Origin of the sequence: Bacillus sp. AR2-1, assembly GCF_008368755.1 — a bacterium.
Classification (GTDB): Bacteria; Bacillota; Bacilli; order Bacillales; family Bacillaceae_G; genus Bacillus_A; species Bacillus_A wiedmannii.
In genome coordinates this window covers 1-57,671 of sequence record NZ_QORY01000014.1, presented here as the reverse complement: position 1 = coordinate 57,671, position 57,671 = coordinate 1, and the positions used below count along the sequence as shown (strand labels likewise).

Annotated in this window: 47 protein-coding genes, 6 pseudogenes and 4 other annotated features (1 of these 57 running past the window's edge); of the genes and pseudogenes, 11 read left to right on the top strand and 42 right to left on the bottom strand. The window is 34.7% G+C overall.

All coding sequences use genetic code 11. The features are described from left to right. Positions 1-1,303 carry the 5' portion of an asparagine synthase (glutamine-hydrolyzing) gene (gene asnB, locus DT250_RS16295; protein WP_000333826.1) on the bottom strand. It extends 599 nt beyond the left edge of the window, so only the first 1,303 of its 1,902 coding nucleotides appear in the window; it begins with the start codon at positions 1,301-1,303; its stop codon lies beyond the left edge, outside the window. A gap of 217 nt (positions 1,304-1,520) precedes the next feature. Between asnB and DT250_RS16290 the strand changes: the two genes are divergently transcribed. Then, positions 1,521-1,985 (top strand): Hsp20/alpha crystallin family protein, encoded by a 465-nt coding sequence (locus DT250_RS16290; protein ID WP_001288088.1) that lies wholly within the window; start codon positions 1,521-1,523, stop codon positions 1,983-1,985. A gap of 34 nt (positions 1,986-2,019) precedes the next feature. On the opposite strand, the gene DT250_RS16285 is transcribed toward DT250_RS16290, so the two are convergent. Next, the gene (locus tag DT250_RS16285) at positions 2,020-2,607 is read right to left on the bottom strand and encodes an SCO family protein (RefSeq protein WP_046959312.1); all 588 of its coding nucleotides are present in this window, start codon (positions 2,605-2,607) and stop codon (positions 2,020-2,022) included. A gap of 335 nt (positions 2,608-2,942) precedes the next feature. Here DT250_RS16285 and DT250_RS16280 point away from each other — a divergent pair, with 335 nt between their 5' ends. Next, positions 2,943-3,917 carry an MBL fold metallo-hydrolase gene (locus DT250_RS16280; RefSeq protein WP_060488628.1) on the top strand — a complete coding sequence of 325 codons (975 nt, stop codon included), beginning with the start codon at positions 2,943-2,945 and terminating at the stop codon, positions 3,915-3,917. A 200-nt stretch (positions 3,918-4,117) separates the two neighbouring features. On the opposite strand, the gene DT250_RS16275 is transcribed toward DT250_RS16280, so the two are convergent. The 4 genes from DT250_RS16275 to DT250_RS16260 form a co-directional block, all read right to left on the bottom strand. Continuing rightward, entirely contained in the window at positions 4,118-4,960 is an 843-nt protein-coding gene (locus DT250_RS16275) for a DegV family protein (protein ID WP_033657798.1), read from the bottom strand. A 152-nt stretch (positions 4,961-5,112) separates the two neighbouring features. Next, on the bottom strand, positions 5,113-5,364 hold the full coding sequence (locus tag DT250_RS16270) for a DUF2535 family protein (RefSeq protein ID WP_000629012.1): 252 nt from the start codon (positions 5,362-5,364) through the stop codon (positions 5,113-5,115). A 328-nt stretch (positions 5,365-5,692) separates the two neighbouring features. After that, entirely contained in the window at positions 5,693-6,436 is a 744-nt protein-coding gene (gene tatC, locus DT250_RS16265; RefSeq protein WP_149213345.1) for a twin-arginine translocase subunit TatC, read from the bottom strand. 42 nt (positions 6,437-6,478) lie between these two features. Next, a complete protein-coding gene (locus DT250_RS16260; protein WP_000492443.1) occupies positions 6,479-6,664 on the bottom strand; it encodes a twin-arginine translocase TatA/TatE family subunit in 186 nt (61 codons plus the stop codon). A 213-nt stretch (positions 6,665-6,877) separates the two neighbouring features. Here DT250_RS16260 and trhA point away from each other — a divergent pair, with 213 nt between their 5' ends. Next, positions 6,878-7,534, top strand: coding sequence for a PAQR family membrane homeostasis protein TrhA (gene trhA / locus DT250_RS16255; RefSeq protein WP_000136880.1), 657 nt, complete (start codon positions 6,878-6,880; stop codon positions 7,532-7,534). 38 nt (positions 7,535-7,572) lie between these two features. Here the strand turns inward: trhA and DT250_RS16250 are convergent, their stop codons facing one another. The 6 genes from DT250_RS16250 to DT250_RS16225 form a co-directional block, all read right to left on the bottom strand. Then, a complete protein-coding gene (locus tag DT250_RS16250; protein WP_000616595.1) occupies positions 7,573-8,292 on the bottom strand; it encodes a lysophospholipid acyltransferase family protein in 720 nt (239 codons plus the stop codon). Positions 8,293-8,403: 111 nt separating this feature from the next. Further along, a complete protein-coding gene (locus tag DT250_RS16245) occupies positions 8,404-9,039 on the bottom strand; it encodes an FMN-dependent NADH-azoreductase (RefSeq protein WP_000170043.1) in 636 nt (211 codons plus the stop codon). 218 nt (positions 9,040-9,257) lie between these two features. Next, the gene (gene pbpC, locus DT250_RS16240) at positions 9,258-11,243 is read right to left on the bottom strand and encodes a penicillin-binding protein 3 (RefSeq protein ID WP_097857123.1); all 1,986 of its coding nucleotides are present in this window, start codon (positions 11,241-11,243) and stop codon (positions 9,258-9,260) included. A gap of 154 nt (positions 11,244-11,397) precedes the next feature. Then, positions 11,398-11,886 (bottom strand): dihydrofolate reductase, encoded by a 489-nt coding sequence (locus DT250_RS16235; protein WP_000637215.1) that lies wholly within the window; start codon positions 11,884-11,886, stop codon positions 11,398-11,400. 19 nt (positions 11,887-11,905) lie between these two features. Continuing rightward, positions 11,906-12,862: a thymidylate synthase gene (locus DT250_RS16230; protein WP_149213344.1), complete on the bottom strand. Its 957-nt coding sequence runs from the start codon at positions 12,860-12,862 to the stop codon at positions 11,906-11,908. Between the two features lie 106 nt (positions 12,863-12,968). Further along, the gene (locus tag DT250_RS16225) at positions 12,969-15,551 is read right to left on the bottom strand and encodes an alpha-L-rhamnosidase (protein WP_149213343.1); all 2,583 of its coding nucleotides are present in this window, start codon (positions 15,549-15,551) and stop codon (positions 12,969-12,971) included. Between the two features lie 184 nt (positions 15,552-15,735). Between DT250_RS16225 and DT250_RS16220 the strand changes: the two are divergent. Next, positions 15,736-17,193, top strand: a pseudogene (locus DT250_RS16220) (serine hydrolase). 124 nt (positions 17,194-17,317) lie between these two features. Further along, a pseudogene (locus DT250_RS16215) lies at positions 17,318-17,905 on the top strand (S41 family peptidase); the annotation flags it as partial. Here DT250_RS16215 and DT250_RS16210 read toward each other — a convergent pair. The 6 genes and pseudogenes from DT250_RS16210 to DT250_RS16185 form a co-directional block, all read right to left on the bottom strand. After that, positions 17,869-18,483: pseudogene (locus DT250_RS16210) on the bottom strand (aminoglycoside phosphotransferase family protein); the annotation flags it as partial. The pseudogenes DT250_RS16215 and DT250_RS16210 sit on opposite strands and share 37 nt — an antisense overlap. Positions 18,484-18,488: 5 nt before the next feature. Further along, positions 18,489-18,623: pseudogene (locus DT250_RS32690) on the bottom strand (VOC family protein); the annotation flags it as partial. A gap of 1 nt (position 18,624) precedes the next feature. Beyond that, the gene (locus DT250_RS16200) at positions 18,625-19,260 is read right to left on the bottom strand and encodes an HAD family hydrolase (RefSeq protein WP_046955676.1); all 636 of its coding nucleotides are present in this window, start codon (positions 19,258-19,260) and stop codon (positions 18,625-18,627) included. 106 nt (positions 19,261-19,366) lie between these two features. Then, a complete protein-coding gene (locus DT250_RS16195; RefSeq protein ID WP_001134418.1) occupies positions 19,367-19,954 on the bottom strand; it encodes a YpjP family protein in 588 nt (195 codons plus the stop codon). Between the two features lie 283 nt (positions 19,955-20,237). Further along, positions 20,238-21,437, bottom strand: a pseudogene (locus DT250_RS16190) (ABC transporter permease). After that, positions 21,430-22,140, bottom strand: coding sequence for an ABC transporter ATP-binding protein (locus tag DT250_RS16185; protein ID WP_149213341.1), 711 nt, complete (start codon positions 22,138-22,140; stop codon positions 21,430-21,432). Before DT250_RS16185 ends, DT250_RS16190 begins: the two are co-directional and overlap by 8 nt. 153 nt (positions 22,141-22,293) lie before the next feature. On the opposite strand from DT250_RS16185, the gene DT250_RS16180 reads away from it, so the two are divergent. Both DT250_RS16180 and DT250_RS16175 read left to right on the top strand, forming a co-directional pair. Continuing rightward, entirely contained in the window at positions 22,294-22,725 is a 432-nt protein-coding gene (locus DT250_RS16180) for a GNAT family N-acetyltransferase (protein ID WP_088080767.1), read from the top strand. A 29-nt stretch (positions 22,726-22,754) separates the two neighbouring features. Then, the gene (locus DT250_RS16175; protein ID WP_097857118.1) at positions 22,755-23,282 is read left to right on the top strand and encodes an HAD-IIIA family hydrolase; all 528 of its coding nucleotides are present in this window, start codon (positions 22,755-22,757) and stop codon (positions 23,280-23,282) included. Between the two features lie 54 nt (positions 23,283-23,336). Here DT250_RS16175 and DT250_RS16170 read toward each other — a convergent pair whose 3' ends face one another. The 6 genes from DT250_RS16170 to DT250_RS16145 form a co-directional block, all read right to left on the bottom strand. Further along, the gene (locus tag DT250_RS16170; RefSeq protein ID WP_097857117.1) at positions 23,337-23,777 is read right to left on the bottom strand and encodes a GNAT family N-acetyltransferase; all 441 of its coding nucleotides are present in this window, start codon (positions 23,775-23,777) and stop codon (positions 23,337-23,339) included. Next, positions 23,774-24,247, bottom strand: a complete 474-nt coding sequence (locus DT250_RS16165; RefSeq protein WP_097857116.1) for an SAM-dependent methyltransferase — start codon at positions 24,245-24,247, stop codon at positions 23,774-23,776. The genes DT250_RS16170 and DT250_RS16165 overlap by 4 nt, the downstream gene beginning before the upstream one ends. An 86-nt stretch (positions 24,248-24,333) precedes the next feature. After that, positions 24,334-25,032: an aspartate/glutamate racemase family protein gene (locus DT250_RS16160; RefSeq protein WP_097857115.1), complete on the bottom strand. Its 699-nt coding sequence runs from the start codon at positions 25,030-25,032 to the stop codon at positions 24,334-24,336. A 147-nt stretch (positions 25,033-25,179) separates the two neighbouring features. Next, positions 25,180-26,382: an alcohol dehydrogenase EutG gene (gene eutG / locus DT250_RS16155; protein ID WP_149213367.1), complete on the bottom strand. Its 1,203-nt coding sequence runs from the start codon at positions 26,380-26,382 to the stop codon at positions 25,180-25,182. 52 nt (positions 26,383-26,434) lie between these two features. Further along, positions 26,435-27,874, bottom strand: a complete 1,440-nt coding sequence (locus DT250_RS16150) for a GntP family permease (RefSeq protein ID WP_097857114.1) — start codon at positions 27,872-27,874, stop codon at positions 26,435-26,437. A gap of 357 nt (positions 27,875-28,231) precedes the next feature. Next, complete coding sequence (locus tag DT250_RS16145; protein ID WP_149213340.1) at positions 28,232-28,897, bottom strand: HAD family hydrolase; 666 nt, start codon at positions 28,895-28,897, stop codon at positions 28,232-28,234. 193 nt (positions 28,898-29,090) lie between these two features. Here DT250_RS16145 and DT250_RS16140 point away from each other — a divergent pair, with 193 nt between their 5' ends. Both DT250_RS16140 and DT250_RS16135 read left to right on the top strand, forming a co-directional pair. Further along, positions 29,091-29,888, top strand: coding sequence for a lipid II flippase Amj family protein (locus tag DT250_RS16140; protein ID WP_060488614.1), 798 nt, complete (start codon positions 29,091-29,093; stop codon positions 29,886-29,888). Between the two features lie 30 nt (positions 29,889-29,918). Then, positions 29,919-30,494 carry a nucleotidyltransferase family protein gene (locus DT250_RS16135; RefSeq protein ID WP_149213339.1) on the top strand — a complete coding sequence of 192 codons (576 nt, stop codon included), beginning with the start codon at positions 29,919-29,921 and terminating at the stop codon, positions 30,492-30,494. Between the two features lie 36 nt (positions 30,495-30,530). Here DT250_RS16135 and DT250_RS16130 read toward each other — a convergent pair whose 3' ends face one another. The 4 genes from DT250_RS16130 to DT250_RS16115 all read right to left on the bottom strand — a co-directional run bounded on the left by DT250_RS16130 (position 30,531) and on the right by DT250_RS16115 (position 36,370). Continuing rightward, complete coding sequence (locus DT250_RS16130; protein ID WP_149213338.1) at positions 30,531-31,445, bottom strand: alpha/beta fold hydrolase; 915 nt, start codon at positions 31,443-31,445, stop codon at positions 30,531-30,533. A gap of 36 nt (positions 31,446-31,481) precedes the next feature. Beyond that, positions 31,482-32,822: a sodium-dependent transporter gene (locus tag DT250_RS16125; RefSeq protein ID WP_088092678.1), complete on the bottom strand. Its 1,341-nt coding sequence runs from the start codon at positions 32,820-32,822 to the stop codon at positions 31,482-31,484. Positions 32,823-32,938: 116 nt separating this feature from the next. Beyond that, positions 32,939-33,187, bottom strand: a binding site (T-box leader). Between the two features lie 115 nt (positions 33,188-33,302). Further along, entirely contained in the window at positions 33,303-34,601 is a 1,299-nt protein-coding gene (gene aspS, locus DT250_RS16120; RefSeq protein ID WP_149213337.1) for an aspartate--tRNA(Asn) ligase, read from the bottom strand. 108 nt (positions 34,602-34,709) lie between these two features. Continuing rightward, positions 34,710-34,921 (bottom strand) — a binding site (T-box leader). A 66-nt stretch (positions 34,922-34,987) separates the two neighbouring features. Continuing rightward, on the bottom strand, positions 34,988-36,370 hold the full coding sequence (locus tag DT250_RS16115) for a UDP-N-acetylmuramoyl-tripeptide--D-alanyl-D-alanine ligase (protein ID WP_098815693.1): 1,383 nt from the start codon (positions 36,368-36,370) through the stop codon (positions 34,988-34,990). A gap of 218 nt (positions 36,371-36,588) precedes the next feature. On the opposite strand from DT250_RS16115, the gene DT250_RS16110 reads away from it, so the two are divergent. Beyond that, positions 36,589-37,071 (top strand): hypothetical protein, encoded by a 483-nt coding sequence (locus tag DT250_RS16110; RefSeq protein ID WP_060488609.1) that lies wholly within the window; start codon positions 36,589-36,591, stop codon positions 37,069-37,071. Positions 37,072-37,174: 103 nt separating this feature from the next. On the opposite strand, the gene DT250_RS16105 is transcribed toward DT250_RS16110, so the two are convergent. The 14 genes from DT250_RS16105 to DT250_RS16040 form a co-directional block, all read right to left on the bottom strand. Beyond that, on the bottom strand, positions 37,175-38,686 hold the full coding sequence (locus DT250_RS16105; protein WP_060488608.1) for a M36 family metallopeptidase: 1,512 nt from the start codon (positions 38,684-38,686) through the stop codon (positions 37,175-37,177). A 320-nt stretch (positions 38,687-39,006) separates the two neighbouring features. Beyond that, positions 39,007-42,108: an isoleucine--tRNA ligase gene (gene ileS, locus DT250_RS16100; protein WP_149213336.1), complete on the bottom strand. Its 3,102-nt coding sequence runs from the start codon at positions 42,106-42,108 to the stop codon at positions 39,007-39,009. A gap of 53 nt (positions 42,109-42,161) precedes the next feature. Continuing rightward, positions 42,162-42,401 (bottom strand) — a binding site (T-box leader). 99 nt (positions 42,402-42,500) lie between these two features. After that, a complete protein-coding gene (locus tag DT250_RS16095; protein ID WP_149213335.1) occupies positions 42,501-46,703 on the bottom strand; it encodes a bacteriocin-processing peptidase family protein in 4,203 nt (1,400 codons plus the stop codon). Between the two features lie 358 nt (positions 46,704-47,061). Continuing rightward, positions 47,062-47,982, bottom strand: a complete 921-nt coding sequence (locus DT250_RS16090) for a class I SAM-dependent methyltransferase (protein WP_080377727.1) — start codon at positions 47,980-47,982, stop codon at positions 47,062-47,064. 133 nt (positions 47,983-48,115) lie between these two features. After that, complete coding sequence (gene argS, locus DT250_RS16085) at positions 48,116-49,804, bottom strand: arginine--tRNA ligase (RefSeq protein WP_060488604.1); 1,689 nt, start codon at positions 49,802-49,804, stop codon at positions 48,116-48,118. 45 nt (positions 49,805-49,849) lie between these two features. Further along, positions 49,850-50,065, bottom strand: a binding site (T-box leader). Between the two features lie 40 nt (positions 50,066-50,105). Continuing rightward, complete coding sequence (locus DT250_RS16080; RefSeq protein ID WP_060488603.1) at positions 50,106-50,882, bottom strand: class I SAM-dependent methyltransferase; 777 nt, start codon at positions 50,880-50,882, stop codon at positions 50,106-50,108. 49 nt (positions 50,883-50,931) lie between these two features. Further along, positions 50,932-51,366, bottom strand: a complete 435-nt coding sequence (locus DT250_RS16075; RefSeq protein ID WP_000063705.1) for a BrxA/BrxB family bacilliredoxin — start codon at positions 51,364-51,366, stop codon at positions 50,932-50,934. Positions 51,367-51,449: 83 nt separating this feature from the next. Continuing rightward, a complete protein-coding gene (locus tag DT250_RS16070; RefSeq protein WP_000634877.1) occupies positions 51,450-51,833 on the bottom strand; it encodes a thiol-disulfide oxidoreductase DCC family protein in 384 nt (127 codons plus the stop codon). Between the two features lie 3 nt (positions 51,834-51,836). Next, positions 51,837-52,964, bottom strand: a complete 1,128-nt coding sequence (locus DT250_RS16065; RefSeq protein ID WP_048540927.1) for a conserved virulence factor C family protein — start codon at positions 52,962-52,964, stop codon at positions 51,837-51,839. Positions 52,965-53,128: 164 nt separating this feature from the next. Then, complete coding sequence (locus DT250_RS16060; RefSeq protein ID WP_000982025.1) at positions 53,129-53,467, bottom strand: single-stranded DNA-binding protein; 339 nt, start codon at positions 53,465-53,467, stop codon at positions 53,129-53,131. A 158-nt stretch (positions 53,468-53,625) separates the two neighbouring features. Next, the gene (locus tag DT250_RS16055) at positions 53,626-53,880 is read right to left on the bottom strand and encodes a DUF4318 domain-containing protein (protein ID WP_046959282.1); all 255 of its coding nucleotides are present in this window, start codon (positions 53,878-53,880) and stop codon (positions 53,626-53,628) included. 106 nt (positions 53,881-53,986) lie between these two features. Continuing rightward, complete coding sequence (locus tag DT250_RS16050) at positions 53,987-54,718, bottom strand: Bax inhibitor-1/YccA family protein (protein ID WP_001260655.1); 732 nt, start codon at positions 54,716-54,718, stop codon at positions 53,987-53,989. 75 nt (positions 54,719-54,793) lie between these two features. Continuing rightward, on the bottom strand, positions 54,794-56,689 hold the full coding sequence (locus tag DT250_RS16045) for an ABC-F family ATP-binding cassette domain-containing protein (RefSeq protein ID WP_060488602.1): 1,896 nt from the start codon (positions 56,687-56,689) through the stop codon (positions 54,794-54,796). Then, entirely contained in the window at positions 56,686-57,333 is a 648-nt protein-coding gene (locus tag DT250_RS16040) for an HD domain-containing protein (protein ID WP_060488601.1), read from the bottom strand. The genes DT250_RS16045 and DT250_RS16040 overlap by 4 nt, the downstream gene beginning before the upstream one ends. Before the next feature lie 109 nt (positions 57,334-57,442). On the opposite strand from DT250_RS16040, the pseudogene DT250_RS16035 reads away from it, so the two are divergent. Then, positions 57,443-57,671: pseudogene (locus DT250_RS16035) on the top strand (hypothetical protein); the annotation flags it as partial.

Sequence of the window (57,671 nt, the reverse complement as noted above, 5' to 3'; positions counted from 1 at the left end):
TCTCTTCTTCACGGAAGATTTTCGCGTTTCCATAGTAACGCTCTTCAATTGGCGTACATCCACGCTCTAGGAAGCTCTTTCCTTTAAATCCTTCTTTAAGAGCACCACTTAATGCTTTTAGAACGCTCTTACCTGGGCTAGGAATGTAAGAGAACATTTTTAGTGAGTTTGGCTCACGATAAATGTTATAACCACCAAATAGCTCGTCTGCACCTTCACCTGAAAGAACAACTGTTACATGCTTACGTGCTTCTTTTGCAACGAAGTACAATGGTACAGCTGCTGGATCTGCTAAAGGATCATCCATATGCCAAATGATTTTTGGGAACTCATCCATAAACTCTTTCGCTGAAATGAATACGTTATGGTTTTTAACGCCTAATTTCTCAGCAGTTTCTTTTGCAACATCAACTTCACTGAAACCACGTTGTTCAAAACCAATTGAGAATGTTAAAAGATTTGGATTCATTTCTCTTGCGATAGAAGCGATAATAGATGAATCGATACCACCAGATAAGAATGAACCTACTGGTACATCACTGCGCATATGCACTTTTACTGAATCATACAACACATCACGAATTGCTTGGATATGCTCCTCTTTCGTTGCGCTTGAAGCATTGAAATAAGGTTTCCAGTAGCGATGGATTTCCATCTCTTTACCGATTTCTTTTACGAAATAATGACCAGGCTCGATTTTATTAACATCAATTGTTAATGTTTCTGGCTCTGGACCATATTGGTACGTAAAGTAATGTTGTAGTGACGTTGGATTAACGCCTTTATCTTCCATCACATGCATAATACTTTTCTTCTCAGATGCGAAGAATGTAGTATCACCTTGTTGTGCGACGTATAAAGGTTTAATACCGAAGTGGTCACGTGCACCGAAAAGTTTCTTCTCTTCACGATCCCAAATCATAAATGCAAACATACCACGAAGATAGTCTACACATTTTTCTTTCATATGTGCATACAATGCAATGATAACTTCTGTATCAGATTGTGTTGCAAACGTTGCACCTTTTTCAAGTAACATTTCACGTAATTCTACATAGTTGTAAATTTCACCATTAAAAATAATTACATATCGATCATTTTCATAAGTTAGCGGCTGATGTCCTGCCTCTAAGTCAATGATGCTTAAACGGCGGAAGCCAAATTGTACATGTTCATCACGAAAATATCCTTCGTCATCTGGACCACGGTGGAAAATCATCGTGTTCATATTTTCAAATTGATGTTTTTCTGTTTCTGAAAACTCTCTAGGGTTTTCACATAAACATCCTACAAAACCACACATACTTCTTACCCTCTTTCAGTTTTCATTCTGTCTATATACTACTATATCAACCCTATTTATACTAGCATAATCAATTGAATATGGCGACCAAAAACTATAAAAAAATCACTCCATTTCACATTTTTAACAATTTTTTATGAAAACATGAAAACTAGGCAATCACCTTTCTCCGCTTTTGTCATATGATATTGCAAATTGATTTCTAGGAGGGAATACCATGAGTGAAGAAAAAAAAGACTCTTCTCGCCCACCGGTTCGCAATTATTTAAAGCAAATTGATGATTTCTTCGAGCAAACACCACTTCGCAATGTAATCGCTGATTTAAATCATTTTTTCCAAAAAGGAAATCGTTTATTAACATTCCCCGTAGATTTATATGAAGTTGGTGAAGAACTCGTTGTTACAGCTGAACTACCAGGTATACAAAAAGAACAAATTCAAATTGAAATACAAAGTGAATACTTAAAAGTCTCTGTAAAAGAAGAGATACTTGAAGAGGTCGAGGAAGAAACATCTCATAACTATTATCGCCGAGAACGTTCCATTTCAGAAGCATCAAGATTGATTAAATTACCGTACTCAATTAATAAAAAAGCAGCGAAAGCTTCGTATCAAAACGGCGTGTTAGAAATTCGGGCACCAAAACTTCCACAACAACATGACATTTTATCCATAGACTAATGTAAAAAAAGAAGGGTGCTATGCACCCTTCTTTTTAATCCACTAATCTCTTCATATCACGTATAATGTCTTCGTACGGCGTATTACTAATACCACTATACTTTTTCATTACTTTTCCGTTTTGATCAATTAAATAAAATGATGTACCATGTATAACTTGACCATCCTCAGGTTTATCTACAAGTGATTGGAAATTATCTTTTGAAAACTTTGTAATATCTTCTAATGAATAACCCGTTAATAAATTCCAGTTACTAGTATCCTCTGTAAACTTTTGAATGAAAGCCTTCAAATTCTCCGGCTTATCAAGGTCTGGATCTACACTAAACGAAACAAACTGAACGTCTAATTTCTCTTCTTTGGCCATCTTTTGCAGTTTTGCCATATTGGCAGTCATTGGCGGACAAACTGTTTGGCAATTTGTGAACATAAAATCAGCAACCCAAACTTTCCCTTTTAAATCTTTTGTACCAAATGACTTTCCATCTTGATTTGTAAATTGGAAAGTTTCTAAATCCCAATTCAATGGTTTACGAAGCTTTGAACCCGATCCACTACATCCAGCAAGTACAAAGAGACAAAATACAACCATAAGACCAATTATTTTTTGATAACGCTTCATTTATAAACCTCTTTTCTCTATCCTAAATTTAAATAGGTTATGTTTATCATAACAAAAGTTAACACTACGAGAAAATTGTTTACTACATTTGTTCACGAAATCGTACGAATTTACGTATGTTACTTCTTTATTTCAAGCCAATTACTAGACAAAATTTATTTTTTTACTATTATTTCTCTAAATAGAAGTTGCAAAACTAATTTTATTGTTACTTTTGTAAACGCATCCCCCTATTTTTTAACAATTCCTTAAACATTCATCCATGTTATACACTGTATTCCTTAACAACATTTCGGTACAATACAATTACAACGATTTTAAATGAGGTGATGTTCATGACAAAACGTTATGAAAACATGGATAATGTGAGTACAAAAAAATCAATTCGTTCCTTTATACGTTGGCGAAAAGAACGAAAACAAAATAAAAAGGATTTTTCTTTTTTAGTAGAACAATCACCTGTTAAACAAAGTAAATTCCTACAAAACAACTTTGAAAAGACGTCTGTAACTTGGATTGGTCATTCCACATTCCTTATCCAAACGAATGGGCTGAATATATTAACAGATCCAGTATGGGCTACTAAATTAAAATTAGTTCCAAGACTTACTGAACCTGGTCTTTCTATACAAGAACTACCTAAAATTGATATTGTCCTCATTTCACACGGTCATTATGATCATTTAGATTTTTCATCGCTTCGCCAGCTAAATGATGATGTTTTATACCTTGTACCTATTGGACTGAAAAAACTATTTACTCGCAAAAAATTTACTCGTGTAGAAGAGTATAATTGGTGGGAAAACACGATCATTAATGATGTTTCCTTTCACTTCGTACCTGCTCAGCACTGGACGAGAAGATCCTTATTTGATATGAATACATCTCACTGGGGTGGATGGATTATTAATAATGAACTAACGAAAGAAACCGTTTATTTTTGTGGTGACAGTGGCTATTTCCAAGGTTTCAAAGAAATTGGCAGACGCTTTTCAATTGATATTGCCCTTATGCCAATTGGCGCTTATGAACCAGAGTGGTTTATGAAAGCATCTCATGTTTCACCTGAAGAGGCAGTGCAAGCTTATTTAGATTTAAACGCTACACACTTTATACCGATGCATTACGGAGCTTTTGCCCTCGCCGATGAAACACCCCGCGAGGCAGTAACAAGGCTTCGAAATAATTGGAATTTACGTATGTTACCGTGGGAACAACTGCATGTACTCTTTTTAGGCCAAACCTTTACTTATAATAACGCAACAAACGGTAAGCAAGTAAATGAAAAAATTGAAACATTACACGTATAACGTAACTACTTATTTTCTATATCCAACATACACTATAGAAAATCATAAAGTAAAACTTTAATCAGTGGGTGTTTTCTATGAATGAATATTTACAGACTCGCTATATCATTAGCGGGAGTGCCTGTATAACCCTTCTTATTTCTTACTTTCTATTCACATAAAAAAAGCTACTTGAAAATTCATTTCAAGTAGCTTTTTTATTACTCTGCTAAATACATAAATCCAATTGCACCCGGACCTGTATGAGTACTAATAATAGGCGTTGTAAAGAAAATTTCTGATTGAGCAAATCCACTCACTTTTTCAACAGCCGCTTTTACATTTTCAGCTAAAGGAATTGCTTTCGCATGCGGAATTGCAACAGCTTTTACAACTTTTCCAGCTGTATCTTCCTCAAATAACTTAGCTAACGTTTTTACAATTTGACCTTGGCTACGCACTTTCGTTACAGGGTTATAAACACCATCTTCAAGGCTAGCAATTGGCTTTATATTAAGTAGCGAACCGATAAACGCTTTTCCTTTACCGATACGCCCACCCTTCACTAAATTTTCTAATGTATCTACTACTACATATAAACGAGTATTCTTTCTCACTTCATCTACACGTTTTAAAATTTCTTCTAGTGAGCGTCCTTCATTTGCCATTTTTGCAGCTTCTATTACTTGATATGCTAAAGCATGTGTAATAAATTGAGAATCAACAACTGTTACTTTTGTGTCGGTCATTGATGCAGCACTATTGGCAGTTGCCACAGTACCACTCATTCCACTTGTCATATGAATGGAAAGTACTTCACTTCCATCTTCACCTAACTTGTCATACATTTCTACAAATGTACCCATTGCCGGTTGTGATGTTTTTGGTAATTCCTCTGATTTGATCATTTCTTCAATAAATTCATCAGGTTGTAAATCAACGCGATCTAAATATGTTTGTCCATTTACAGAGATTGATAATGGTAGCACATGAATGCCATACTTTTCGATTACATCCTGCGTTAAATCTGCAGTTGAATCTGTTACAATTTTAATTTTTTGCATATTATATTCTTCCCTTTCCAATACGCTCTCCTTGTTATTATACTAGCATTCCCTGTGCTTTCAACAATTTCGAACAAATTTCACCAAATTAATTATATTTTTATACCTAAAATGAAAAAGACAGAGTTTACTAACCCTGTCCGTACTCTGTATCATGCATTTTTTTCAAGGGTATTTGTTTTATATACATTTAAATAATCATTCCACTTCAAACAATTTTGCAAATATTCACGGAAAGAATACGAAAATCTTGGGTGCTTTTGTTTTTGAATTTTTGCAATAAATAATTGAAGACGAGACTGAATTAGAAACGATAATGGATGCTGTGCCTGTAGGACAGGGATTTCGAATATTTTAATACAATCCCCTGTTGAATGAGTGAAATAAAAACTTTTCGTAATCACAATATCAATCCTCTTTTTCATTGGATTTTTGAACTTCCTCTACTTTACGCTAAAACACGTTGTTTAAAGTGGAGACTTCTATGAATACAAAAGTATCCTTAGTCAATCCCTGTAGTCCTTTTGGTTAGAAGATTTATACTCTATTCATCCTCCGTCCTAAATATCCGATCAGACAGGAATCCCGTTATCCGTATATTGCTTAATAATTTTAGTATAAACTTAGCAAAGTGCAAAGTTTGTCTAAATTTTGGAGATTCTATAATTTTTTTCTTCTATATATTGTATACGTTTATGTCTAAAGTATAACAAATAAATAAAAAAAGTGCCTTTATAACGAGGCACTTTTCGACTGTATTTCTCCTTCTCTTTTCTTTTTCCGCTTACTGACAATCTTTGATAAAGCGATACTAATTTCATAAATACAAATAAGTGGTACCGCTACTAAACTATGTGATAAAAAATCCGGCGGTGATATACACGATGCAATGATAATCAATGCTACGTAAGCATACCTTCTTATTTTTATTAGCAATTCCGCCGTTAACAGTCCAATACTCGTTAAAAACATGACAACTACAGGTAATTCAAAAATTACAGCAAATGGAACTGTTAAATTAAGAACAAAATGAAAATACTTTTCTGTCGTAAACATCGTATTAAACATTTCATTACCTATCGTAGTTAAAAAATGAAATAAAAACGGCATTACAACGAAATATCCAAAACATAAACCTGCAATAAATAATATAGACAATACCGGTATATACATTACTGTCATTTTTTGTTCATTTGGATGTAAACCCGGTTTTACAAATAACCAAATTTGTATAGCAGCAAAAGGAATTGTACAAACGATAGCAAATACTGTAGCAATCGAGAAAAAAATCCATAATACATCACTTGGACCGAGAACAGTTAATTTCATTGGTAAATCTTTTACTAGCCAAAAATAAATATCCTTCGTAAAAGTAAATCCGATAATTAAAAATAGAACAAAGGATAGTACTGTATATATTACTCGTTTGCGAAGCTCAACAATATGTTCTACTACGCTCATTTCCCGATCTTCCATCTCGTTCACCACACTTTATTTATCCATTTCGAGGAAAATTCATTACATTTTTTCTTTCTTTTCCTTCTCTTGAAATGCATCATCAGTCAATTCTTTCGTTGATTTTTTGAATTCTTTTAACGTTTCCCCTAAAGCCTTTCCGATTTCTGGCAATTTTTTCGGCCCAAACAAAATGAGTACAGCTACTAAAATTAAAATTAATCCTGGAAAGCCAATATTTGAAAACATTTCTCCATCCCCTTTATTAGTAGATTCCTTGTCCTACTATTGCATAATTTTATTTTGTCAAAAAAGTTTGAAAACGTCAACAAATCCATTGCCTTTTGTCAAAAAAATTCAAAAATATAATCAATTATACAAATTTCATTTTCTATTGCCCTTGTGTATGATATGGTAAGGGAAATGGCATATTATTTTATGATAGTAGAAAGGATTTGTATTATGACTGAAAAAATGACACGAATGACGCATTTTGTGAAAGAAGAAATTGCAAATGCAATTACACATGGTATCGGTGCCATTTTAAGCATCCCTGCCTTAATTATATTAATTATTCATGCCTCTAAGCATGGTACCGCATCTGCTGTAGTTGCATTTACGGTTTATGGTGTAAGCATGTTTTTACTGTACTTGTTTTCGACCTTGTTACATAGCATTCATCATCCAAAAGTAGAAAAATTATTTACTATACTTGATCACTCAGCCATTTATTTATTAATCGCTGGCACATATACTCCTTTTTTACTTATTACGCTTCGCGGACCATTAGGCTGGACGTTACTCGCTATTATATGGACACTAGCACTCGGAGGTATCATCTTCAAAATTTTCTTTGTACGTCGCTTTATTAAGGCATCAACATTATGCTATATCATAATGGGATGGCTCATAATCGTTGCTATTAAACCACTTTATGAAAATCTAACTGGACATGGTTTTTCACTACTTTTAGCAGGTGGAATTTTATATTCTGTAGGGGCTATATTCTTCCTTTGGGAAAAGTTACCTTTCAATCATGCCATTTGGCATCTTTTCGTTTTAGGTGGTAGTGCGATGATGTTCTTCTGCGTACTCTTTTATGTCTTACCTACAGCATAAAAAAGGTTTCAGCTTATATTAAGCTGAAACCTTTTTTATTACTTATGTAATTGTGATGCGATAACATCCTGTGTATGCTTCGTTAATTCTTTAATATCCATATTCGCATACTCTTCAGGTGTAATCGGCTTAGAAATTGTTACTGTTGCATGAGCTGGTTTCATACGGTTTCCATTCGCTTCAAACATTTTATATGTACCATCTAACGTTACAGGTAAGATTGCTACACCTGACTTTACTGCAAGGTGAAAACTCCCAGCCTTAAACTCTCCAATTTCGCCACCCTTACTTCTCGTCCCTTCTGGGAAGATTACGATAGAATGCCCGTTCTTTAACAGCTCAATTCCATCTTTAATCGCTTGAAGAGATTGACGACGATCATTACGAACCATAAATACACAATTCATAAGTTCCATCCAAGTTGGTACAACTGGAAACTTCTTAATCTCTGCTTTTGAAACAAATCCAATTGGTTTATTTAAGTAACCTAGTAAAACAGGAATATCCATATTACTCTGATGATTACTTACAACTAGTACCGGCTTATCTTTTGGAACATTTTCCAGACCATTTACTTCAATTGCCCCACCAGCTACACGTACCATTTTCTTACCAAACCAATTTGTCGTTTTATACACAACATTATCTTTTTCTTGTGGCGACATCGTATTTACTTGTCTTTTCAGACGCCACATTCTCGGTGTAATCGCAATTACGATTAAAATTAAATAAAAGATTTTAAAAAACGTTTGAATCATACAGAACCCCCACCTATTATCATTCCGACCTTCATTATACTAGACAAACGAAGGAAAAAGAAGAAAAAATGTCCAAACAGCAAGTGCTTGGACATTTTTAAGTATTCTATATTAGAAACGTTTTGCTAATTCACGAGCATTAGCAATTGCTGCTTCTTTAATTTCTGGTGCTTTTTCAGGGTTTGCATTCATACCTTCAACTGCAATGTATTCAGTTTCATTTACACCGATGAATCCTAATACTGTTTTTAAGTGATTGCGGCCGAAGTCTACAGCTGCGTATGCTCCTTCAGAATAAACGCCACCTGTTGCTTGAATGTGAAGTGCTTTTTTGCCTTCTAATAAGCCAACTGGACCATTTTCAGTATACTTGAATGTTTTACCTGCGATTGCTAAGTTATCTAAGTATGCTTTTACTACTGGTGGATAGCTAAAGTTCCACATTGGAGTTACGAATACATAACGATCTGCATGCATAAATGTTTCTAAGTTTGTGTTCATTGCTGCAACTTTTTGTTGTTGAACTTCAGTTAAAGTTTCAAAACCTTCACCTGCTGCAAATTTACCCCAAGCAGCGAATACATCTGCATCGATTGCTGGGACTGTAGTGTTGAATAAATCAATTGTTACAACTTCGTCTTGTGGATGTTCGTTTTTATAAGCCTCGATGAAAGCTTCCCCTACTGCCACTCCGAAAGAACCTTCTGCTGAATTTGGATTTGCTGTAATAAATAGTACTTTTGTCATTGTATTCTCTCCCTTTTACACATTTTATCTTTAATTTGAGATTTATATTTCGAAAGTAAATAACTTACCTTATGTAAGTATAATACAAAAAGTTATGTTCAATGTCAATAAAAAATAGCTACTTTTTTTTCGTAAGTTAATAAACACTATCTTTTCAATACGTTTTGGTGAAACAAAAAACTACCTCCACATTCCATGGAGATAGTCTTCATCATTTTCTATTTTTGAAACACATGTTTCACTTTTTCAGCTGGAATATTACTTCCGCCTCTACCTTTTACATCTTCAATCATCATTGTAATGACCATATCTGGTGAATTCAAATCAAATGCAGCGAACCAGCCTAGTTCTTTTCCTTCGGCCTCTTTCGATACTTTTAATTCCGCTGTCCCTGTTTTTCCAGCAAGAGTCATTCCATCAATTTTAGCAATTTTCCCTGTACCGTCTGGATCATTAATTACTTTCGTCATAGCAGTTTTTAATATATCCTGATTTCCTTTAGAAATTACATTTTCTTTCCAAGCTTTTGGTTGTTTATCTGTTTTAATAATATACGGTGATGGAATCGTTCCATCATTTACAATTGGCGCATACGTTAAAGCTAAATGAAGAGGAGTCATTAATACTTGTCCTTGTCCATATCCTGTATCTGCCATTTGAATATCATTTTTAATACCATCATTTGCGATTTTAGAAGCTGGGAATCCATATTCAATTGTTAATTTCTCATCGAATCCGAATTTTTTCGCTTCACTCATAAACTTGTCTTTTCCGATTTTCAAAGCTTCTTGTGCGAAATAAATATTATCCGAGTATTTCATCGCCTTATCCAAATCAATCGGATTTGCATCTTTCACACGTGTTACATAATAATTACCCCAAGAAGAATCTTTTGTCCATTTTAATCCTTCAATTTTCAACTCTTCTTTTGGATCAATCGTTTTCGTTTCAAGACCAATTGCAGCTGTAATAGGCTTAAATACAGATCCTGGAACTGATAATTGTGTAAATCGATTCGTCATCGGTTTTTTCGGATCATTATTCCATGCTTCGCGTTGTGCCTTCGATGTCCCTCGTGCAATTATATTAGGATCATATGCTGGACTACTTACTAGTGCAATTGTTTCTCCACTTTTCGGATTAATTGCTGCACTTGAACCAGCTTCGCCCTTCATTTCATTATACGTTTTTTCTTGAACAGCACTATCAATAGTTAAAGTTACATTTTCTCCATCAACAGCATCTGTTTTTGCTAAATTTTTAATTTCTTTTCCTTGCGCATCTTCTACAAAGACACGGCCACCTTTTTTACCGCGTAGCTTTTCCTCTAATACTTGCTCTAAACCGGCTTTACCAACTGGATCATCAGCTTGATAGCCTTTCTTTTGTAGCGTTTTTAAATCTTCAGCATTTACCTTTCCAATATAACCAGTCAGATGAGCTGCCGCTTCCCCTAACGGATATGTACGAACATTTACAGGTTTTGTTGAAACACCTGGTAAATCAATGTACGTATTTTGCGTTGCCCCCTCAGGCAAAATTCCAATTGGTACGAGATACCCTGGTTTTACCCATTTAGCAGCTAGTTTTTGATCAATTTCTTCTACAGACATATTTAATAACTTCGCTACTGTCTCTTTCGTTTGCGGAGCAGTATCGTCTAATTTTTCTGGAACTATTCCAATTTCAGAAGCTTTCCCATTCGTTGCAAGACCTTTTCCATTACGATCGTATATTTCACCACGTTTTGGCTCTGTCGTTTGCATACGCACTTTACTATCTTTTGTCATACCTGGGAATATAAAATCAGGAGTCCAATCTATTTTCCAAGATTCTTTATCTCCATCTTTTTCTTTCACCATTTTTGCTTCATGGGCAAAATTGATTTTACCACCGACTGTATCCATACTTACTTTAAAAGGAACAGGACCTTCATCTTTTTTATCTTCTTTTACTTCTCCTGCTTCTACTTTTAAGTTTTTCACTTCAATGCCAGAATAAATTTTTTCATATTTCTCAGTGAACTCTTTCTTCGAAATATCTTTTTTTGCCTTTTCTGATAACTGATCATACATTTCTGCAAATTTTTGTTTATTCCATGCTTTTGTATATGTATCAAACGCTTCTTGTGGTTTTTCTTCTTTACCGCATCCAACTAACATGAACGTTAAGCAAAGAAAAAGAATCCCCCATATCTTTCTCAATCAATTCTCCTCCTCTTTCTATATGAATACTTTTGAAAATTTTAGCATTTTTACATGCTAGATTTCATTATAGCACTATTGAATATCATCTATAAACTTATATTATTGAATACAAATAAAAAGATTGATGTGAATTTCACATCAATCCTTATTATTATTGTTGTTTCTCATATACATGATAATAGTACGTATACGGATTCTTTTCATCCGTTAAACCTTTTTCAACAAAAACTTCTTTCCAATTTGTCATATCCATTTCTGGAAAGAATGTATCACCTTCAAATGCGTAGTGGATTTTTGTTATATATAACTTGTCTACGTAAGGTAAAAAGAGATCATAAATTTGCGCTCCACCAAAAATAAAAATCTCCTCTTCATTTTTGCATAGTTCAAACACTTCCTCTACAGAATGTGCTACTTCACAACCTTCAACATGATACCCTTCATTACGAGTTACAATAATATTACGTCTTCCAGGCAGTGGTCTACCAATCGCTTCGTAGTTCTTTCTGCCCATAATAAGTGAATGGCCCATCGTTGTTTTCTTTACATACTGCAATTCACTTGGTAAACGCCAAGGTAAATTATTATCTTTGCCAATTACTCTATTCTCGTCCATTGCGACCATAAATGAAACAATCATTTTTTCATCTCCTCTACAATTATACTGCAACCGGTGCTTTAATTGCTGGGTGTGGATCATATCCTTCAATCGTTAAATCTTCCATTTCAAAATCGAATACAGATTTCACATCTGGATTTAATGTAAGTTTCGGGAATGGACGTGGTTCACGTGCCAATTGCTTTTCTACTTGTTCAAAATGATTCGTATAAATGTGTGCATCTCCAATTGTATGAACAAATTCTCCCACTTCAAGACCACATTCATGTGCAATTAAATGTGTTAGCAGTGAATAACTTGCAATGTTAAATGGAATTCCAAGGAATATGTCACCACTTCTTTGATATAGCTGACAAGAAAGTTTGCCCTCTGCTACATAAAATTGGAATAGCGTATGACAAGGCGGTAATGCCATACTTGGTACATCTTCAGGATTCCAAGCAGAAACAATAAGGCGACGGGAGTCTGGCGTTTTTTTAATCATTTCAATTACATCTTTTAATTGATCAAGTGTCTCACCAGCTGTCGTTTTCCAAGCACGCCACTGCTTTCCGTATACGTCACCTAAATAACCATATTTATTTGAGAAATCATCATCTTCTAAAACGTTCTTTTTAAACAATTCCATTTGCTCATCGTACTGTACTTTAAATTCCTCATCTTGTTGTGAGCGAAGACCGAAATCAGTCATATCAGGACCAGTATACTCATCGCTTTCTACCCAGCTCTTAAATGCCCATTCATTCCAAATATTATTATTATGCTGCAATAAATAACGAATATTTGTATCACCTTTCATAAACCAAAGCAGTTCACTTGCTACAAGGCGAAACGGCACTCTCTTTGTCGTTAATAAAGGAAAACCTTTACTTAGATCAAAACGCATTTGATATCCAAATACAGATACAGTGCCTGTCCCTGTACGATCTTCTTTCTTCGTACCATGCTCCATTACATGGCGGCATAAATTTAAGTATTCATATTCAGCTTGTTTCATATGTAGTAAAACCTTCTTTCAATCTTATATGAAATTTATCATAACATGAAAAACAGTGAATTAAATAATCCTAATGAATAAAAAATATTTCTATATAAACAGAATTCTACTTCAATATATTTTTACAAAATGTAAATTTATAATCGCCTGATCCTAAATCCCTTCCAACGTCATGTTCTGTTTTCCAATTTGTTTCGTCTATCCGTAATGTAGCGCTTGTATTAGTTGGTACAGAAATATGTAAAAAGGCTTGTTCCTTTTCTACCCGCCACTCAATCTTAATTTCTCCATAAGCTGTCTCACGTTTTACTTTAACCCATTCTATATTCGAATCAAAATGTGGTTGTACATAAAAATGTTTATATGCAGGTTTTATTTCATCCACTTCTAATCCAACAATATATCGGTATATCCATTCAACGATAGAACCATATGCATAATGATTGTAAGAATTCATACTATCATTCCAAAGTGTTCCATCCTCTTTCACGCCATCCCAATGTTCCCAAATCGTTGTGGCCCCTTTTTTCACTTGGTATAACCATGATGGATAATCTTCATGAAATAGCAGCTTACAAGCAAGATCATGACGTTTAAACTTGCTTAATATTAAATTCAAATACGGTGTTCCTATAAAACCTGTTGTTAAATGATTTTTATTTTCTTTTAACAGCTCAATTAAGCGATTAAATACTTTCTCCTTCACATCATCTTTCACTAGTTCAAAAAGAAGTACTAATATGTGGGCTGTTTGTGTATTTGAAATTAACCTACCATTTGGTGTAACGAATTCATTTTGAAATGCTTGAACAATATTCCCATGTAACTCTGCATATAACTTAGCATCTGTATTTTTACCTAAAATCTCAGCGATTCTTCGTAAAAGCGATGTAGAATACGCATAATAAGCTGTCGCAATAAAATGCTTGTCTGTTCCGCCTTCATATACATCTGGTTTCGTATCTAATGCGAGCCAATCCCCTAAATGATAGCCTGTATCCCATAAATACTCGTTCTCACCTTGTGAACGTATGTAATCTATATACTTCTTCATACTGTCATATCGTTCTTTTAAAATCGATACATCTCCGTAATGTAAATAATGAACCCATGGGCATATAATTGCTGCATCGCCCCAACCACCAGAAGTATGTAAATCAAAATCCGCTCTTTTCCCAAAAGCATCTGGAATAACTAAAGGCACAGCTCCATTAACATTTTGATCTAATGATAAATCTTGGAGCCACTTCTTAAAGAACAATTGTACATTCATAAATTGCGTAGCTGTCCCAATGAACATTTGTGCATCTCCGGTCCATCCAAGTCGATCATCTCGCTGCGGACAATCTGTTGGCACATCAAAAAAGTTCCCTCTTTGAGACCATTCCACATTATGATGAAGTTGATTGATTAATGGATTAGACGTTTTAAATTCAGTCGCTTTTTCCATATCCGTATGTAATACAACCCCTTCAAAATCTGCTATTTGAGGCGGCTGGGTTAATCCACTTATTTTCACATACCTAAAGCCTTGATATGTAAAATGAGGTTCAAACCTTTCCTCTTCTTCTCCTTTTGCTATATACACTATTTTTTGTTTTGCCTTTCGGAGATTTCCGGTGTAAAAACTACCGTCTTTATTCAATATTTCAGCATGATGCAATTCTATCTTTTGGCCAATATAAACATGACGGACTGTAAATTGAACCCAACCTACCATATTTTGCCCCATATCAATGAGCCATTCGTGATTCGGTAGTTTTGAAATAGAAATCGGTTTAATAATTTTCATTTTACGAATTGCTTCGTTTTCTTGCGCAACAATTATTTGTTTGGAATGCTCAATTACTTCAACATCTTCTAGCTCTTGATCACTTTCTTCTAGTCTAGCGTCATAAACCTCTCCTTCATAAATTTCCGAATACAAAATTGGGCTTGGCGTTACCTTCCATGTTTCATCCGTTACAATTTTTTCTTTCGTTCCATCTTCATACGTTATATGTAATTGAGCAATTATTGCTCGTCTTTTCCCGTAATAATTACGCACATGATGCATGGTAAGTGGTCCCTTATACCATCCATTACCTAGCAGAACCGAAATAGTATTGTGCTCACCCTTTAATAAATGCGTTATATCATACGTTTGATACAGTACTCTCTTATCATAACTTGTCCATCCGGGGGTAAAATAACAATCTCCAATACGCTCACCATTTATAGAAGCCTCGTATAATCCTAAACTTGTGATATATAAACGTGCTTTTTTAACTAGTTTTTTAATAGAAAAACTTTTATGAAAAGACATAACTTGCGTGCGCTCTTTTTTCGCAGCAATCCAGTTCCCGCTCCAGTTATCTTGCCCTAGTAATCCAGTCTCCCAAAATGCTACTTCTGACCAAGATGATTCTTCTCCGTAATTATCCCATACCTTTACTCGGTAAAAATAACGCGTTTCTGCTCTGTATGAAAATGAATTGATTGGTATATGTAAGCTTTGACCTGTTTCTACTTTTCGGGAATCAAACATTATAATTTCAAAATCTCTATCTTTCGCAACCTGCAATTGATAAGCAAGTTGTTTTACATTTCGGTTACTCGACTCAAGTTGCCAACTCAATGTAACAACTTTTGAATCTATACCAATTGGATTTTTTTTATTATCGCAAAGCATTCTCTTTATTGTTAGCACACTTCTTCACCATCTTTTCTAAAACTTAATTTAAATTAATTATAATAAAAATAAAATTCTAAATAAATAATAATTTCATTCATTCTTACAAAATTATTAACTTTCCATATTTATAAAGGTTTTCATTTTCTATTACCGAAAGTATAGTGCGGTAGAACAAAATTTATATTTGGAGGTTTGAAGTATGTCTAAAATTGAAACGCCTGTTATGACTTCTTTACAAACAACGGTTGAAAAAATGATGAAGGATTTAAACGTGCCTGGAGCTGCTATAGCTGTTATAAAAGATGGTGAAGTCATTATTTCAGAAGGATTTGGCTATCGTAATATAGAGACAAAAGAGGCTGTTACACCGAATACTCGGTTCGCAATCGGTTCCTCAACGAAAGCTTTTGGTACACTTTCATTAAGCTTGTTAGCACAACAAAATAAGTTTAATTGGGATACTCCTGTCCAGACTTATATACCCAACTTCTCTTTATCTGAACTACTTGCTAGCTCACAAGTTACCGGACGAGATTTAGCTTCTCATTGAACTGGTGTAAGCCGTCATGAGGCTCTTTGGTATAGCTCTTCCTTATCTCGAAAAGATCTCGTTGAAAAAATAAAATATTTACCACTTGATGCTCCGTTTCGTACAGCATTTCTTTATAACAACTTAATGTATGCGACAATTAGTTATATTGTAGAAAACATTACGAATCAAACATGGGAACAATATGTTGCAGAACATATTTTAGAGCCTTTAAATATGGATCAAACAAACTTCTCTGTTACAGACTCACAAAATACAGATGATTATGCATTACCTTACGTTGAAAATGACGGTAAACTAAAAGAAGTTCCATTCCATAACATCGATACAGTCGGCGCTGCTGGGTGTATTAATTCTACAATTGAAGATATGGCAAATTGGGTCCTTCTTCACTTAAACGAAGGGAAATTTGGAGATCATGAATTAATCTCCTCTGAATTATTACAACAAATGTATACACCACATAATTCCATTCCAGATCAACCAGTTTTATCACTTCCGGAATCTCCATTAAATAGTTACGGTCTTGGTTGGTTTATTAGCGCTTACCGTGGTAATAAGGTAATTCATCATGGCGGTAATATTGATGGGTTTTCAGCACTTGTTTCATTCATACCAACAGAAAACATAGGCCTTGTTATTTTAACGAATGCTGGAGGCACATTACTACCTACTTATCTCGCTAATCAAATTTATGACGAACTACTTGAATTAGAATCCATTGATTGGCATAAACGTGCTGTAGAAGATACTGAAAAAATGAAGGAAATGATGAAAGAAGCAACTGAATCCATTCCTGAACAAATTAAAGGGACTACACCTTCTCACAAGTTAGAGGATTATACCGGTACTTTCGAGCATCCTGCATATGGAACATTACAAGTATACAAACGAGATGATTCGTTATATGTACAATTTATGGAGATGGATATTCAATTAGCTCATCATCATTACGACATCTTCTCTGCAAAAGTTGATTTATTCCAAATGAAAATGAGTTTATTATTCGCTTATGAAATGAATGTAAGTGGTGAATTCCCATCCCTTCAGTTACATGTACCAGCTATGTTAAGTACGCAGCCGCTTGTATTTAAGAAAATCAAATAAATATTTTAATAGAGGGAAGATAACACTTCCCTCTATTCCCCTTTTCTCTATGCAAAAAAAGGATAATACGTAAAGGATACAGAATTCTATTATTCAACTAATTAAATTATCAGGAGGAAAAGCTGTGTACACAGAAATTTTCAAAGAAATTGTTTCGATTACTCATCACGATTATTCAGGTTGTATAGATAAGAAAGGATGGGACGATCCTACTACATATTTACAGACAGTCGAGAAACTAGAGAAACAAGGAGAACTAACACCAGTACAATTTACTGAAATTGTACGTGATTACTTACTAGATTTTAAAGATAATCATATGTTTTTTAAAGTGCACTCTAACAATCAACCTCTTAACAGTATTGGCTTCCAGGTGAAAAGATACGAAGACCGCCTATATATTACATCCACTTCACATGAAGTAAGAGTGAAAAAAGGACAGTCAATCTTAGCATTAGATAATATGAAAATTCCTGAGCTATTAATAAAATATAAGAAATATTTAAATGAGAATACATATGAACGCGAAAAATGGGATTATGTTTTATTACAATCATCAACTTGTACACTTATAAATGAAGATGGCGTAATCGAAACCATTACTTTACAAAAGTATAAACAAAATGAATACACGCCTATTTATTCATTTAAACAGCATAATAAAGACACACTCTTAATTACTTTGACTGATTTCACATCACGTACAATTATATTTTCTAAATGAAAATCATCGTGTTGAAACCGATTTGGGCGGTTCTTTAAATATATTTCATTTTCATCTATAAACTTTATGATTTTATCATCATTTTTTATTTTTATTCCACATGTTTTATATGCCTCTACATATTTTCGATGTTTTTCCATTGCTCTTTCATACCATGGAAGGATATCCTTAGGAGCTTCATATGTATGCATTTTTGCTAAATCTTTTCCTGCTTCTATACCAATATCATATTGTTCTTTTGGTGTATATGTAGGCAATAGCTTCTTCGCATCTTCCCCTTCTAAATATGAAAAAATGCCATAGCATAAACCTTCTTCTGCCAACAAACCCATTTCAATTGGTTTTTGTGCTTGCACACTACGGTTTTGCATTTCATTTAAAATTTGAAACTCTATTTTCTTTCTTTCATACTCTTTTATATCGCCTGTCCGTAATAAATATTTTTCGTTATTCGCACTCGTAATTATATATTTCTTATCCGGTGAGAAACCTTTGGAGATTTCTTCAATATTAACTGCATCGTTTACTATTTGTATATTGTTTTGCCACGCTGTAATTGTTTTCATTTTTATTCCCCTTGCATTTCTACATTTGATGTATACGCTACTTCTACAATAAACCCATTCGGATCGTAAAAAGAAATGGATTCCTCCAAATTTGCTACCCAAAATTCAATATGATGAATACCTGCTCCAAGTATATTCATATTAAGAATACGCCCCTTGTACTACTTGTACAATTTCCATCGGTGTATTGACCATATAATCTGGTGCATCTTTTTTCACTGTTTCAATAACATCATACCCCCAAGATACCCAAATTACGTTCACCCCAGCCTTTTTACATGCTGCTACATCTCGCTGTTCGTCACCGACGTATAACATATCTTTCTCTGTTATTTTTTTCGATTTTAAAAATCTTTTTATCATTTTATCTTTACCGAACAAATTTTTAGAACAATATACCTCTTGTATATTTTCTATATCATTATTGTGTAAAAATGCCCGAATATGCTCTTCTGAGTTAGAAGATATAACGGCAATTCCGTATCCTTTTTTATGCAGTTCATCTAATACATCCTTCATCCCATGAAACAAAATAAGATCTTTTATAGCGGGTTGATACAATTTATAAAACTCCAGCGCTAATATCGGTAGTTTATACAATGGTACATCAAGTTGTTTACATCTCTCTGGCATCGTTAATTTACGCAAATACTCAATTTCTTCTTCCCTTACCGTTTTATATCCGTGCTTTTCAGCAATTTGATTATAAATTGGTACAAATATATTTTGTGAATCTACTAATGTGCCATCAAAGTCAAAAACAATATATTTTTGCATTCCCATACTCCCTTACTTCTTTTTTCCTAAACCTATTTTATTCAACAATATAGTTGCCTTACCCTTCTATAAGCATAAAAAAGAACAAGATTTTCTCTTGTTCTTTTTAAGAAAGCCACTTTGGCGGTATATTCGTATTCCAATAAATATTCCCTAATTCATGGTGTCCTGAGTACCCATCATCAAAACGGTGATAGTGGAAATTAAAATAATAACCATCTTGCGGTGGATGATCTCTTCTTACATGAAATCGCAATAAGTCATTTCCTGATTTCGTGTCATACACATGAAAAATCTTTTCATTATTTCCGCCAGCTGGTCTTTGAGAAATCGCTAATGATTGCAATGACTCCTCTGGCACATCACTTGCAAGCTCAGCAATTGCCTCTTCAATTTTCGGTAATATTACATCTTTAAACTCATCTTCAATTACTGGACCAATTTTAGTGCCAAACTTTTGCATCGACTGCTTCTCTGCCTCTTGCATTGCGTACGTAATAAAAGTATCAGTGGTTAACCTGTCATTCGTTTCTTCATATGTATAGGACGTACTCTCCAAATTTTGTTGCCCAGCTGTGCTCGTAGGCTTGTCCGCAGCTTTGGCATTATCAAGCAATATGGAAGGAGGCGTCACTAAACCAAATGTAAATACGGTAATTAATGCGACTAAGGTTTTTCTAAACCAATTTGGCATGTATGTTCCCTCCCCTTTCACTCATTATGTTTTATATAACGGTTGTTCCTTCTATTATACAAAATGATTGTAATTTTTGCACTTTACAATTTTGTTAACGTTCACATATTTTTCACTTGAATATGAAATTGTAAGATTTCATACAATATAAATACAACAACAATGAGGAGGCAATCAGATGACTTTAGATGTCATGTATTCCGCCGCAAGCATACTCGTTTTAGTATATTTTCTTTATCAATGTGTAACAGATTAAAAAAAGAGCCGTTTTTCGGCTCTTTTTCTATGGTAAAAATACAATCCAACCAATCCATATTATAAAAATAACCCCGGCAATTACAGCTGGTAATAAATAAAAATGAGAAAGGATAACTATTCCATACAAAAGGAGTACTGGAAGTAATAAATAGCGATCTGCCTTCCATCTTAACAATAGTAATTTTCCTTCATCACAATATAAATGAAGAAACATTTTTTTCGTAAATTCATTCCAATAATCGCGCGCAAAACGAGAAATTGCAACTAAAGTAAATGCAAGAATAATAGCTGCAATCCACCTCGGACTCATGATAATACTTACAGTACTTAAACATCCAATTTGAATATAAAATATTCGTGCACTACTTGTACGGAAAAATTCTTTTAAAAAGGATTCAACAATACGAGAATCCTTTTTCTTCCCTAAAAACTTTTTAGAACGTGGAAACATCCACGGCTTTTTATTCGAACTACTCGGTTTAGCCGCATGACCACCAACTTACATAATCCCACTTGTCCAGCGCATACTTTCTTCTTTCTCTTTCTCAACTTCTTTAAAAAAGCAATTTTTATAATTTAGTTTTTCTTTTATCAATACGATGATTAATAAAACTGCTAGACCGATACATAGTATAGAATAAAAGGAATTTTTATAAATAAGAAACAGACTCAATCCAAAAAAGGATAGACTTATAGAAAACATCACATTTTTTACAATCCATAGTAACCATCGTTTCCCCACACGTATATGAATAAATCTCGTTAACAACGACAACATAAATCGAAATGCAGTAAAGAATAGCCAAAATAATACGATTTGTACCTTCGTCACTCCAATACTTTTCATCAACACTGGTAACATAGCAACTACTACCACTACATTCGTTATCGCTATTCGAATTAACGTATATGTCATGCCATACTGGATTAACTTTTGCATGTGAGCGGGATAAGAAATTAAAAATAAACTATCCGCTTGTTCAAAAAATGAACGTACTCCCCTTGCATATGTCATCACATAAAATGCGAGTAAACCTAATCCGAAATAAACTGTCTCTCCCGTCGATAGTTCTTCTATCCATAGTGCACGATAATAAATCCCTATAAATATAAGTGCTGGAATAATAATATATAGCGCAACCGTCCAATCAGTTATAGAACGTATGGACTTCCATTTACGATGGAGTTCATGACGCAATCTTTTATAAAATTGTTGTTTAATCATGCTGTTCACGCCTTACGATTACATCAAAACAGTCTAATAATGAACTTCCTGGCATTTCCGCTAACGTTTGGATAGATTCTAAATGTCCATCTGCGACTAATGTACCTTGTGAAATGAGTAAAAATCTCTCACAAATTCTTTCAGCTGTATCTAATACGTGCGTACAAAGTAAAATTCCTGCGCCACGTTCTTTCTCTTTATATAAATAACTTAAAAACTCTTTCGTAGCTACTGGATCTAAACCGATAAAAGGTTCATCAATGATATAAAAATCTGGTTCAGTTAAAAACGCCAAAATGAGCATCGATTTTTGTTTCATTCCTTTTGAAAACTTTGATAAATACTCATGTTTATGTTTATCCATTCGAAACATATGTAATAACTCGTCCGCTTTCCTTTTCCAGCTTCCTACCTCATTCTCACGAGCAGCCATTAATAGTTCAATATGTTCCCATAGCGTTAAATAATCATAATATGTCGGATGCTCCGGCACATATGCATAAGGGTTCTTTTTTTCACCGAATGATATTTCACCATTCATATTTACAAGTAAACCGAGCATCGTTTTAATCGTCGTACTTTTCCCAGCACCATTCGCACCAATAAGTGCAACTAATTCACCTTTTTCAATCGAAAAGGCAATATCATGAATTGTCTTTTCCGCTAAATCATATCCTGCAGAGCGAATATTTACTGCTAACATACATTCCCCTTCTTTCCATTTCCAATACAAACAAGGAAAAGAATAACATACAACTATCTATATATCATTATAAAATATTTATTTTTATAGCAGGAAAAAATTTTTTTTAACAGAATAATAAATGTTTGATTACATTTTATTGGAGTTGATTATATGTCTTTTCAAATTCGCGAAGCTACGATAGACGATATAGATGCACTTTGTTCTTTAACAACAGAATTAAAAGGTTCCTCTATTTCCTATGAAGATATGAACAACCGATTACGATTCGTAAAAATGAGTCCTTTTGATTTTTTATATGTTTATGAAGAAGAAGACACTATATATGGATTACTTGGGTTTCGTATACGTGAAAATTTAGAAGATATAACTCGTTATGGAGAAATTTCAATTATTAGCGTTGATTCTACAATACGACGAAAAGGCATTGGACAAGTATTAATGGATTATGCAGAGCAATTAGCAAAGACACATAATTGTATCGGTACATGGCTAGTCAGTGGAACAAAAAGAGTAGAAGCACATCCTTTTTACAAAAAATTAGGATATGAAGTAAATGGATATCGATTTGTAAAACATTTTTAAACTACTTATACATGGAAAGGACTAAAACTATGACAAACATCGAAGCTATTTTTATTGATCGTGACGGTACAATTGGTGGTGACACTACAATACATTATCCAGGTTCTTTTACATTATTTCCTTTTACAAAAGCAGCTCTGCAAAAACTAAAATCTCGTAATATAAAAATTTTCTCTTTCACAAATCAACCAGGTATCGCGGATGGGATAGCAACTGTAGCGGATTTTGCACAAGAATTAAAAGGGTTCGGCTTTGATGATATTTACGTATGTCCTCATAAACACGGTGATGGTTGTGAATGCCGAAAACCAAGTACAGGTATGCTGCTGCAAGCAGCAGAAAAACATGGGCTTGATTTAACAAAATGCGCTGTAATTGGTGATCGCTGGACTGATATCGTTGCAGGAGCAACTGTAGATGCGACGACGATATTAGTTCGAACAGGCGCTGGACATGATGCTTTACATACGTACCGAGACAAATGGGCACATATTGAGCCAAACTACATTGCAGAAAACTTTGAAGATGCTACAAATTGGGTTTTAAATCAACTATAATCATATAAAAAGAGACGTTTTCACAATGAAAACGTCTCTTTTTATATGATTTTTTTAAAACGTTAATTCATAATGGAAATAACGATTATCTCTCAAATATCCATTTTCAGCATATAATCGCTGTGCTGATAAATTATCGATCTCTGTTTGTAATTTTACACCTTTTGCACCATTTTCTAAGGCAAATTCTTTAGCAGCTTCTAATAATTTTTTACCTGTTCCTGCTCCGCGCTTAGTGGCTTGTATAAATAAATCATTTAAAATCCATAATTCTTTCATCGAAATGGAAGAAAATGATGGATATAATTGCGTGAACCCAATATATTCACCGTCTTCAACTGCTACGAAAATAACGGATTCTTTTCTCTCGATTCGATTTCGCAAAAATACTTTTGCTCCTTCTATATCGGAATCTTGTCTATAAAACATACGATAGTTATTAAAAACTGATGCTAGTCCATCTAAATCTGCAATTGTTGCCTCATATATTCTCATTTTACTCCATTCCCCTTCCAATACTGTCTCATTATATCCGTTGCCCATTTAGGCTGTACAATTTCTTCTTTCGGCATAAACTCTTTCATTATCGGCTTTATATCCAATATAGGTGTGCCATCAATAGCATCTAACCCCTCAACAATAATTGATTTACCTTCTCTTTTGATCACCTTTACAATTGTTGCTCCTATGCGATTCGGGCGATTTTTCCCGCGCTGTGCAAAAATGCCTACTTTAGGATAATCTTGATTATTTCTAGGATGTCTAGCAAAATATTGAATTTGTTCATCAGCTACTTTATGAAAGTAAAAAACAACTTCAATGTGAGAAAAATCTTCAATCCCTTGTATACTTTCCTCTGTATATATTTCAGTTAAAGTAATATAAGATCTTACTTCTCCCCACTCATCATCTTTTATTTCCTTTCTTTCATTATGTACAAATGCGATTGGCTGAACTGAAAACATACGCATCCCCCTACAATGTAACCACTTACATTATAAAATATTTTCTGAATTTTTTCCACAAACACGCACTAGGTTACATAATATAATTATAATCTATTTTGTAAAGCGAAATTAACTGCTTCAACTGCATGTATATAAGTTGTGTCGAATATCGGAATTGATACGTCTTCCTGTTTTATTAATAATCCTATTTCTGTACAACCTAATATGATTCCTTGTGCCCCTTCTTGTACTAGCTCTTCTATAACTCTTTTATAATACTCTCTAGATTGGGATGTTATCATTCCTAAACATAATTCTGTATATATTACTTCGTTTACCTTATCTCTAGCTTTTTCTGATGGAACCATTACTTTTATATGATTTTCTTCTATGCGTAATTTATAAAAGTCTTGCTCCATTGTATATTTAGTTCCAAGTAAACCAACCTTTTGAATATCTTTCCTTTTAATTTCTTTTGCAGTTGCATCAGCGATATGTAAGACTGGAATATGAATATTCTCCTTTATTTTCTCAACTACTTTATGCATTGTATTGGTGCAAATAATTATAAAATCTGCTCCTCCACTCTGTAACGAATATGCTGCATTTCCTAATATTTCTCCTGCTCCATCCCAATCCCCGTTAGACTGAAAGCGTTCAATCTCTTCAAAGTCCACACTATTAATCATACATTTTGCTGAATGTAACCCTCCTAATCTCACTTTTATTTCTTCATTTATAATCCGATAATATTCAGAAGTTGATTCCCAACTCATGCCACCAATTAAACCTATTGTTTTCATTACACACAACCCACCTTATACTGGTTTTTAAAACTAATCATAACATTTTATTATGTATATTATACATAATAAAATAAGACTTTACGTTTGTAATATAAAGTCTTATTTTAACTATTTCCAAGGAAATTTTATAATAATATTCTGAAATTAATTATCTAATGTTTTTATAGAATCTTCATATTGATAATGAAAACTCTCTCGATACAACTGTTTAATTTCATCATACGATGGCACACGTGGATTATTTGCTGGACTTCCACTTGTAATTGCATCTGATGCCATTTTAGAAATAGCTTTTTCAAATTCAACTTCACCAATTCCGTATTCTTTTAAATTTGGAATACGAAGATCAAAACAAAGTTTTTTTATTTCCCTCAGCGTGTAGTCGGCTACTTCTTCATCACAATAGGAATACAAATCTTTATTTAAACAACGTCCGATTTCAGCTAGTTTTTTTACTGCACTAACTTTTGTATAATCTAAAACTGTAGGTAATAGTATTGCATTCGATATACCATGTGGTACATGAAATAACGCCCCTACTGGCCTGGACATTCCATGAACTAGCGTAACAGATGCATTTGAAAATGCGATTCCAGCTTGTAAGGACGCAATCATCATCGCTTCTCTTGCCTCCATATTCTCTCCATCTTCATATGCAATACGTAAATATTTCATAATACTTTCAATTGCGGAAAGTGCAAGTACATCGGTAAGTGATTGTGAAACTTTAGAAATATATGCTTCGACTGCATGACATAATGCATCTATCCCTGTTGCTGCTGTAATATGAGGTGGTACCGAACACGTTAAAACCGGGTCAATAATCGCTACTTGCGGGATAAAACTCGGATGTTTCATCATCATTTTTACATCTGTTCGTTTATTCGTAATTACTGCTACACTTGTTACTTCCGATCCAGTACCAGAAGTTGTTGGGATTGCAATTAGTGGTAGCGGATCATTGTCTATTTCTATATCCTTTTGGACATAATCTTCCACTTCTCCACCATTTGTATATAACACCGCAACTGCTTTCGCTGCATCAATACAACTTCCACCGCCAATACCAATAATAAAATCACACTTTCCTTCTTTACAAATAGTTAACGCTTCTAACACGTGTATATTTGTAGGCTCAGCATTTACTTTATTATATGTAATAACAGTAATACCTTTCGTATTTAATTGTTGTATACACCTCTCAACATATCCTAAATTCTCCATAATTGTATCCGTAACTATAAACGCTCTTTTCCCAAAATTCTTAGATTGTTCCCCCAGCTTTTCAAGCGAATTTCTTCCATATAATACAGACTTCGGCATACGAAACTCAGCAACTTCTTGCAAGTACTCCACCCCTTCTTCCCCTAATTAATGTTTTAGTTTATAAAATATCGACTTAATAAATTCCTGTTACAGTGTAGAATGCAATAACTAAAAACACAGCAACCGTTTTCAAAACTGTAATGGCAAAAATATCTTTATATGACTGTTTATGTGTTAAACCCGTGACTGTAAGAATAGTAATAATAGCCCCGTTATGTGGTAATGTATCCATTCCCCCTGATGCCATTGACACGATACGATGCATTACTTCTAATGGAATATCAAATTGATTGGCCGCTGCAATAAACTTATCTCCCATCGCACTTAAAACAATTCCCATTCCTCCTGATGCAGAACCTGTAATTCCAGCTAAAATATTCGTCGTTACTGCTCCGTTCACAAGAGGATTTGTGAATGTGGCAGAAATGCCATCTCTCATAATCGCGAAGCCTGGAAGTGCTGCGATGACACCACCGAATCCAAACTCAGCTCCTGTATTCATCGTTGCAAGTAGCGCTCCACCAATACTTGTATTCAATCCAGCTTGAAATCCTGTTACTACTCGTTTCCAATACAGTAATAACGTTGTTACAATACCTATTATAAGTGCCAATTCTACTGACCAAATTCCAACTACTGCACTTAATTCTACTTTTCCAAATGCTTTCATACCAATTGCAGAAAAATCAAAACCATTCGGATACCACTTCGGTATCATAATAGTAAAAACTTTATTCATTACACCTACTAAAATAAGTGGTATAAAAGCAATCACTTGTTGTACTCTTGTAATTTCAATGCTTTTCAGTAATGGCATATCTTTTTGTTCTACTTGCAAAGAAGCTGCCATTTCAGTATCTCCATCGTTAAAACCAAAATACCCTTCTCCTACTGCCTTCGCCTTCTTACGTCTACTCTCTAAATATAGTAAGCCTAACGTCAGTACAAAAATTGCCCCTACAATACCAAGTATCGGCGCAGCATAAATGTCCGTTTTAAAAAATGTTGTAGGTATTACGTTTTGAATTTGTGGTGATCCAGGTAGCGCATCCATTGTAAACGTAACTGCTCCAAGTACAATCGTTCCAGGGATTAAACGCTTCGGAATATTCGCTTGTCGAAACAGCTTAGCTGCGAACGGATAAACAGCAAACACTACTACATACACACTAACACCGCTATACGTTAAGATAGCACCCATTAATACAATCGCTAATATCGTACGTTTTTCACCAACTAACTCTATAATTGTCTTTGCAATCGAATCTGCAATTCCTGACATTTCTACTACTTTCCCAAATATTGCCCCAAGTAAAAATACAGGGAAATATAGTTTAATAAAACCTACCATTTTCTCCATAAAGATATTCGAAAAGAAAGGTAATACAAAACTAGGCTCTGTCAAAAATACCGCAAATAATGCAAATATCGGCGCAAATAAAATAACAGAAAACCCTCTATATGCTACAAACATTAGTAAACTAAGTGCTAATAATATAATAACTAGCTCCAATTATACCCCCTCCATTAAACAGAAAATTCAAACTTTTATAGATACACTTCTACTAATCTTTCGATTCTGACATCCCTCCTCTTATTCATACAAATTTTTCATGCTAAAAATGTCTAATTATAAGTATTCGATTACATATGAAAAATCCCTTTAAACATAAAGTGAAACTTTAATCAGTGGGGGTTTTGTTCATCCCCCACTGATTATTAGTTGAACCAATCGGACGTTTACGGACAGTTGATCCCCACCTAACTTCTTTGCTCCAACTGAATTTTGAGGTGGGAGTTTTACTGTCCGTTAACGCGGGATAAACGATTTCATCGTCATACGTTATAAAGGGATTGTTAGTCTCTATATTTACTTCTTTACCAAACTATTTTCTACACAAAAATGATGAAGTTCTTTTACATCATTTACTATATGAGTCGCACCAACTTCAGTCAATTCTGTTTTACTACCATAACCGTATAAAACGCCAATTGAAGCAATTCCATTATGATTCGCACCGATTATATCGTGCTTTCTATCTCCAATCATAACAATGTCTTCTTTACTAAATTCTTCATTTGTTTGTAAAAGATGAGAAATAATTTCTTCTTTTTTTATTCTCGTACCATCTAAATTACTTCCAATGATACTTTCGAAATAATTCGTTAGTTGAAAATGATCTAGTACTTGTTTTGCAAATACAGTAGGTTTTGAAGTTGCTATAAATAAACGATTTCCGGTATCTTTTAATTGTTTTAAAAGATTTGGAATACCCTCGTAAACATTATTTTCTAACAATCCACGCTGCTTTACATACTCTCTGAAATAAAAAACAGCTCGTTCAACTTCTCCTTCATTCATATTGTATCTCTCTACGAATGATTGCTGGATGGATGGACCAATAAATGAATCTAACTCGCTTACATGTAGTTCTTCAATTCCAAGCTTCTTTAATGCATACAATACTGAATTTACAATTCCTTCTTTCGGATCCGTCAATGTTCCATCTAAATCAAATAGAAATGTTGTATACAAATTTAATCCCCCGCTCCTATTTACTTTACATATTATATAGAAGGCTTTTTCGTGCCTACCTTTTACTATACTACCATTATTTATCTTTTCTAAAAATTTTTTCTTCTATGTCACATACTTTCAGTTACAAAAAAACGATACATATGATAAAGTAAAAAAGTTACAATTATTTTAATAGAAACTGGTGAATCTAATGTCAATAACGTTAATTGTTATAATGGTTTTCACAATTGTTATTCACGCGGTTGAAACAAGCTCTTATAGTATTCGATTAGCTGGTGTACGTTTAAAGAAAATCGCTGTTGCATTATCCGTTGTAGGAATTGTATTACTCATTTCAAGAACGTCAAACTTACTACAAGCCTTTTTACTCAGTGGAATTGTTGACGAAGCTAAACGAGATGCTTCTATTGATTTAGAGCATATAATACGTCTTGTATTATTATCGGCTTCTATTGGTACTTTACTTGCGATTATACTGTATCCAACTTTGACCAAACTATTTGGATATGTCATTCAAAACTTTGAAACAGACGGTTCTTTCATTCGAATGATGAAAACAAATAACATTCAAAAATTAAAATACACAAAAAAATATGTACGCTTTCCAAAATTAGAAATGATTCATAGACTGCGTATCGGCGGTATTCCAAAACGTATTATGCTTATTAATATGTTTGCTACTGCTATTTATACAGCTGGTGTTCTTTCAGCCCTATATGCTTCTTTTTTACTTCCAGCTTACGCGACAAAAGCTACTACAGCTTCTGGACTTATTAATGGTTTTGCTACTATTTTATTAACAGTACTGCTCGATCCACGTATCGCTCTTTTAACAGAGCGAGCCCTTCAATCAGAAGAAGGTGCAGAAGCAATGAGTAAAATGTATGGTTGGCTAATGATTTCTAGACTTTTTGGTACGCTATTAGCACAACTATTATTCATACCAGGTGCTTACTGGATCACTTGGATTATTAAATTGATGAATTAGTCCTCAATTAAAAAGTAGGTGGGATAGCAAATGACTATACAAACAGAGCAAGATATAATTCGCTTAATTGAAAACGACGAATGGATGATGAACGTATTACAAATGGCAAAATCACTAGAGCTACCTGATTGGTGGATTTGTGCCGGGTTTGTTCGCTCTAAAATTTGGGATACTTTACATGACTACGAAATACGAACGGCCACACCAGATATTGATGTCATTTATTTCGATCAATTACATACAGATGATGTATATGAGCAATCACTAGAGAAAGCACTGGTAAATATGGATGCTTCTATACCTTGGTCAGTAAAAAATCAAGCTCGTATGCATGTAGTGAATAATATGCCACCGTACTCTTCTTCCGTTGATGCTATTTCTAGGTTTCCTGAAACAGCGACCGCTTTAGGAGTTACGCTTGACGAACTAAACAACGTCATATTAACAGCCCCATGTGGTATTGAAGATGTTCTTTCCTTACAAGTGAGACCAACAGCTCATTTTCTTGAAACAAAAGAACGTATACATATGTACAAAAACAGAGTTATTAAAAAGAATTGGCAAAGTAAATGGCCAAACATAACAATCACATATCCAGAAATTTAGAAAGGGTGCTTCTCATTTATAGAAGCACCCTTTTCTTCATTTCAAAAAATGCATGACTGTTTCTGCAAATCTATCTGCTTCTTCATAATGCGGTGTATGACCACTCTCTTCGAATACAATACAATCCCCATTTTGAGCATCTTTATTAAACGTTTCAATTTGTTTTTCACACGTTACTACATCATGTTTTCCTACAATTAATAACATTGGATTTTGTACATCTTTTATTTTTCGTAATAATGAAGTATGAACTGTTCCTTCTAATTTTAATCTATCAAAATGAATCTTAGAGCGTTTTGAAAATACTTCCCACTCATCATCACTATATAAACTCTCATCTGTCTCATCTTCCTTATAATTGTAAATCTCCATTCTTTTTTCTTTTAATTCATCGCTTAATCTTATATAGGCTTCTAGCAACTCTTCTGAAGTAGCATTGCTAGATGAATAAGTAAGGGACTCTTCTGCTACTTCTTCTTTTCCATACTTTTTTAATAAATGCCCTGTCTTTTGTAACAAAGCTTTACTTGTTAATGCAAAATCGAAAGTTGGCGCTTCAAATATGATTTTCTCTATTGAACTTGGATATATCGACGCATATAACAATGCTACATATCCACCGAAAGAATGTCCAATGACAGACCATTTCTCAATTTGTAATACTTTTTTTAGTTCCTCACAGTCTTCAATCAAATCATGTAATCCAAAAGCTTCGTCCTCAGTAATTTCTTCTGAGCGACAAACACCTCTTTGATCTATCATTATTACATATAAAGAATCTTTTAAACGTTCCGCTTGATGAAATGAAAAATCATAGCAACTTTCTCCTGGTCCACCATGCAAGTATAGGACTGGTTTATTTTTAAGATTTCCATACGTTTCAACGTATAGCTTTTTCCCTCTAATGTTCATGTATTTCCCTGTTCCCATCAAATTCGCCTTTATAATCATCACCTTCTTTTTTACTGAATATTATAACATCCTAGATTAAATAATCCCTATTACATTTAAAAAGACGATGATTATTGCAAGTGGCGCTACAAATCGAAGTAAAAACGCCCAACAAGTAAATACTTTCTTTCCATAATTTCCACCTACAAAAAACTCTGCTTCTAGCACCTTCTTTTCCATTTTGAATGAAACGAAAATACTAATAAATAGTGCTCCAAGTGGCATTAATATATTACTAGATAAGAAGTCTACTGCATCAAAAATATTCTTTCCGAAAATCGTAATATCACTCCATATTCCAAATGATAACGCGGATGGTATACCTACTAAGAAAATGCCGAAACCGATTATCCATGATAATTTCGTTCTCTTTTCTTGTTCACCATTTGCTAATGCTGAAACAACTGTCTCTAGTAGAGAAAATGCCGATGTTAATGTTGCAAATGTAAATAGTGCAAGAAATACTGTTAAGAACAACCCACCGAATGGAATTTGACTAAATACAGATGGTAATACGATAAATAGTAATCCAGGCCCTTCTGTCGGCTCCATTCCTAATGAAAATACGGCCGGAAAGATAGCAAGACCTGCAAATAATGAAACAAATAAATTCAATCCAACAATTGTAACTGCTGATTTTGGTAAACTTTCTTTTTTATTTAAATACGAGCTATAGGTAACCATAATCGAAATCCCGATACTAATCGCAAAAAATGATTGTCCCATCGCGAATAAAATACTTTCTGAAGTAATCTTTGAGAAGTCTGGTTGTAAGAAAAACTTCACACCTTGTATTGCATTATCAAGTGTTAATGAACGAATAATAAGAGCAACAAATAAAACGAACAATGCTGGCAACATATATTTACTTGCTTTTTCAATTCCATTTTGTACACCCTTTGATACAACCCAAATCGTAATGAACATAAAAGTGAAATGTCCCATAATCGCCCAAGCGGGATTTCCAATTGTTTCAGTAAATAATGCTCCATAATTTTGTCCCGGAGTAATAAGTTGTCCCGTTACTCCTCTGAATAAATAAATTAACACCCATCCACCTACAACACTATAAAACGAAAGTAGTATAAAACATGTTCCAACGCCAAGGCGTCCAATCCAGTGCCATCCTGTATTAGGTGCGATACTTTTAAATGCTCCAACTGCTTGTTTCTGCGTACTGCGTCCAATCATAAATTCAGCTATAAGTAGTGGTAGTCCAATTAATACAGTAAATAATATAAAGATTAAAAAGAATGCTCCTCCCCCACTCTTCCCAGCGATATAAGGAAACTTCCATATTGCGCCAAGTCCAATTGCTGATCCTGCTGCAGCCATTATAAAACCTAATTTCGAAGTCCATTGCTCCGTCTGTTTCATCTTATTTTCCTCCTAATTAAATTACTTTATATAAATAATTAAATTTTATAAACCAATCCGAATAAACCCTCCATTTCTATTTCCATAAAATAAAAAAATGGCTCAACGTCTCTATATAAAGAGACGCTAAGCCATTTACTTAACGCGGTACCACCCTTATTGATTCCATTATGAATCCACCTTAGTAGTAATCGTTTGATTACAAACCTAATATCGAAGGTTAACCGTTAAGATTTACTAAGAATGTGATTCCGTTCCACCTTACTGCTCCTAGGCGAGTTCAGGATGTTATTTGACTATGTCACACCAACCCATAGCTCTCTGTACAAATATACGACCTTACTACTCCTATTCAACACATTTTAATATTTAGAATATATTTTCTTTTGAAATTAATATGAAGTATATCGGTTATATTTATAACTGTCAAGGGATATATTAAAATTTGATGAGAAAATGCGGAATTTTCTTCCCCTATTATTAAGGGATAAGTCTTGTACAGTCCCTTGGAAAAGCACTCGCCTCTCGTACATTTGTTAATTCTAATAGTTTGTATACAACTCTCTCTAATCCAATTCCAAAACCACCATGCGGGGGACAACCGTATCTGAATGTATTTAAATAAGATTGAAATGTATCTGGATGTAATCCTTTTTCTTTAAAAGAAGCAAGTAACATTTCATAATCATGAATTCGCTGTGCCCCTGATGTTATTTCTAATCCCTTATATAATAAGTCAAATGAATCAGTAATAGATGAATTCTCTTTATTCGGCATCGTATACATTGGCCTAGCTTCTTTCGGATAATGTGTAATGAAAACTAACTCACTCTTATATGTTTCCTTCACATATTTGCCTAGTAGCTTTTCACCTTCTGTATCTAAATCCCCAATTGGCGACTCTTTCCGGTATTTATTTTTCAAAATTTCTTGCGCTTGTAACAATGTAATTTTCGGTATTTCTGTAATAACAGGTACTTCTATTTGTAATAGTTGTAGTTCTTTTTCACAGTTTTTTGCTACTTGTTGAAACATATATCGTAAAACATCCGTTTCTAATTGCATCACTTCATAAAAATCATGAATAAATCCAAATTCTACGTCTAACGATATATATTCATTCAAATGACGGGAAGAATTATGATGTTCCGCTCTGTAAACAGGTGCAACTTCAAAAACACGTTCTAACCCTCCAGCTACCATCATCTGTTTATAAAACTGTGGTGATTGTGCTAAATAAGCTTCTTTTTGAAAGTATGGAAGCTTAAAAACATTCGCTCCTCCTTCTGCCCCTTGCGAAACAATTTTCGGAGTAAATATACGTGTGAAATCGTTCTCTATAAGAAATTCACTAAAGCTCTGAACGAGTGTAGATTTCACTTTAAATATCGCCGCGGTTCTCTCATGTCTTAATGATAATACCCGCTCATTCAGTAGTTGATCTAAACCAACTTGTAACTTCTTTTTATTTATTTCAAACGGAAGTGGTTCTGCTCCATTTAATATTTTCACTTCGTGAGCAAGCACTTCGACCCCTAACTCTGTTTTCGAAGTCTCAACAATTTCACCAACGACTTGAACGACACTTTCCACATCTACCTTATATCCAGCTAACTCATTTTCTAATACACATTGCATAACTCCTGATCGATCCCTTATTAATAAAAAACTAACATTACCTAGATGACGAATCTTTTTTACCCATCCTTGAAGTAATACAACCTTGCCGCCTTGCTCCGTACATTCTTTTGTGAGTGAACGCTTTATTATTGACTCCATTACATTTCCCTCCAGTAATTTTATATTTATTTACGTTATTGTTGTTGTCATCGTCATCATCCACGGTCACTCACCTCCTTTCAAAGAATACAAAAATCCGCCCCTATAAATAGGGACGGATTGTTCCGCGGTACCACCCAAATTGTCATAATGACCATCTTAGCCCTGATAACGGTAGGTACCGTTTGCTTTTACTAATTATCACGTTCAAAGCAACACTCACAGGTGTCTTTCCATCATGCGGTATCGCAATCTTCTCAGCAACCGATTGCTCTCTGTAGACCTTTACATCATGTACTTTTCCTGATCCTCACTTTTTATATTTACAGAGTATTCTATCTCTTTGTTTTATAAAACGCAAGCCTTTTTAAATATATTTTGATCTTTCATATCCAATTTTGTAAAATCTCCTCTAAAGCCATTCCACGTGAGCCTTTCAATAATATGATATCCTTATTCGTAATAACTTTTAATACTTCCTCTGCTATCTTGGTCTTATTATTAAATGACTGTACTTTTCCAGTATCATATTTCTTTCTTGCTTCTTCCGCTACAATTTCAGCTAACTCTCCAAAAGTGAATACATATTGAATGCTCTCTTCATTTAACATTTTACCAATTTCTCTATGATATGTTTCAGCATTCTTCCCTAACTCCAACATATCCCCAATTACTATCATTTTTTTATTATAGGTATTTAATGTCTGTAACGTTTCAATTGCGGCCTTCATTGAAGAGGGACTGGCATTCCATGCATCGTTAATAATTGTAAAACCTGTTTTAGCAGTTAAAAATTGAAAGCGCATATGAGTAATATTTACTTGCCGTAGTGCTTCCTGTATTTTTTCTGTAGGGACATTATAATATTGACCTACGGCGATTCCGACAATCGCATTTAAAATACTATGTTTTCCATGCAAGGGAACATCGTACTGTATTTTTGAATCATTTAATTTAAAATGAACACCATATTCATCTAATTGCACGTTTGTTGGAAACAAATCATTTGTATACTTTTCACCAAATGCCTTACAATTTATACTCGATAGATTCTTATTTTTCAAAAGCAACGGTTCATCACCATTATACAAACATAATCCTTCATCTTTTAATCCATCAATAATTTCTAATTTAGCCTTCGCAATTTCTTCTTTTGATCCAAGCGTCTCTAAGTGAGAATGGCCAATCATTGTAATGATCACTACATCTGGCTGTGCTATTATTGATAAGTTTCGAATTTGTCCTTTTTCACTCATCCCCATTTCAAGAATTAAAAACTCTGTATCTCGTTTCATTTCTAAAATAGTTAATGGCAAACCGATTTGACTATTAAAGTTTCCCTTTGTTTTATGCACACGATGAGTTGTACTTAAAATCGTGCTTATTATATCTTTTACCGTTGTCTTGCCATTACTACCTGTAATTCCAATTACTTTTACATTTAGCTCTTTCCGATAAAATTGTGCCAATTGTTGCAAAGCAAACAAAGTATCATCTACAAATATAATTGGCATCCCTTTTGGCGGAGTACCGTAAGACTTTTTCCATAAGGAAGCGACAGCTCCATTATCCATTGCCTCTTTCACATAATCATGTCCATCTTTCACCCTAATGATTGGAACAAATACATTTCCTTCTTTAATGCTTTTGGAATCAATGCAGACACCATGTATCTCTATATAATGAAACGATTCTTGTAACCCTTCTCCATCTACTACCTCTTCAAGTTTTTTCAAATTCATTTGAATCAAACCATCACCTTTTTCCATTTTATTACATAATTTCCGTTTTATTTACGCATATTGATAAAGTGAAACTTTAATCAGTGGGGATTTTGTTCCTCCCCACTGATTATCAGCCCTCACCAATCGGGCTTTTACGGGCAGTTGATCCCCCACCTAACTACTTTGCTTTCCCTGATTTTTGAGGTGGAGGGTCTTACTGCCCGGCAAATAGCGGGATAAAAATTTTATAGCGAGGTGTTTATATGAAAAAAGCGATTAGTTTCTTTCTTCTTTTGTTATGCCTAATTGCAGTGAATGAAACATACGCCTATTCACCAAAATCTTTACCAATCTCCCAAAACTCTGATCAATGGCAAGTGAATATTGATGAACCGAAGAACATAGGTAAAAATATACTTCAAGCTAAAAAAGATGAATTTCAAACATATCAATTTTCAGTAAAAAATGTTGGAAACAGTGAAGTATATAACGTACAAGTCGAAGTATTCCGCAACGAGCCAAAAACGAAAACGAAATATGAACTTTTCTCACGAAAGGAAAGTCGCCTAGCAAGTGGAAAAACTGGATTTGAACATACTAATTTTCCAGTTGCGACAAAAGCAGATGAAGTTGATGTAATCATTACTTGGCAAGAACACCCTTTCCGCTCCATGAGAAATGGTCAAAAAGTTGATTCTAGAAAATTTAAAGAGCATTTTGTTTTTAAAGACGAAAAAAACAACTAGAATGCGGATGAATTTACATTAGCATTCCTATAGCTTACTTTACTAGTACCAGTGCTTAAGCAAATTAAAAAGTCGTGGCTTATAAACGCCACGACTTTTTATATTAATTCGTATTAATTCCTCTGGCCGCCCAAATACGATCGATATCAGCAGCATGTTGTCCGCCATATAAAAGAGCATCCGCTTGCTTAATCGCTTTTGCTCCATCACTGAATTTAGAGTTTGGTGTTAATGACCAGTGCGATTGTAAAATAATTTTCGTTGCTACATCACGTCCAAAAGCTTGTGCCATCTCATATTGACCTTGTGCCCAAATTTCCCCATCATCATGTACCTCATTTGTAACATCTTTCGGATACACTTTATTCGTATCTAATCGGCGCAAGCACGTTGGATCTGAACTAGAATAAGCTGTCGCATCCCATTCTCCAACACATGCTTTTCCGTAGCCTGTTGTCGATACTGCATCTTCATACGTAGCACCTAAGAAGTCACCAAATCCTTCTCCCATCGCTCCGCCTTCTGCAGAACTACCAAAGCCAGGCACTTGGTTATCTTGAATCGAATGCCCGTATTCATGTGCGATAATACCAGCATCTTCTGCATCATCTACTCCGCCAGTACCAAAAGTTAAAGCTTTCGTTGTCGGAGAATAAAATGAGTTATCCGCCGTCGTTCCATTCACATTCACTTTAATAGAGCGATTATTAATATTTTTAAATCCTAACCCTTGAATGTAACGCTGTAATGTATCGATATGATAATACGACATAACATCTTCAAAGCTATCATTTGCACGTGTATAGTTAAATTGTAAATTTGTAGATTTTGTTTTTGCTTTTGAAGAAATCGTTACATACTCTCCAATTAAAAATCCTGTCCCATCTAAACCTTTTAACGTAACAGTCTTCAATTGATTCGTTAACGCTGTTGAATCCGCATCGTTATTATCTTTTAAGCCTACTTTACTACCGCTAGATACGACTGGGTTAGGTAAAAATACTTTTCCTGTCCCTTCAGCTTTTCGGTTTATATCAACCTTTTTAATTAACTTCCCATTTTCCGCATCAATAAATGTTTCCCATGCACCAAATGGATTATTAGAATGGACTACCACTTTATATACTGGACGAGCAATTCCCTCTTCAACAATATATCCGAATTCTTTCTCTGTAGGAGCCCATAAGTTTTGCTCACTTGCTTCTCCAACATACGCCATTGATTTTTGTATTGCATCTTTTTCACTAATTTTTGTCGTTACTTCCTTCACACCTTTGACGGATTGATAATCAGAAACAGCAAGTACGCCCTTTCCCTCTCCGTTAAGTGTAACTGTAATTTGTTTTGAAAATACAGGTGCACCATTAACAACTTGCTGGAACCTAACATATGAAGCTACTGACGTTTCTGTTGTAGAAATATATTGCAAGTCTGAAAGGTCTGTTTTTAATCCATACTGCGCAGCATTTTCTTTTAAATATTCAGTTGCTTTTTTCTGCGGTGAATAAGCTTCTAGCTTTACTTGCTGCTGTTTTTCCAATGCCGAAACCGTAGAAATCGTCCCCATTACTAACGGCACAGTCATTGCCATTGCCACCATTTTTTTATTAAACATAGAACCACTCCCCCTAATAAAGTAGCTCAACCTTATCCCATTACCACTAGGCAATCATTCCCCACAAAATGGGGGGATAAAAATTGAATCTACGAGTAATTCTCTATAAACAATTCTATTACCTTTCCATTTAGGTTGAGTGAAATTTTCTCAATATTTATGTATAAAATGAGAAAAATACTGTAGAAATATATTTCTACAGTATTTTATTTAGTGTGCTATGAAGAAAGACATTTGCTAGAGAACCTATCGAACGGATTATGAAAAAAATCTACTCATACAAAAAAGGAAGTTGGAATCATTCCAACTTCCTTTTTTCTTTAATGAGCCGCGCTTAATTTAATTCGAACTTTCGCTTCACCTAAAGATAGTTCATCGTCTTCATTCGTTAAGTGATCAAATGTAAATTGCTTAACGAGTAAATTTTCTTCCAATAAATCTTTATGGTTCGTTAATGTTCGTTGTAGTTCTTCCTCTGTATCAAGAATAACATCGACTCGTAAATTAACCGGTAAATTTAACTGCTTACGATATTCTTGAACCGCTCGAATGAATTCACGAGCTACTCCTTCTTGTAACAATTCTTCCGTTACATTCGTATCTAACATAACTGTATATTGTCCGTTAGTCGTATTAGAGAACCCTGATTTCGCAACTTTCTCTACTAGTACATCTTCAGCTGTTACAACTACTTCTTCTCCTGATGCTGCTTCGTAAACTGCTCTTTCTGTAGATACAAATTGTTGTACTTCTTCTTTTGATAATTGTTTTAGCCATGTATTTACTGCATTCACATTTTTACCAAACTTCGGCCCAGCTGCTTTAAAATTCAACTTTAATTGATAGGACATGTATTTCGTTTCATCGAGTTCAACATGGAACGCTTTGACATTTAGCTCATCCATGACGATATCACGATAAGATTCCCAATCCATATCATTTTCATTATGCGCTAGTAATACAAGTTCCGCTAACGGCTGTTTTACTTTTAAAGAATGTTGATTACGGTTACTTCTTCCTAGTTCAACAACTTGTAAAACAGCATCCATTTCCGCTTCTAGTTTCGGCTGAAGTAGTGATTCATTTACAACTGGATAATCCTCTAAATGAACGCTACTTCCAGTTAAATTTAAATGAATATCTTCAGCGACAAAAGGTGTAAATGGTGCAATTAATTTACTAATTGTCACAAGCACTTCATGAAGTGTCTCATACGCAGCTGCTTTTTCAGCATTCATACCAGATTCCCAGAAACGATTACGTGATCGTCTTACATACCAGTTACTTACTTCATCTACAAGCGCCGCGATTTCACGAGCTGCATTCGTAAATTGATAATCATCAAGTGCTGTTCTCACTTTTTTCGTTGTGCTATGCAATCTTGATAATACCCATTCATCCAATTTCGTCCGCTTTGCGTCATACGTTTCTTTCGGATTATACTCATCTAAATTTGCATATAAAACGTAGAAGCTATACACATTGACTAATGTATCTACAAATTTAGACTTTGCTTCCAGTACTGTTCTTTCCGAGAAACGTTTCGCATTCCACGGAGCACTGTCAACGAGTAGCGCCCATCTTAATGCATCTGCACCAAACTGATTTACTAAATCAACTGGTTCTAGTGCATTCCCTTTACTTTTAGACATTTTCTGTCCTTCTTCATCTAATACATGACCTAGTGATAACACTCGTTTATAAGGCACTTTTCCTGTATATAGTGCTGATACTGCTAATAAACTATAAAACCATCCACGTGTTTGATCAATGCCTTCTGCAATAACATCTGCTGGAAACTGTTCTTCAAATAACTCTTTATTTTCAAATGGATAATGATATTGCGCAAATGGCATGGAACCACTATCGAACCAAACATCAATTACTTCTGGTGTACGATTCATTATACTTCCGCATTTTTCGCAGCAAACTTGCACTTCATCTACATATGGCTTATGCAATTCCAAATCTTCAGGTGTTTCTTTCGTACTATGCTCTCTTAAATCAGCAATGCTTTTCGGCGCGAATTGATGATCGCAACTTTCACATTCCCAAACGTTTAATGGTGTTCCCCAATATCTATTTCGGCTAATATTCCAGTCCACCATATTTTCTAAAAACTTACCAAATCGTCCATGTTTCATATGGTCTGGATACCAAGTAACAGAATCGTTGTTTTGTAAAAATGTATCCTTAATTGCAGTTGTTCGGATTAACCAACTCTCTCCTGCATAATAAAGAAGTGGTGAATCACAGCGCCAGCAATGTGGGTAGCTATGTTCATACTTCTCTTTATGATACAGTAAACCTTCCTTCGCTAAATAACGAACGATATCCACGTCACAATCTTTTACAAATTTCCCTTTCAAAAATGGTACTGCTTCTGTATACTCACCTTTTTCATCTACAACATGCAAGAATGACAATCCTTCACTTTGCACGACTCTATAATCGTCCTCCCCATATGCTGGAGCGATATGAACGAGTCCTGTACCACTATCTGCCGTGACAAAATCGGCTGCGATAACTCGGTAGCCATTTGTAACTTCCTTCATTAGAAATGGCGGCATATAAGATGTGTTTACTAATTCTTCACCTTTATGAACAGATAATACTTCATAGTTTTCTTTTAATACATCTTGTACACGTTCTTTCGCAACAATGTATACATGACCTTCTTGTTTCGCTTTCACGTATTCCATATTTGGATGTACAGCGAGCGCAACATTTGCTGGAAGTGTCCAAGGTGTTGTTGTCCAACCTAGGAAATATTCATTTTCACTATCTTTCACTTTAAACTTAACTGTTGCACTTAAGTCTTTTACTGTTTTATACCCTTGTGCAACCTCATGTGAACTTAGTGAAGTTTGACAACTTGGGCAGTATGGTGAAACTCTATGCCCTTTGTACAATAAGCCTTTTTCATGAATCGCCCCTAAAATATGCCATACACTTTCGATATATGGATTCTCTAGCGTAACGTATGGATCATCCATATCTACCCAATAACCGATGCTTTCAGTGAATTCACGCCACTGCTTCTCATATGTGAATACGCTCTCTTTACACTTCTGAATAAATGGCTCAATTCCATACTCTTCGATTTCATGTTTACCAGAAATACCGAGTTGCTTCTCAACACCTAATTCTACAGGTAAACCGTGTGTATCCCATCCCGCTTTTCGTAGCACTTTATAACCAGCCATCGTTTTATATCTCGCTACTACATCTTTAATTGTCCGTCCAAGTGCATGCCCGACGTGTGGTAAACCGTTCGCCGTTGGTGGTCCTTCATAAAACACAAAAGATTGTGCGCCTTCTCGATTCTGAATTGATTGCTCGAAAATGCTTTGCTCGTTCCACTGCTTACGAATACGTGTTTCTCTCCCTACAGCTGACTCTTTCACATCTACTTTCTTCATCTACAATCACTCCTTTGAATGTTTTAAAGCACACAAAAAACCCGTCCCTATGAAGTAGGGACGGGTTTAACCGCGTTACCACCCTAATTCTATTAGCTCTTCGCTAATAGCACTTAGCAACGTACTATCATACGTGTTCTTTGTAACGGTAGACATCCGTCCGGGCTTACTTATTTTCAGCCTCGGCTCCTCGGAGATGATTTTCAAATAACGTCTGCACACCGGCTTTCAGCTATACACCGGCTCTCTGGGGAACAATTCATTATTTTACTCGTTCTCGTCTTCAGATTTGTATACTTTATTAACAGTTATTTTATGCCATTGGGCAATAAATTGTCAACTAATTCGAAATATATATTTAATTATACCCTTTTTTCACAATTCCTATACAATTATTTCTTAAATTCTTGTATTCCAGCTAAATCTTCATCTTCTTCAATAAGCTCAGCAAAGAATCCTGATTCATCCTCACGAAGAACAATTTCAAGCTCTTGCTTCGCCTCTTCAATTCTATTTAACTGTGCTAAATAACAAGCATGATCATATCTTGCTAACAAATCACTCGCATCTATTGTTAATACATCATTTGTTATTTTTTCTGCCTTTAGTGTTTGTCCGGCACCATGATACGAAGATGCTAAAGAAAGAAGAATTGCTGCTTCATTTGGATGATGTATAGAAGCATTTTCTAATACATGAATTGCCTCTTCAAACCTTTCTTGACTTTGATACATTTCTCCTAAAGCAAGAAATGCTCTACTTACAAACGGTGTTTGCTCCGTTAATTGTAAGGTAATCTTTTCTGCTTTTCTTTCTTCTCCTATTTTAAAGAATACTTGCGCTTGTAAAAGAAGCGTATCATAATCATCTGGTAACTCTCGAACCATTTGCTTCGTTAATTCTGAAGCATCCCGTAACATATCTTCTTCCTCACACTCTATGAAAAGATTTACAAGTTGCTTCGCTACATCGTAATCCCATTTATTTTCTAACGATGTTTGCAATACATCTATCGCCTCTTTATACATCGCCACATTCTCGTAAAATAGTGAAAATCGCTGCGCTGCCATACTATTTTTTTGATTTAACTTTAACGAAATTTCATACAAATCAATGATTGTAGTAATAATCGAAATTTCTTTCGCACGGTTTTTCATACGATAAAAAGCTCTCGTAATTATGGATTTCTTCGGCTGTTCATTTTGTTGCCGTTCAATCCATCTTTCCGTCACCGCAGATGCAGCATACATAAATGCCATACTTCTTTCTGCCTTCTTCACCTTTAATGTATGAAGAAAATCTCGTATGTTAGACAATTTCTTATGTTGTTCTATTGCTTTTACATACACATCAAATATTTGTTCATTATTTGCATCTTTTTGTATAACTTTCATTGCAATTTCAATTGCTTTTGCATTTCTTTTTTTCACTAACACTTTGGCATAATGATATAGAACTTCTGTATGCTCACCATCTAATTGTAGCGCGTATTCAATCTGTACTTGTTCTTTATCTATTTCATCCATCGCTCCATACACATGTGCAATCGCATCTAATCGCCATATTTCAGGTACTTCGTCCGCTAATTGTTCTAGTTCTGTCAGTAACTCTTCCTGAAGATTCATTTCTACTGAAAGCTGTGCCAAATATTCCATATTAATATGCAACGGCTCTTCTTTCATCGCCTGAACCATATGACTTTGTTCTTTAGAGCGGTTTTCTTCTTTTTCATATATTTCTGCAAGCTGTAAATGTACACCTACGAAATTCCCATCAAGCTCTAAACATGTTTCATACGCTTGTTTCGCTTCTGTCAATTGCCCTAATGCCATAAGTGTTTCACCAATTCGGTAATACGGTAATGCCGTTTCCTTTTGTTCTATCGCCTTATTATACCTTTTCATCGCTTGGCCGTACTGCCCAATAGATTCATATAAAATACCTGTATAACAACCGTATTCGCTTATTTCATTTCTTTCTTTGTGTAACGTTCTTAAGAATGCTATACCTCTTTGTACAAATACCGTTCCTTTAATTCGATTCACATATTCATCTAACGCACTTGCCACATTATATTCACTCTGCTTTATACCACTCTCTAACTTAGACAAAGCTACTTTAAACCCTTCTTCATTTCCACCAAGTTCAACCTCAGCATCCCATAAAACCATTCCCGCATTCATAAGAAAATCTTGGCTCTTTTCAATTTGTTTTTCAATACCGAGAATATATTGTTTCGCTTCCTTGTATTGTTCTTTCGCCATATAAACTTGCGTAAGTCCGAAGTGAGAATAAACATCATCATGATTTTCTTCTAAAGCACGATTATACAATGTTTCTGCTTCTTCCAGACTATCATTTTGAAAATGATAGTCACCGAGTTTTACGTATAGAGGTGCCTTATCGTCACAATTCTCAATACCTTTTAATAAAATTTCTTTCGTACTTTCCTCATCCTTCAAATCAGACTCGTATATTTCCGAAAGTTCCGTATAAATGTAAGGTGCATTACTATCCAAATAAATCGCTACTTTAAGCCCTTTTATCGCTAAATGTAATTTCCCTAAATGATGCGCACATCTCGCGCGCTCATACCATACATGTGCCTCATTTTTATTCTCTCTTAATAGGTCATTAAAAATTTCATACGCTTCTTCATATCTTTTTAAATCTATTAATATTAATCCGTGATTCGTTAAAGTGAATCTTTCTGGACTACGTTCTAAAGCAACTTGAGAAAACTGCAACGCCTTTTCAGATTGATCGATATACATGTATGATAGAGCGAGAAAACTCCAAGCAATCGGCTGATCTGCGTCTAATTGTAATGAGGAACGAAAACTTGAAATCGCTTCTATATAACTTTCCTGTTCAAAAGCATATCTTCCGTTTATTAAATGATATAAAGCACGATTATTTTTCTTCTCAACACTTGTCAGCATTTGCCCGGCTTTTTCTAATTCTTGAAGGCGAATAAAGCACTGCGCACCATGCAATTTAACAAAATCTGAGTTCGGAAACTTCTCCATTAAATTTTCAATACAACATATAATAAACTCATTATCTACTTCAACATCTAAATGCTTAACCGTATATAACCACGTATTCGGATTATCACTCGTCTCTTTTAAAAATTGTACTAGGTTATGAATCCCCTCTTTATCATGTTCATCTAAATGATCTGTAAGAGAAAAAATAGATTTAAAATAACGATTTTCTTCTTCATTTAAAAATGCTAGTTGCTCCTTCTTTTCTTTCGGAACAAACGTAATCGCTAAACAACCTGTGTAACGATATTTTTCTTGTAACTTACTATATTCCACAATAACTGGTTCTATAAAGTTCGGATCTTGAACATAAAAAACTTGTAACGTATCATCATATCCAGATAGCACTTGTACATGTGAAGCATGCTCAATATCTATACTTAATAAAACAGGAATCCCTTCATCCAGCAGTCTCTTATAAATTTCCTCATTCCCTTTAAAATAACGATATTCATAACCTAATTGTTCTAAATAAGAAACAGTATCTGAAAACTTCGATCCTGTCATATCAAAAATAAACTCTGCTATTTCATCTTGCGTACGTTTTTCTCCCCATAACTGCAACATCATTTCTAAACTTGTCGGAACACAATAATTATCCTTTTGTACAATAGGAACTATCGGTAAATGCACCTTTTTTCCATCTGGATTTTTTTCTAAATTATGATATAAAGACTCTTTTAAACTTTTTTCTTCTTTTAATAACTGTTGTAAATCTACAAGTTTATTCATTTTGTAAAGCGCTTCTGCACGTAAATGTACAAAGTAAGCTTTATACGCATGATAAGGAAGCTGATTATTTATGTTATCTATTACCGCTAACATTTCTTCATACTTCCTTAAATCTAATAAATATTTTACCTTTTCAAAATGAAAATATGGTACTTGCGGGAACTTTACAATCGCATCATCAATTAGCTTTAATGCACGTTTTTGTTCTCCTTGATTCGCATATAATTGTGATAATAAATAGGTAGATAGCTCTTCACAATCTTTATGCTGCATGCCGGCTATAAATTGTTCTTCTGCTTTCTCCCATTCACCTGTATGCATATAGACGTAGCCCCATTTATCAAATACGGCACGTGAACTGTACTCCTCTGCCTTTTGCATATAGATTAGGGCTTCTTCATTTCGTTTCATTTCCAACAAACATCGTACTAACGTAAAATATGTTTTCGCTAAAAGATCAGCTTCTATTTCTTCTTTACTTACCTCTTCTAATGAGTCTTTTAACAACTGTTCTACTTCAAGTATTTTCCGCTCATCAATTAACTCATCACAATATAAAGAGAGCGTTCTTATATTTGGGAATTTTTTGTAGGCGTAGCGAATGAGGAATGAACTGTATTGGTGCATAAGCCCTTCATCAGTAAGACGTATTAATATGTCAAACTCCTTATGTGAAGGAACACTAGCAAGCCAACTCTTCAAATAAGATAAAGTATTCTTTTCTTTTATATATGAAATTTCATTATTTATTTCCTGTAATCCATCTATAAATCTCTTGTCTTTCAAACAAGCATCTAACTGCTTAAAATCTAGCATGTATTCACCTCGAATATTTATTTGTACTGCTACTTGCTTAGATTTTACACATCATATTGTAGGTATTCAACTAAAATCTCTTATAATGGATGGTATTAATTAATATTATTCAAATTTATAACAAAATATAGTAAAAATGATTGTTTCCCCCCATATTTTGTTTAATTAAATGGAATAACGTAACATGAGGAGCTTATCTTTTGAAAGCTGAAATCCGTACATGAAATTATATCGGCGATAATTTAAATATATCAGTGATTTTTGAAATATATCGACGATTTTCAAAATATATCAGCGATTATACGGTGGATATCGACTTACCGACAAAAAATGACAATCCTCAAAATACCTCTACCTTTTAACATTCTATGTCACCAAATGTAATTTTCATATTCGGAGCATATACTAAAGAAGAATGCATTTGAAATGCTTTAAAAAATCGGAGTTCAGCTTCATATTGAGCTAGCGCATCATCATATGTTAATCCTCTAGCCATTAAACGTTCTATAAAATGCTGTTTATCACCCGGATCCCCTGCAATTCCCTCTTCTTTTAACGAATGATACAACCTTTGTTTATCATTATGATGCATATTAGAATCTAAAAAGTTCACTTTATCACTTACTCTACATTGAATATTTTTCACGCCTAGTTCACTTAAAAATATCGGTATTTTCATACCAATATTTCCATCTTTTCCGCTTCTCTGCATGTCACTTTCAAATAACTTCTGCAAAGCACCTAGCCTAATAATTTCCGATTGATTCTCTCCATTTAAAGAGTATGAAGACATATTTGATATCCAATGTGGTTCAAAACAGATTATTTTTCCGTTCCTTTTAACTGAATGCATCATTTTTTGTAGCATCATTTTTGGCGAACTCATATGTAATAAGAAAGCATGACAAATTGCTATATCGTATGTATCTTTCAATTCAATTTCTGTAGCATCTCCCTCTAGAAATTCTGTCTCATACGGAAGTAAACGAAACAACTCTCTCGCTTCAGATAATAATGTTTCTCCACTATCAATGCCGGTATACTTTGATCCTTTTGGAAGTAATGGCATTAATACTAAGCCTAAATAACCATATCCACAACCATAATCAACAATATGTACTGGCTTAGTAATCTTCCAAACCATATTTACTAAAAAGCTTACATAATCGTCGTTGTAATATAAATCTCTTGTGTTTTTTAAATATGCTAGTTTACTGTTCCAATCGTATGTTTCCAAGTTTAACGCCTCCTTTCTATATATGACATTACAATTCTCCATTTAATATGGACATTCCTACACTTGAAACAATTCTAGAAAAGTTTAGATTTAATAAAATTAAACTTCTGCTTTCACATTTTCTATAAAAATAAATAGGCATACATATCTACTATGATACGTATACCTATTTATTTTACATCTCCTCAGGTGCCTCCACCCCAAGTAAACGTAATCCCTCTTTTAATACAACCGTCACAGCATAAACTAATGCCAGTCTACTTTCTTTCTCTTCGCTCTCTTCCAATATACGAACATTACCGTAGTATTTATTAAACGATTGTGCTACATCTAATACGTATTTCGAAATGATTGATGGCTCATTTTTGTTGAAGGCTGCTTCAATTACTTGTGGGAACTTATTAAGTAATTTTACGACGCTCCAGCTATGATCATCTTTTAATGCAAACGTACACGTTTCAAACTCTACACTTTCTTTTCTTAAAATAGAGCAAGCACGTGCATGTGTGTACTGTACGTACGGTCCTGTTTCACCTTCAAATTTCAGCATATTTTCTAATGAGAATTCAATATTATGCATACGCTCATTTTTTAAATCATGGAAGATAACTGCGCCAGCGCCGACTTGCTTTGCTACTTCTTCTTTCTGTTTTAAGTTTGGATTTTTCTCTTTAATATTTTGTTTTGCAAGGTCTATTGCTTCCTCAAGTACTTCTTCAAGTAAAATAACTCTTCCTTTACGTGTCGACATTTTCTTACCGTCTTTTAAAATGAACCCAAACGGTATATGTTCCATGCCCTCAACCCAATTGTAACCAAGCTTTTTTAATACTGTGAAAAATTGATTAAAATGTAAACTTTGTTCTGGGCCAACTACATATAACGCTTTATCAAATGCATATGTGTTTTGACGGTATACAGCTGCCGTTAAGTCACGTGTTGCGTAAATCGTCGCACCATCTGATTTTCTAATTAAGCAAGGCGGCATTCCCTCTTCTTCTAAATTAACGACTAACGCGCCGTCAGACTCTTCAAGCAAATCATGTTCTTCTAAAATTCCAATAAAATCTTCCATTAAGTTATTATAAAAAGCTTCTCCTTGAAAATTAGTAAATTCAACACCGAGAAGTTCATAAATACGAGAAAATTCTTTTAAGGATTCGTGACGGAACCAATTCCAAAGCTCAACCGCTTCTTCATCACCTTCTTCTAATTTCTTAAACCAAGCGCGTCCATCTTCTTCTAGTGCTTCGTCGGTTTTTACCTCTTCATGGAATTGAACATATAACTTAAATAGTTCACGGATTGGATCTTCTTTAACTACTGCTTCATTTCCCCATTTTTTATAAGCCGTAATTAACTTTCCAAACTGTGTTCCCCAATCCCCAATATAATTAATTCCTACAACTTCATAACCACATTTTTCAGCGATATGTTTCAATGAATTACCTATCATCGTAGAACGTAAATGCCCCATTGAAAAAGGTTTCGCAATATTAGGAGAAGAATAATCAATAACTACCGTTTTTTCACAACCAATGTGATTTTGACCGTACTCTTCTTTCTCCGCTAAAACCGTTTTTAATACTGCATCACTTACAATTTCACGATTAAAAAATACATTTACGTAAGGACCAACGGCCTCTACTTTCGTAAAAAATGGATCACTTAATTTCTCAGCAACTTCCTTTGCGATAATAGCTGGTGATTTTTTATATTGTTTCGCAAGTGAAAAACATGGAAATGCCGCATCTCCGAATTCATCTTGTTTCGGCGTTTCGATTAAATCTAAAATTTGGTTTTGCGTTAATTCATTCGTGAAAATATTAGATAAACTTTCCGCAAACTGCGTTTTATAATCCATACTACAACCTCCTTCATTTTTAAAACACAAAAAACTCGTCTCTAAAAAAGAGACGAGTTTTAACCCGTGGTACCACCCTTGTTGTTCATTACGAACCACTTTCCCGTTTATAACGAGGACAGGGGGCCTCGGCTTACTCTACTATTCGTTCAAGAAGCATCTCCGAAGTGCGCTTCATCTTTTTCTTCCGCACTAGGCTCACACCATCCCTAGCTCGCTTTCCTTCCAAAAAAAGACTACTCTCTTCATCACAGACAGTATATTTAATTAATTATTGCTTATTATACATCTTTTCAAACAATTAGCAAGGGTCAATTACACCAAAGTGAAACTTAGCACTTTTTCTTTTGTATACGTGAAAATTATGTTTTTCAAATCTAGAACTACGGAAATGATCTTTCAGAACGACACGCTTTCTCGCCACACGCCTGGCTTCCGCAATTGTTTCGTCAGTAATATCATGATACAAAGCGAAGTGTTTTAATCCTTTTATTCCATCTGATTCTATTACAGTTTCTTCAAACATCGGATCAAGGTACACGACATCATAACTATCGTCTTCACATTGTGTTAAAAATGCGTAATGCTCCGTTTGCTTCACATCGATTCGTTGCATTGCTTCATCAATTTCAGAAACAGTTGAAGACCATGTTTTCAAACCATTTTCCATAATATAAGCCATATACTCATTGCCTTCAAGTCCCGTTACTTTTCCGCTTTCACCAACAATATAACTAGCTACAATACTATCTGATGCCATACCGAGCGTACAATCTAATACTGTCATCCCGCTCTCTAATTGCGTGGCTTGTACAAACGGATCGTGTTCTCCGCGCATTAACCTTTTTACACGAAACATCGCTGAGTTTGGATGAAAGAAAAATGACTCTTCCGTTCCTCTCGGATAAATAGCTAATCGATTTTTCCCTACAACAAGTACATCTTGTTCATACTGCTCATGCAGTTTATGTACTGGTACGTCATTACGTTTAACGAAAGAACGATTTAATTCTGCTGCTACCTTATTTGCGTAATCTGTCATTTCTTTGTTCGTTCTTCCTGCTGTTGTTACGATCATTTTTTCACCTCTATATAAAGAAAAGAGGGAGATTTACTCTCCCCCTTCTTTAGCAATTCTTTTCGAAAGCTTGTTCTAAGTTCGTAATAATTTCGTCCATAGTTGCACCTTCAATTTCATGACGGTGAATGAAGTGAACAACTTCTTTTCCTTTTAATAATGCCATAGATGGTGAAGATGGAGGAATTTCTCCGAAGTATTCACGCATTTTTGCAGTAGCATCTTTATCTTGGCCTGCGAATACAGTTACAAGATGATCAGGTTGTTTTTCAGCACGAACAACTGCTTGACCTGCTGATGGACGTGCTAAACCAGCTGCACAACCACAAACTGAGTTTACAACTACTAAAGTTGTACCTGCCGTGTTTTCCATAAATTCTGTTACAGCTTCTTCTGTAGTTAACTCTTCAAACCCAGAACGCACTAATTCTTGACGCATTGGGATTACCATTTGGCGCATGTATTCTTCATAAGCATTTGACATCGTGTAATCTCTCCTTCAACTTTCATTCCAAATTCATCATATCACGCTCTATTACTAGGTGCAAAAGAAAGATAACGATGATTTCATTTTTTTGTAGGGATTTCACAAACCCCACCGCGGCAATGCCCAACTGGGACAAGTTTTCTATTGTTAGCGATATAATCGTATACTTTACTTCCAAATCCGAGTACGATAGATAGTTTTATAAAAGGAACGGCAAACCAATAAGATGGAACGGCCTTTGCTAATACATGTATGCTATGAATCCCGTCATACCACTTATTATTTTTTAAAATATACAATCTTTGTTCCATCTTGCTTTGTAGTTCTTGAGAAAGTTCATACTTCTCAACTACATCTTCATCTCGAAATGAAACAAATTTCATCTTACCCTTTTTATCTAGTTTTTTCGTACGTTCTGCAACCGCCGTACACATCGGGCACCAACTATCATAGAAAACAATCATACATTATTCCCCTTTACGAGACTCCGTCATTTGTTTCCATACAGAACCTTTTGCTTCTTCTCCGCCTTCAATACGCTCTAATGCTAGACGCGCTTGCATCGCTACTTCAAACTCTGGATCATCTTGCGCTGCTTTTAATGCCGGAATCGCACTTTCATCTCCAAGTTCAAATAAGAACATCGCTGCACGCCAGCGTACTAATTTACTTGAATCTTTCAGAGATTTAATCATAACGAACATCGCTGCTGGATCACCTACGTCTGATAAGCAATCGCCCGCTGTACGGCGAACACTTACTGAACGATCTAATAACGCTTTATATAATAACGGCAATACTCCATCACCTTTTACCATACCTAAATACGCTGTTGCTAAACGACGGATTGAAACCTTTTCATCATCTAACGCCATCTTCAACACTGAAATATCTTCTTCAGTAGGATCCATTTGTTCTAATGCTGCAAAACGGTTTTTCCAGTCAGCATCTTTCATCATCTCTTCTGTTACTTTATATGGCTCACGCTTTTGAATCGTTACTTCAACAGCACCTGCCTGGTTTAATAATTCTTTAACTGTTTCATTTACACGTTCTTCTGAATAAGCAGCAACAATCTCTTCTACTACTTCTTTCCCGATTTCTTCAAAATTACCGTAACGTGTACTTTGTTCCACCCATTTACGTTCTTTTACAACGTTTGGTGCAGACATTTGTACTTTCATAATTGATTCTTTAAAACGATCTGGTAAGCCAACACGTTCTTCCGATGTTCCATCTGTTAACTTTACTTGCATTGGAATTGTAAAGAACATTTGAACAAACACTTTCACTTCCCCAAAATGAGCAAGTTGTTGTTCTTCACTTTCTTCTACTACCTCTTCGCCGAAAACAGAACGAACTTGTTGTAATAAAACTTTCCAGTCAAACTTCGCATTTCGCTCCACTGCTAAAAAGTCGGCTACATGATATACACCTTTAATGCCTTCAATTTTCAAAATTTCTTGCACTTGCATTGGTGCTTGTTCTTTATTTTCATTTGTATAATTATTTCGCGCTCCTGATGGTAATACTTCATTCAAAATAACTTTCATTGTATTTGGACTTGGCGTCGGTTCAATTGCTTTAATCTTCACGTAAAAAACTCTCCTTTATTGCGTGTTCTTACGTGTATTGTAACATGTTCCACCTCTCTAAACCTACTCGGATGCTTTATCTTGCTGATTTCTTTCCATCATCATACTTTTTCATTCTTTCTCTTTCCACCTAATTCCCCCAAACCATTGTTTAACGTCCTCTCTTATTGTGATGCGCCCTCCCGCCTTCTCTCCAAAAATGTAATGCTCTCTATCACAACTTCAGTTCTATATATTCTCTTCCCCTGATCATCCTCGTAATTACTCGTATGAATACGTCCGGTAATTCCAACAAGTGACCCCTTCGTACAATATTCAGTTACATTCTCAGCCGATTTTCTCCATACGAGACAATTAATAAAATCTACTTGTTGCTCACCTAAACTATTTCGAAAACCTCTATTTACCGCAACACATACTCGTGCATAAGCGACGCCTTGCTTTGTGTAGTATAATTCTGGCTCCTTTGTCAATCTACCGATTAATACAACTCGATTCATCATAAGTTATACCACCTCACATATTTTTCTTCATTGTAAAGAAAAATGTATGCAGGGTAAAAAGCGTAAAATCATATATTTTAAAGTAAAAAATATTATTTTATATGCTATAAAAGAAAAAAAGAAACCTTACATATATTAAACATGTAAGGTTTCAAAATTTATACTTCACTACAGGAAATGTAATATCCACCGCGAGCCATCTTTATCTCAACACGGTACATTACATTTTCTAAGTAAAAAGTAATCGGTTTAACTTTACTCTCAAAATTCAATTGTTCCTGACATTCAACCGCATACCTTTCGATAGTGGAAATAATAACTTCTGATGATGGATACGTTAAAGCATCTTCTAGTTCTATGAAAAAACTTTTAGAAAATAGTTTTTTCATAATCCCTTTCTTCTCTTTCATCACATTCCATCCCCCTTTAACTCAAGTTATCAACATCCACATTATACCATATCATCAATTTATCTTTAAAAATAAAAAAATCCTGCATTTTTCATGCAGGATTTTTTTATTAGTCATTTTTCGTAAAGTAAGAAACGAAACGAAGAATTTCTAAGTATAACCAAACTAATGTAAGCATTAGTCCCATCGCAGTGTACCACTCCATATATTTCGGAGCTTGACTACGTACACCATTTTCGATTAAATCGAAATCTAGTAATAAGTTTAATGCAGCAACTACGATAACAACTGCACTAATAATAATACCGATTGTACCGCCTTGGTGAATGTACGGAACAGTTACACCAAACATGTTTAATAGAAATACGACTAAATACATAACCATAATTCCAAGTGTTGCTGCCATCACGCCTGTACGGAATTTATCCGTTACCTTTACTACACGCGTTGCATATAACACTAACATTGCAAATAGAATTGAGATTGTTAGTAATACAGCATTTAAAACGATAGAATCGCCAAACTTCATTGTATAAACCGCTGAAATACTCCCTAATACAACCCCTTCTACCGCTGCATAGATTGGTGCACCAAAAGGTGAAATACGTGGGAAGAACATAGACGCAAATGCGATGATTGCCGCAACGATTAAAGCACCAATTAGTACTGGCATCTTCATCGTCCCCTGCATCATTTGTATGTATGAATAGACAGACGTTGCAAGTAGCAAGATAAGCATAATAAACGTTTTGCCTACTGTTCCGCCAATCGTCATCGCAGAAGCGCTTGCTCCCTCTTTACGGAATGCCTCTTTTTTCAACATTGGATTAGATGTTCTCATTTTTTCCCTCCTAAAATAGGTTCTACCAATAGTGTAAAGTTTTTCTCTTTACTTTTCAATATATGCAGCTTGTTTTTATTTTAATCCTTCAACGATGTCTGATAGTTCACTCCATCTTTCCATCGTTTTTTCTAACTCTTCTTCTGTTTTCTGCTGTGCTTCAGATAATTCTTGTGCCTTTGTGAAGTCAGATCCAACTTTCGCAAGTTCTTCTCCAATTGACTCAATTTTCTCTTCTAGTTCGGCAATTGTATCTTCAATTGTTTCCCATTCACGCTGCTCATTGTATGAAAGTTTACGTTTACGTTGTTGTTTCGGAGCTTCTTCTACCACTTTTTTCTCTTTTTGAACTTCCGCCTTCTCAATAAGTTCTTTCGTCTTTTCCAGTTCTAAAAAGTCCGTATAACTACCTAGGAATTCACGCACTTCGCCTCCGCCACTAAAGATGAACAATTCATCTACTACTTTATCTAAGAAGTAACGGTCATGCGATACAGTTAAAACGACACCTGGGAAATCTTCTAAATAATCTTCCAGTACTGTTAATGTTTGTGTATCTAGATCATTCGTAGGTTCATCCAGTAATAGTACGTTTGGTTCTCCCATTAAAATACGTAATAAATATAAACGTCTTCTCTCACCACCAGATAGTTTACCAAGCGGTGTACCATGTGAATGCGTCGGGAATAAGAAACGTTCTAGCATTTGAGATGCACCAATTACTTTTCCATCTGTCGTATGAATAACTTCTGCAATCTCTTTAATGTATTCAATCATACGTTGATTTAAATTCATCTCTTCGTTTTCTTGCGTATAATAAGCAACTTTTACAGTTTGCCCTACTTCAACTTCACCACTATCAGGAGATAGCTTACCTGCAAGCATATTTAATAGAGAAGATTTTCCGCTTCCATTCGCTCCAATGATTCCGATACGATCTCCTGGTTTCACAATATGATTAAAGTTGTGTAATACCGTTTTATCACCGAATTTTTTCGTTACATCTTTTAACTCAAGTACTTTTTTCCCAAGGCGGCTACCGCTAAGTGCAATATCAACTGACTGTTTTGCAGCTGGTCCTTCTTGACCTTTTAACTCATCAAATCGTTGAATACGTGCTTTTTGCTTTGTCGAACGAGCTTTTGCACCACGTCGAATCCATGCTAGTTCGCGGCGATATAAGTTTTGACGTTTTGATTCTTGCGCAATTTCTTGTTCTTCACGAAGTGCTTTCGCTTCTAAAAATGTACTATAGTTTCCTTCGTAACTATATAGTTTACCATTGTCTAATTCAAAAATACGGTTTGTCACACGATCTAAGAAATAACGATCATGTGTTACAAGTAATACGGCACCATTATATCTTGCTAAATATTCTTCCAACCATTCAACTGTCTCATGGTCAAGATGGTTCGTAGGCTCATCCAAAATTAATAAATCAGGTGTTTCAATAAAACATTGCGCCATTGCAATACGCTTTTTTTGTCCACCAGATAGGTTTCCAACAGTTGCTGTAAAATCAGTAATTCCTAATTTCGTTAATAACGATTTTGCACTCGCATTTGCTTCCCATGCACTCATCGCATCCATACGTTGCTGCACTGCAAATAATTGTTCCTGTACTTTTTCATTACTTGGATTTTTTTCGATATTTAATAACGATTGTTCATAATCACGAAGAAGACGAATTAAAGGTGTATCACCATGGAACACTTGCTCTAATACTGTTAGTTTTTCATCAAACTCTGGTTGCTGTGATAAATAACTAATTGTATACCCACGTGAATGCGTCATATCACCTGTATCAGGAGTTTCTAACCCTGCAATAATTTTTAATAATGTCGATTTACCAGTACCGTTTACACCAATAATCCCGACACGTTGTCCTTCTGTAATACTACATGATAATCCATCAAATAACGGTTTTTCTCCGTATGATTTCGATAAGTTTTCCACAGTTAACATTTTCATATTTGTGCATTCCACTCTTTCATAAATTGTTCAATAAACTGTTCCATATAACGATGACGAACTTCAGCCTCTTGTTTTGCTGCGTTCGTGTTCATTAAGTCTTTTAGTTTTAAAAGTTTTTCATAAAAATGATTTAAAGATGGATCGTTATTTTTTCTATATTCATCTTTCGTCATCACTTCACGCGGAGGAATAGTTGGATCATACATTAATCTCCCCTTCGCTCCACCATACGCAAATGTACGAGCTATTCCAATTGCTCCAAGAGCGTCTAAGCGATCCGCATCTTGAACAAGCTTCCCTTCAAGTGAATCCACTTTACCGCCATGACCACCTTTATAAGACATATTGGCGATGATATGAAGAACATGTTTACTTTCCTCTTCTTCAACATGTAACTCTTCTAACCAATCAGAAACTTTTTTCATTCCTGCTTCTTCACTTTCATTTAACTTCTCATCTGCCACATCGTGAAGTAATGCTGCCATTTCAATTATAAAACGATTTCCCCCTTCTTGCTCGAATAAAGAAATCGCCAGTTTATGTACGCGCTCAATATGATACCAATCATGCCCACTCGCATCTTTTTCTAAAATATGTTTTACAAAAGTAATTGTTTTTTGAATCTTTTCTTGTTTTGTCATTTTATCTTCACCCAGTTACTTATTGTAACACGCCCGCATTTTTTCATCACATATTTTCTTGTCCGCCCATACACTGGGTGGTAGGCATCATCATGAAGGAGGAATAAACATGTTCTATAATAATCAACCGCCTTACCCACAACAACCATTTTATCCTCAGCAACAGGACCAAAGATACACAGAACAATATGAAGAACAAGAGCAACAATATGAACAAAATCCATACGAAACACCGCAAAACCAAGAAGCTAATTATCAACAAAGCTCATACGACACACGTCCTAATTATGAATATCCTCAAAACCCATATGCAGCACCGCAAAATCAAGAACAACAAT

Coding starts and splice junctions, on each gene's coding strand:
- DT250_RS16290 (WP_001288088.1), top strand. CDS start 1,521: ATGAGTGAAGAAAAAAAAGACTCTTCTCGCCCACCGGTTCGCAATTAT.
- DT250_RS16285 (WP_046959312.1), bottom strand. CDS start 2,607: ATGAAGCGTTATCAAAAAATAATTGGTCTTATGGTTGTATTTTGTCTC.
- DT250_RS16280 (WP_060488628.1), top strand. CDS start 2,943: ATGACAAAACGTTATGAAAACATGGATAATGTGAGTACAAAAAAATCA.
- DT250_RS16275 (WP_033657798.1), bottom strand. CDS start 4,960: ATGCAAAAAATTAAAATTGTAACAGATTCAACTGCAGATTTAACGCAG.
- tatC (WP_149213345.1), bottom strand. CDS start 6,436: ATGGAAGATCGGGAAATGAGCGTAGTAGAACATATTGTTGAGCTTCGC.
- DT250_RS16260 (WP_000492443.1), bottom strand. CDS start 6,664: ATGTTTTCAAATATTGGCTTTCCAGGATTAATTTTAATTTTAGTAGCT.
- trhA (WP_000136880.1), top strand. CDS start 6,878: ATGACTGAAAAAATGACACGAATGACGCATTTTGTGAAAGAAGAAATT.
- DT250_RS16250 (WP_000616595.1), bottom strand. CDS start 8,292: ATGATTCAAACGTTTTTTAAAATCTTTTATTTAATTTTAATCGTAATT.
- DT250_RS16245 (WP_000170043.1), bottom strand. CDS start 9,039: ATGACAAAAGTACTATTTATTACAGCAAATCCAAATTCAGCAGAAGGT.
- DT250_RS16235 (WP_000637215.1), bottom strand. CDS start 11,886: ATGATTGTTTCATTTATGGTCGCAATGGACGAGAATAGAGTAATTGGC.
- DT250_RS16230 (WP_149213344.1), bottom strand. CDS start 12,862: ATGAAACAAGCTGAATATGAATACTTAAATTTATGCCGCCATGTAATG.
- DT250_RS16200 (WP_046955676.1), bottom strand. CDS start 19,260: ATGCAAAAATATATTGTTTTTGACTTTGATGGCACATTAGTAGATTCA.
- DT250_RS16195 (WP_001134418.1), bottom strand. CDS start 19,954: ATGCCAAATTGGTTTAGAAAAACCTTAGTCGCATTAATTACCGTATTT.
- DT250_RS16185 (WP_149213341.1), bottom strand. CDS start 22,140: ATGTTAGCAGTAAATATTCGCTCTGCAGGATATGATTTAGCGGAAAAG.
- DT250_RS16180 (WP_088080767.1), top strand. CDS start 22,294: ATGTCTTTTCAAATTCGCGAAGCTACGATAGACGATATAGATGCACTT.
- DT250_RS16175 (WP_097857118.1), top strand. CDS start 22,755: ATGACAAACATCGAAGCTATTTTTATTGATCGTGACGGTACAATTGGT.
- DT250_RS16170 (WP_097857117.1), bottom strand. CDS start 23,777: ATGAGAATATATGAGGCAACAATTGCAGATTTAGATGGACTAGCATCA.
- DT250_RS16165 (WP_097857116.1), bottom strand. CDS start 24,247: ATGTTTTCAGTTCAGCCAATCGCATTTGTACATAATGAAAGAAAGGAA.
- DT250_RS16160 (WP_097857115.1), bottom strand. CDS start 25,032: ATGAAAACAATAGGTTTAATTGGTGGCATGAGTTGGGAATCAACTTCT.
- DT250_RS16140 (WP_060488614.1), top strand. CDS start 29,091: ATGTCAATAACGTTAATTGTTATAATGGTTTTCACAATTGTTATTCAC.
- DT250_RS16135 (WP_149213339.1), top strand. CDS start 29,919: ATGACTATACAAACAGAGCAAGATATAATTCGCTTAATTGAAAACGAC.
- DT250_RS16130 (WP_149213338.1), bottom strand. CDS start 31,445: ATGATTATAAAGGCGAATTTGATGGGAACAGGGAAATACATGAACATT.
- DT250_RS16125 (WP_088092678.1), bottom strand. CDS start 32,822: ATGAAACAGACGGAGCAATGGACTTCGAAATTAGGTTTTATAATGGCT.
- aspS (WP_149213337.1), bottom strand. CDS start 34,601: ATGGAGTCAATAATAAAGCGTTCACTCACAAAAGAATGTACGGAGCAA.
- DT250_RS16115 (WP_098815693.1), bottom strand. CDS start 36,370: ATGGAAAAAGGTGATGGTTTGATTCAAATGAATTTGAAAAAACTTGAA.
- DT250_RS16110 (WP_060488609.1), top strand. CDS start 36,589: ATGAAAAAAGCGATTAGTTTCTTTCTTCTTTTGTTATGCCTAATTGCA.
- DT250_RS16105 (WP_060488608.1), bottom strand. CDS start 38,686: ATGTTTAATAAAAAAATGGTGGCAATGGCAATGACTGTGCCGTTAGTA.
- ileS (WP_149213336.1), bottom strand. CDS start 42,108: ATGAAGAAAGTAGATGTGAAAGAGTCAGCTGTAGGGAGAGAAACACGT.
- DT250_RS16095 (WP_149213335.1), bottom strand. CDS start 46,703: ATGCTAGATTTTAAGCAGTTAGATGCTTGTTTGAAAGACAAGAGATTT.
- DT250_RS16090 (WP_080377727.1), bottom strand. CDS start 47,982: ATGGAGAATTGTAATGTCATATATAGAAAGGAGGCGTTAAACTTGGAA.
- argS (WP_060488604.1), bottom strand. CDS start 49,804: ATGGATTATAAAACGCAGTTTGCGGAAAGTTTATCTAATATTTTCACG.
- DT250_RS16080 (WP_060488603.1), bottom strand. CDS start 50,882: ATGATCGTAACAACAGCAGGAAGAACGAACAAAGAAATGACAGATTAC.
- DT250_RS16075 (WP_000063705.1), bottom strand. CDS start 51,366: ATGTCAAATGCTTATGAAGAATACATGCGCCAAATGGTAATCCCAATG.
- DT250_RS16070 (WP_000634877.1), bottom strand. CDS start 51,833: ATGATTGTTTTCTATGATAGTTGGTGCCCGATGTGTACGGCGGTTGCA.
- DT250_RS16060 (WP_000982025.1), bottom strand. CDS start 53,467: ATGATGAATCGAGTTGTATTAATCGGTAGATTGACAAAGGAGCCAGAA.
- DT250_RS16050 (WP_001260655.1), bottom strand. CDS start 54,718: ATGAGAACATCTAATCCAATGTTGAAAAAAGAGGCATTCCGTAAAGAG.
- DT250_RS16045 (WP_060488602.1), bottom strand. CDS start 56,689: ATGAAAATGTTAACTGTGGAAAACTTATCGAAATCATACGGAGAAAAA.
- DT250_RS16040 (WP_060488601.1), bottom strand. CDS start 57,333: ATGACAAAACAAGAAAAGATTCAAAAAACAATTACTTTTGTAAAACAT.